Below are 54700 nucleotides of genomic sequence, written 5' to 3' on the forward strand. Positions count from 1 at the left end.
CTGCGCGAGGTGGCCGCCGTCGGGGGGACGCTCCAGCTCGGCTTCATGCGGCGGTTCGACGCCGGGTACGCCACCGCGCGGGAGCTTGCTCCGGGTGGGCGATACTGGGTTCGAACCAGTGACCCCTTCGGTGTGAACGAAGTGCTCTCCCACTGAGCTAATCGCCCGGACGCACCGCAAACATTACCGCATGTCAGCGGTGCTCCATGACCACCCTCGGCGGGCTACTGGTCCTTGAGGTCCCACGGCAGTGTGAGGCCGTACTTCCACAGGTAGAAGCCGATCAACGCGGCCGCGATGGCGAGGCCCACGCTGGTCAGGATGATGTTGCGGCGGCGGACCTTGGGGTCCAGCGCCTTCTGCGCGGCCTCGCTCACCTTGCGCTTGGTCCACCGCAGGACGAGGTGGGCCCAGGCGAACTCGGTCGCCCAGATCGCGAGGCCGGCGAAGATCGCCACCCAGCCCGGTCCCGGCAGGACGAGCATGGCGATGCCGGCGCCGATGACGGCCAGGCCGACGATGAAGACGCCGACCTGCCAGCTGAGGTGCAGGCTGCGGTTGGCCTTGATGAAGGCGGGCGCCTTCGAGACGTGCGGCGTCTCTTCGGCGTCCGGTCCGGTGGTCGCGGACGCGTCGGTTCCGTGGTCACTCCCCGTATTCATGGAGCCGAATCTACCGGAGCCCGAAGCACACGTGAATGCCGGTTTGGATCCGCCGTCCGAGGGACCCAGAGGTCCGCAAAACGGTCAGAGGGGTTTACAACGGCACCGTAGGTGGCATGTCGATTTCGCCGACGTGCGAATCCCCGAGCGCACACTGAGCGAAAGGCCCTGGCGCTTATGAACACCACGGTCAGCTGCGAGCTGCACCTGCGCCTCGTTGTGTCGAGCGAGTCCTCACTGCCTGTTCCGGCGGGCCTGCGGTATGACACGGCCGACCCCTACGCCGTGCACGCCACCTTCCACACCGGCGCCGAGGAGACGGTCGAGTGGGTATTCGCCCGCGACCTCCTCGCGGAGGGTCTCCACCGGCCCACCGGTACCGGCGACGTCCGCGTCTGGCCGTCCCGCAGCCACGGTCAGGGCGTCGTCTGCATCGCCCTGAGCTCACCGGAGGGAGAAGCGCTGCTCGAAGCACCCGCCCGAGCACTCGAATCGTTCCTCAAGCGGACGGACGCGGCGGTCCCACCCGGGACCGAGCACCGGCACTTCGACCTGGACAAGGAGCTCTCCCACATCCTGGCCGAAAGCTGAGCCGGCCCCCACGAGTGCCTGACCGCTCGACACCGTCCGACTCGGGGCGACGGTGCGACGCGGACAACCACATACGGCTGTGCCGGCGCTGTCCTCACGGGAGCCACCCGCGAGGGCGGCGCCGGTGCGCTCGGCTCCCCCCGCGGCGGCAGGCGCTAGAGTCGGGCAACCGGTGGCGGCGACACGCCGCCGCAGGTCCGGCCTCCAGGGAGCGACTAGTGCAGATCCCCCACGACACCCGTCGCGCGCTCGACGTCGTCGTCGCGCTGGTGAACACGGCCGCCGAGCCGGACCAGCCCGACGGACTGTCCGACATCGGCGCGCTGCGCGGGTTCGTCCAGGAACACGCCATCAGCGACGTCGGCGAACTGGGCGCCCGCGACCTCGCCGGGGTGCGCGCGGTCCGCGGGAAGTTCGCCCAGGTCTTCGCGGCGCCCACGTCGCGCGCCGCCGCCTCGCTGATCAACGAGCTGGTCGCCACGGCCGGCACCACCCCCCAGCTGACCGACCACGACGGCTACGACTGGCACGTCCACTACTTCGCGCCGGGCGCCTCGGTGGGCGACCACCTCGCCGCGGACGGCGGGATGGCCCTGGCCTTCATCGTGGTCTCCGGCGAACAGGAACGGCTCCGCCGCTGCGAGGCCCCCGACTGCCGGCGGGCCTTCGTGGACCTGTCGCGCAACCGTTCGCGGCGCTACTGCGACAGCCGCACCTGCGGGAACCGGCTGCACGTGGCGGCGTACCGGGCGCGCCGCAAGGAGGCCGACGCCCACGAGGCGGACGTGCCCGCGGAGGGCTCAGAGCAGGTACAGGTCGTGCACGGCGGCGAGCAGCAGCAGGATCCCGATCACCCCTAGGAAGATCATCAGGGGCGGCTGGGAGAGCGCGAAGAGACAGCCCCGCCCTTCGTGGGCCAGAGGGGTCTCGGCGACGGGTACGGAAGCGGGAGCGGGGGCCGGCGGCTCACCCTGCGATGTGTCGAGCATGTCGGGGCGATGATCGCGCAGCCCGTGCCCGATCTCGCCCCAACACGCCATTTACGGGGCGGCAGTTCGCCCTCTCTCGTCGGTTCGGGTGGTTTCGCGCGGCTTCCCTTCCCGGGCGGCGCCCGGGTCGGCTATGGCAGCGGCTCCCGGCCTCAGATGCCGTGCTTCTTGAGGATGGCCTCGATGTCGGAGAAGTCGTCCGCCGGGGCCGTCGGGGCGGCGGCCGGCCGACCCCCGAGGGAGGGGGCGGAGGCGGCGGGAGCCACGGCCTCGCGACCCCGCCCGCGCCGGGCCGCCCCGGCCGCCGGGGCCTCCTTCGGCGCCCTGCCCAGAGCGCGGCGCTCGATGGTCCGGGCACCCGTGAACAGGAGCCAGGCCACGCCCAGCAGGCCGAAGCCGATCCACACGGTCGGCTTGAAGACGATCCCGGAGACCCACTCCACCAGGCCCGTCAGCACCAGGGCGACGGGGACGAGCGAGTAGGCGGCGATCCGCGTCGCGGCGAGGAACCGCCTGCGGTACGCGGTCACGGCGGCGATGCCCAGGCCCGCCGCGGACACCGCGGAACATATGGTCTCGGCGAGCATGCGGTCCTCCGGGGCTGGGCGGCGGGTGGTCGATCTGTCCCCATCCATCCTGCACCGGTCGCACCCGCCGCGGCCATGCCCGGGAGCGTCCCGGAGCGGATCTCCGGGACATCTCGGGGTCGGGCCTCCTCCCCAGGTCCCGGTCGGTGCGCCGACCCGGGCCCTGGGAGACTGTCCGCATGACCGATTCCCTGATCCTCGACGTCTGGTGCGAACTCCAGTGCCCGGACTGCCACAGCGCCCTGGACGACGTACGCGCCCTGCGGGCCCGCTACGGCGACCGGCTGGACATCCGGCTGCGCCACTTCCCGCTGGAGAAGCACAAGCACGCCTTCGCCGCCGCGCAGGCCGCCGAGGAGGCGCTGGAGCAGGGGCAGGGCTGGCCCTACGCGGAGGCCGTCCTGGCCAGGACGGCCGAACTCGGCGAGCGGGGCGAGGCCGTCCTGCTGGACGTCGCCCGTGAACTCGGCCTGGACGTCGAGGAGTTCGACACCGCCCTGATCGACGGCCGGCACATCCTGATCGTGGACGCCGACCAGGCCGAGGGCAAGGCCATCGGGGTGACCGGCACCCCGACCTACGTGATCGACGGCGAGCGCCTGGACGGCGGCAAGAGCCAGGAGGGCCTGCGCGCCCGCGTCGAGGAGATCGCCGACCGCCTCCTCGCGGGTTAGCGCCCCTCGCACGCCGCCCGCCGGGTCCCGGGCGGGGCGGCCGTCAGATGAGTTCCTTGGCGTAGTTGAAGCCGGTCGGGCGGTAGCCCAGCGCTTCGTACAGGCGCAGGGCCGGGGTGTTGCCGGCGAAGACGTGCAGGCCGAGGCGGCGCCGACCCGCGGCCAGGGCGACCCCTTCCGCGAGGAGCATCAGGGCGCGGCCGTGCCCCCGTCCCCGGTGCTCCTCGGCGACCGCCACGTCGTAGACGTACGCGTCCTCCCCCCGCGGCCCGGTCCAGACGTGGCCGACGGGCACCCCGGACACCTCCAGGACGGTGAAGGCCGTCCCGGGGGTGTCCAGGCCGTGCGCGAGCTGTTCGAGGTGGTCCGCGGCGGCCTTGACGCGGGCGGCCCCGGGGTCCATCCCGCGGGCGATCCAGCTGTCCGCGTACTCCTCCCGGGAGCGCGCCTCCCACGCCGCGTACTCGGCCGGGGTCATCGGGCGCCCCCGCGAACCGGCGGCGGGCGCCGGCGGCTCCCCCGCGAGGTCCTTGGCGAGGTTGCGGCTCTGTTCGACGTACCCCAGGGCGGTCGCCAGCCGCAGCCCGCCCGGCGAGTCGGCCGGTACGGAGATCCGTACCCGGCGACAGCCCCAGCCGCGCAGCACCTCCTCGGCGGCCAGCGCGGCGACCGTGGCCCGGCCGCGGCGCCGGTCCCCCTCGTCCACGGCCAGCTCGCGGATCTCCCCGACGGTGGGGCCGAAGGGCGTGTCGGAGGCGATCAGCAGCCCTCCGACGCGGCGGCTGTTGACGCGCACCTCGTAGGGGCGTGAACGCGCGCCGCCCTCGCTCTGCTGAAGCGGCCCGCTGGGCCGCAGGGTGGTGGTCATCCGTCGATTTCTACCCGCCCGGGGGCCTCCTGACCACGGTGCGGGCGCTCACGGGTCGAGGTCGGAGCCCGCGCGCTCGTCGAAGACCCGCATCGCCTTGGCGGTGACGGGACCGGGGGCGGCGTCCAGGTCCCGCCCGTCGACCCGGTGCACGGCCTGGACGTCGCGCAGCGTGGAGGTCAGGAAGACCTCCTCGGCCCGCAGGAGGGCGTCGAAGGGCAGGTCGGTCTCCTTGGCCCCGGTCCATTCGACGGCGAGGGCCCGGGTGATGCCGGCGAGGCAGCCGGAGGCGACGGGCGGGGTGTGGAGTTCTCCGTCGAGGACGACGAAGACGTTGGAGCCCGTGCCCTCGCAGAGCCTGCCGAGGGTGTTGGCGAACAGCGCCTCCGAGGCCCCGGCCCGGTTCGCGCGGTCCAGGGCGACCACGTTCTCGGCGTAGGAGGTGGTCTTCAGGCCCGTCAGCGGCGAGCGCTCGTTGCGCACCCAGGGGACGGTGATCACGGCGGTGGAGTCGGGTCGCCGGGTGGTCTCGCCGACGGCGACGACGAGCGTGGGGCCGGTGTCGCCGCGGTCGGAGCCGAGGGGGGAGGTGCCGCCCGTGTAGGTGATCCGCAGCCGACCGAGCGGCATCGGGTTGGCCTCCAGGACGGCCGCGCAGGCGCGGCGCACCTCGTCGAGGTCCGGGTCGGGCAGGCCGAGGCCCCGCGCGGAGCGGGTGAGGCGGTCCAGGTGGCGGGTGAGGGCGAAGGCGGCCCCGTCCCGGGCCTTGAGCGTCTCGAAGACCCCGTCGCCCACGGTGAGCCCGTGGTCCAGGACCGAGACCTTCGCGTCCGCGGCGTCGCGCAGTGTTCCGTCGAGCCAGATCCTCACCGTACGGTTCCTCCACTCAGGTCGCGGGCCCCGTTCGGGCCCGGCTCACGTATACCGGATGCCAGGGCCAGCAGCCGGGAGGCCTTCAGCTCGGTTTCCGCCCATTCCCGCTCGGGGTCGGAGCCCCAGGTGATGCCGGCGCCGGTGCCGAAGCACAGCCGGGGGCCGCCGGGGGCCTCCCGGTCGATCCAGAAGGTGCGGATCCCCACGGCGAGCGCGGCGGTGCCCCGGTCGGCGTCGACCCAGCCCACGCCCCCGCAGTAGGGGCCGCGCGGGCCGACCTCCAGCTCCTCGATGATCCGCAGGGCGGAGGACTTGGGGGCGCCGGTGACGGAGCCCGGCGGGAAGGTGGCCTCCAGCAGCTCGGGCCAGCCGGCGCCGTCGGCCAGCTCCCCGCTGACGGTGGAGACGAGGTGGACCAGCCCGGGGTGCTCTTCGAGGGCGCACAGTTCGGGGACCGTGACGGAGCCGGTGGCGCAGACGCGGCCGAGGTCGTTGCGGACGAGGTCCACGATCATCACGTTCTCGGCGTGGTCCTTGGGCAGCAGGTCGGCCGCGGTGCGGCCGGTGCCCTTGATGGGCCCGGACTCGACGTGCCGGCCGTCGCGGCTGAGGAACAGCTCGGGGGAGGCGGTGGCGATCTCGACGCCGTGGGCGGGAAGCCGAATCGTTCCTGCGTAGGGGGCCGGGTTGCCGCGCGCGAGCAGCGCGGTCAGGGCGTCGACGTCGGCCCCGTCCGGATCGGGCAGGGGTGCGGACACCACGCGGCAGAGGTTGGCCTGGTAGACCTCGCCGGCCGCGATGTACGCCCGGATGCGGCGTACGCCGTCCTCGTAGGCGGCGCGGTCGAGGGAGGTGGACCACCGGTCGGCGGCCGGGCCGCGCCAGGCTCCGGGGACGGGTGCCGGGACGGGGTCCGGGCGTATGTCCCCGAAGCGCGCGCAGACCAGTCGGCCTTCGAAGTCCGCGCTCACCGCCCAGAACCCGGTGGAGTCGAGGGCGGAGGGGTCACTGGTGACATCTCGGAGGTCGGTCGCGAGAAGGCCGCCGAAGCGGGCCAGGGGAGGCAGGTCGTGCACGGCTGCGAGTCTATGACCGGTGGCGCGTCGGCGCCGGTGAGGTGACGGTCGGGTGACCTCCGGTGATCGGGTGGCAGCACGCTGCGGAAACGCGTTTTTGAGCTGGCCCGGGAATCCGCTAGAGTTCAACACGTCGCCAGGGAGCGAAGGGGAAAAACCCCGGAGCGAACACGGTGACACTGCGGACGTAGCTCAGTTGGTAGAGCACCACCTTGCCAAGGTGGATGTCGCGAGTTCGAGTCTCGTCGTCCGCTCGAAGTGGGGGATTTCTTCCCGGGAACCCCCCGCAGCTCCATGGTGGAGTGGCCGAGAGGCGAGGCAACGGCCTGCAAAGCCGTCTACACGGGTTCAAATCCCGTCTCCACCTCCAAGGACGATTAGCTCAGCGGGAGAGCGCTTCCCTGACACGGAAGAGGTCACTGGTTCAATCCCAGTATCGTCCACTGGTCCGCAAGGATCCCCGCGCGATTAGCTCAGCGGGAGAGCGCTTCCCTGACACGGAAGAGGTCACTGGTTCAATCCCAGTATCGCGCACGCACTACAGTTGCACCCCGTACCACCTGCGGTTTCGCACCGTGGTCCCGCGCGATTAGCTCAGCGGGAGAGCGCTTCCCTGACACGGAAGAGGTCACTGGTTCAATCCCAGTATCGCGCACAGTCCGAAAGCCCCGGCCGTCTCGACGGCCGGGGCTTTCGCGTTGCCGGGGCCCGTCGAGACCCTCGGGCCTCTCGGGTCGAACCGAGGTGTGGTGCGCGGGCGTACGAAAAGGGTGTTGCCCGTCCGACTCCCCAGCCGTACGGGCAACACCCTTCACCTGCCGTCCGTCCGCCACTCCCCCGTCCCCACGGGGTGTGGCAGGCCGATGTGTCCCGGTCCGGGCCGCTCTCCCGGACCCGGGGCGCCGCTCAGCGCCCCAGCATCACGCCCACGGACGACGCCTGTGCCGCCACCTGATCGAATCCTCCGAAGAGGAAGAGCAGGAGGGCGGCCAGGGGGAGCACCATGGCCGCGGCCACCAGCGGGTGACGCGTGCCGGACTCATGGCCGTGGAACGCGAATGCCTTGCGTCCGTGCCGTGCGATGTCCGCCATGGTCCTCTCCCTGTCGTCTGGCAGCGGCGGGCTCGTGACCTCGGGGGACGAGTGCGCCACCCGCCGCTTGTCTTCAACACTAGGCCGCCGGGGGGCCGCCGGCCTCATGCCCTCGTACCCATTGCCGGGCCTACGGGAGGATGAGGAGGCCACCCCCGGAGTACTCCCCTGGGTGGAGATCCCTCCCCCGGGATGGGGGTCTTCCCGGAGGGGATGACCGGAGGGTAGTGACTTCCCTCACTTCCGTCACTCCCCGCACACGCGTGTCCCGGTACCGGCGTTGACGCGGAGGACGGAGCGCCCCTGCGGGCGACCGCCGGCCGCAGGCGCGCTCCGGGGCGCGCGCGGGGCCCCGACGGGCCCAATCACCTTGATCACAAAGGCCTTTGGGCGCGAGGGGCGCCGGGGGTGCGGACCGGGTCACAGGCCGCGAAACCCCCAAGTGGCCTGCCCCGCACTGACAATCGATTCCCCGGACGAGGGCGCGGCCTCTGAGCGCGCGTGCCGGATCGTCCGTAAGCTGTGCCAGGTCAGCAGGACGACCGGGCAGCGGGGTGGACATGGCGATGATGCGGCTCCGGCGCGAGGACCCGCGTGTCGTCGGCTCGTTCAGGCTGCACCGGCGGCTCGGCGCGGGCGGCATGGGCGTCGTCTACCTGGGCTCCGACCGGCGCGGGCAGCGCGTGGCGCTCAAGGTGATCCGGCCCGACCTGGCCGAGGACCAGGAGTTCCGCTCCCGTTTCGCCCGCGAGGTGTCGGCCGCGCGACGGATCCGCGGCGGCTGCACCGCGCGGCTCGTGGCCGCCGATCTGGACGCCGAGCGTCCGTGGTTCGCCACGCAGTACGTCCCCGGACCCTCGCTGCACGACAAGGTCGCCGAGGAGGGCCCGCTGACGGCCGCGCAGATCGCCGCCATCGGGGCGGCGCTGTCCGAGGGCCTGGTCGCCGTGCACGAGGCCGGGGTGGTCCACCGCGACCTCAAGCCCTCGAACATCCTGCTCTCCCCCAAGGGCCCCCGGATCATCGACTTCGGGATCGCCTGGGCCACCGGGGCGAGCACCCTCACCCATGTGGGTACGGCCGTGGGCTCCCCCGGCTTCCTGGCGCCCGAGCAGGTGCGCGGGGCCGCCGTCACCCCGGCCACGGACGTCTTCGCGCTCGGCGCGACCCTCGCCTACGCGGCGACCGCCGATTCGCCCTTCGGGCACGGCAGTTCCGAGGTGATGCTGTACCGCGTCGTCCACGAGGAGCCGCACCTCGTCGGGGTTCCCGACGCCCTCGCGCCGCTGGTGCGGGCCTGTCTGGAGAAGGACCCCGAGGAGCGGCCCACCACCCTCCAGCTGTCGATGCGGCTCAAGGAGATCGCCGCGCGCGAGGCGCAGGGGCTGGGCGACGGGCGGCCGCCGGCGCAGCGGGCGCGGACGGAGCGGCCCGCCGAGCGGGCGGAGGCGTACGCCGACCAGCGCACGGAGCGGCGCAGGCCCCCGGGGGCCGCGCCGACCCCGCGGGCCCAGGCGGCGCACAGCGGCCCCCACGCGCGGCCGTCAGGGGCCCGCAACCCCGGGTCCACGGCGGGCCGTACGGGCGGCCGTCAGGCCCCGCGCACGACCGGGGCGGGGCGTCGGCCCTCCCGGCCGGACCCGAGGCTGATGCGCCAGCGGCTGATCGTGTTCGTGGTGGTCACGCTGCTGGTGGCCCTGGGCATCGCGCTGGCGCAGCGACTCTGAGCCCCGTACCGGGGTACGGGGCTCCGCGGCGGTCTCAGCCGGCGCCGCCGGCCACCGCGTAGAAGGCGACGGCGGCGGCCGCGCCGACGTTCAGGGAGTCCACGCCGTGGGCCATCGGGATGCGGACCCACTCGTCGGCGGCGACGAGCGCCTGGGTGGACAGGCCGTCCCCCTCGGCGCCGAGCATCAGGGCGACGCGCTCCAGGCTCCGCGGTGCGGCCACCTCGATCGGGGAGGCCTTCTCGTGCGGGGTCAGGGCGAGGAGCCTGAAGCCCGCCTCCCGGACCGTGTCGAGGCTCTTGGGCCAGGCGTCGAGGCGGGCGTAGGGGACCGAGAACACGGCGCCCATGGAGACCTTCACCGACCGGCGGTAGAGGGGGTCGGCGCAGTCCGGCGACAGCAGGACCGCGTCCATGCCGAGGGCGGCGGCGCTGCGGAAGATGGCGCCGATGTTGGTGTGGTCGTTGACCGCCTCCATGACGGCCACCCGGCGGGCCGAGGCCAGCAGTTCCCGCGCGTCGGGCAGCGGCTTGCGCTGCATGGAGGCGAGGGCGCCGCGGTGGACGTGGTAGCCGGTGACGCGTTCGGCGAGCTCCGGGGTGACGGCGTAGACCGGGGCCGGGAGCTCGTCGATCACGTCGCGCATGACGTCGACCCACTTGGCGGAGAGCAGCATCGAGCGCATCTCGTACCCGGCGTCCTTGGCCCGTCTGATGACCTTCTCGCCCTCGGCGATGAAGAGGCCCTCGGCGGGTTCGCGGCGGCGCCGCAGTTCGACGTCGGTCAGGCCCGTGTAGTCGCGCAGGCGCGGGTCGTCGGGGTCGTCGACGGTGATGAGATCAGCCACAGGGTGATACTGCCTTGTCCGGGGTGTGGTGCCAACGGCCTGTCAGGCGCCGGCGGTGGGAAGGGCGCTCGGGGGGTTCACGCGGACGACCTCGCCGATCACGATGACGGCGGGCGGGCGGACCTCCCGGTCGCGGACGGTCTCGCCGACCGTGGCCAGGGTGGCGTCCACGCGGCGCTGGGCGGCGGTGGTGCCCTCCTGGATCACGGCGACGGGGGTGTCGGCGGAGCGGCCGTGGCCGACCAGGGCCTCGGCGATCAGGCCGATCTTGTCGACGCCCATGAGGATGACCAGGGTGCCGGTGAGCTTGGCGAGGGAGGCCCAGTCCACGAGGGAGCGCGGGTCGTCGGGGCCGACGTGGCCGCTGACGACGGTGAACTCGTGCGCCACCCCGCGGTGGGTGACGGGGATGCCGGCGGCGCCGGGCACCGAGATGGAGCTGGAGATGCCGGGGACGACCGTGCAGGGGATGCCGTGCTCGGCGAGGGCCTGGAGCTCCTCCATGCCGCGGCCGAAGACGTACGGGTCGCCGCCCTTGAGGCGGACGACGGCCTTGCCGGCCTTGGCGTGCTCGATCAGCGCGTTGTTGATGGCCTCCTGGGCCATGAAACGGCCGTACGGGATCTTCGCGGCGTCGATGACCTCGACGTGCGGCGGGAGTTCGTCGAGGAGGTCGCGGGGGCCCAGCCGGTCGGCGATGACCACGTCGGCCTCGGCCAGCAGGCGCCGGCCGCGGACGGTGATCAGGTCCGGGTCGCCGGGGCCGCCGCCGACGAGGGCGACGCCGGGGGTGCGGGGGCGGGCGGCCGTCAGGGAGCCGTCGCGCAGCCCCTCGACGACGGCGTCGCGGACGGCCGCGGAACGCCGGGGGTCGTTGCCGCTCAGGACGGCGACGGTGACGCCCTCGACGCGGCCGGTGGCCGGGGTCCAGGCGGTGGCCGCCTCGGCGTCGTCGGCGCGCACGCACCACACCCGGCGGGCCTCGGCCTCGGCGGAGGCGGCGTCGTTCGCGGCGCGGTCGCGGGTGGCGATCAGGGCGTACCAGGCGCCGTCCAGGTCGCCGTCCCGGTAGTGCCGGCGCTCCCAGCGGATCTCGCCGGTCTCGGCCATGGCGTCCACGGAGGGGGTCGCGGAGGGGGAGACCAGCAGGACGTCGGCGCCGGCCGCGACGAGGGCGGGGAGGCGGCGCTGGGCGACCTGGCCGCCGCCGATGACGACGACGCGGCGACCGGTGAGGCGGAGTCCTACGGGGTAGGCGGGGTGTGCCGGGTGTGCCATGGCGGTTGCGGCTCCTGATGCGGCGGTGTCTACGGGCCGCTGCTGCGCTGGAGCGGCTGTGTCGGGGGGTGACGTGCGGTTTCCCTGTTCGGGTCCACGATACGACCCGGGGCCCGCGGCCGACCCCGGACCCCCGCGGGGGCGGGACCGTCCGGGCGGCGCCCCGGCCGTCCGGGCCGTGGCCGATCGTCCCCGCATGCCGGTCCGGCCCCGCGCCGCCCATCGGGGCGGGACGGGGCCGGAGGGCGGGGCCCGGCCGGCCGGCCCGGGGTCGTACGGGGCCGGCCGGGGTGCCGCTACTTCTCGGTGACGCCCGCGGCGTCGAAGGTGGCCACCTCGTGCATCGCGCGGGCCGCGCTCTGCACCAGGGGGAGGGCCAGGAGGGCGCCCGTGCCCTCGCCGAGGCGGAGGTCCAGGTCGACCAGCGGGCGCAGGCCGAGCTTGTTGAGGGCGGCGACGTGGCCCGGTTCCGCGCTGCGGTGGCCGGCGATGCAGGCCGACAGGGCCTCGGGGGCGATGGCCCGGGCCACCAGGGCGGCGGCTCCGGCGCTCACCCCGTCGAGGATGACCGGGGTGCGCAGGGAGGCCCCGCCGAGGAGCAGGCCGACGATCGCCGCGTGCTCCAGGCCGCCGATGGCCGCGAGGACGCCGATCGGGTCGGCCGGGTCGGGCCGGTGCAGCTCCAGGGCGCGGCGTACGACGTCCACCTTGCGGGCGTGCGTCTCGTCGTTGATGCCGGTGCCGCGGCCGGTGACCTCCGCCGGGTCGACCCCGGTGAACACCGAGATCAGGGCGGCGGAGACGGTGGTGTTGGCGATGCCCATCTCGCCCGTGAGGAGCGCCTTGTTGCCGGCGGCGACCAGGTCGCGGGCCGTCTCGATGCCGACCTCGATGGCCGCGATCGCTTCCTCGCGGGTCATGGCGGGGCCGACGGAGAGGTCGGCGGTGCCCGGACGGACCTTGCGCGGGAGCAGGCCCGGGGTGGCCGGGAGGTCGCCCGCGACGCCGACGTCGATGACGCAGACCTCGGCGCCGACCTGGTTGGCGAAGGCGTTGCAGACCGCGCCGCCGCCCAGGAAGTTGGCCACCATCTGCGTGGTGACCTCCTGCGGCCACGGCGTGACGCCCTGGGCGTGCACCCCGTGGTCACCGGCGAAGATCGCGACGGCGGCGGGCTCGGGGATCGGCGGCGGGCAGACCCGGGAGAGTCCGGCGAGCTGCGCGGAGATGATCTCCAGCATGCCCAGGGCCCCTGCGGGCTTGGTCATGCGCTTCTGCCGCTCCCAGGCCTCGCCGAGGGCCTTCGCGTCCAGCGGGCGGATGCCGGCGACGGTCTCGGAGAGCAGGTCGTGCGGCTCCTCGCCGGGCAGCGCGCGGCGCCCGTACGTCTCCTCGTGGACCACCCAGGCCAGCGGGCGGCGCTGGGACCAGCCGGCCTGCGCCAGCTCCGGCTCCTCGGGGAACTCGTCGACGTAGCCGACGCACAGGTAGGCGACGACCTCCAGGTGCTCGGGCAGGCCCAGCTCGCGGACCATCTCGCGCTCGTCGAAGAAGCTGACCCAGCCGACGCCGAGGCCTTCGGCGCGGGCGGCGAGCCAGAGGTTCTCGACGGCCAGGGCGGAGGAGTACGGGGCCATCTGCGGCTGGGTGTGCCGGCCGAGGGTGTGGCGTCCGCCGCGCGTGGGGTCGGCGGTGACGACGATGTTCACCGGGGTGTCGAGGATGGCCTCGATCTTCAGTTCCTTGAACTGCTTCGCCCGGCCCTTGGGCAGCGACTTCGCGTAGGCCTCGCGCTGGCGCTGGGCGAGCTCGTGCATCGTGCGGCGGGTCTCGGCCGAGCGGATGACGACGAAGTCCCAGGGCTGGGAGTGGCCGACGCTGGGGGCGTGGTGCGCGGCCTCCAGGACGCGCAGCAGCACCTCGTGCGGGATCGGGTCGGTGCGGAAGCCGTTGCGGATGTCGCGGCGCTCGCGCATGACGCGCAGGACGGCCTCGCGCTCGGCGTCGGCGTAGCCGGGGGCGGGCTCGCCCGGGGAGACGAACTCCACGGGCTCGTCGGCCGGGGCGGACTCGGCGTCCTCGGCGTCCTCGGCGGCCTCCGGGGCGGGGTCGACGACCTCGGCGGCCGGCTCGGCGGGCTCGACGGGCTCGACGGGCGCTTCGTCGAGGGCCTCGACGACCGGCTCGTCGGCGGCCTCCGGGGCCGGCTCCGCCGCGGGGACCGGGGCTTCCGGCGCCTCGGCGGCGACGACGGTCTCGGCGGCGTCCGTCGCCGGCTCGGCCGCGGGGGCTTCGGCGGCCTCGGGCAGCGGCTCGGGGGCGCTCTCCCCGGCGGGCTCCGCGACCGGTTCCCCGGCGGCCTGCACCACCGTTTCTGCGGGGACGGCCTCGGGGGCGGCCTCCACGACCGGCTCCGGGGCGGGGGTCGCCGGGGCGGCCTCGGCGGCAGGGGCGGCGTCCACGGCCGGGGCGACCGGCAGGCCCTCGGGCGCGGGCACGGGCTCCGGCTGCGGCTCTTCGGCGGCCGGGGCCACCTCGACGGGCTCCGGCGCGGCCTCCGGCTCCGGCTCGGGCGCGGGCGCCACGACGGGCTCGGCGACGGCCTCGGCGGGGGCAGCGGGGGCGACGGCCTCGGCCGGGGCGCCGGCTTCGGCCGGGGCGGCCGGGTCGGCGGGGGCGGCCGGGTCGGCGGGGGCGGCCGGGTCGGCCTGCACCGGCTCCGCCGGCCAGGGGGCCCCGAGCTGCGGGGTCTCACCGGGCTGCGGGGCCTGGACGGCCACGGGGGCCCCGGCCGGCGGGAAGTCGAGGTACTCGGGCTCGGGCGTGACCGGCGCCTGCTGCGGGGCTGCCGCGGGGACCGGCTCCGCGGGCGTGCCGGGCAGGCCCTGCGCGGCCTCCGGGACGAGGGGCACCGGCTGCGGCGCGACCTCCGGGGCGGGCTCCGGCGACGGCGCCGGCGCGGCGACCGCCTCGGGCGCGGCCTCGGCCGCGGGGACCTGGCCGGGCTCGACGCCCGGGACGGGGACGGCCGCGGCGGCCTGTACGGGCACGGCCACGGGCTCGGCGGCCGGGGCGGGCGCGGGCGGCGCCGGGGCCATGACGGGGGCCGCCACGGGCGCCGGGGCGGCGGCGGGCGCGGCGGCCGGGCCGCGGTCCGCGAGGGAACGTACGACTCCCCCGGTGGCGTCGGGCACGGGCGGACCCATGTGCAGCGGCCTGCGCGCCGGAGCCGGCTGCGCCACGGGCGCGGCCTGCTGCGGGACGACGAGCCCGCCGAGGTCGAGCGCGCCGGAGTCGCGGCCGCCGGTCTCGTGGGCCCCGGCGCTGTAGGCGGCCGGGTCGAAGGCCTCGGGGGCCAGGGGCTGCTCGGCGTAGGGGGCCTCGGGGAAACCGGGCGCCGCGTAGCCGGGGTCGGGGAAGGCGAGGTGACCGGTGTCGGTGTAGCCGACCTGGTGCTGGGGGTACTCGGTGTAGCCGGGCTCGGCCGGGAAGTCCGTCGGGTAGGTCGGGACCGGGGGGACCACCTGCGGGTCGCTCCAGGAGCCCTGCCCGCTCGGCATCAGCAGCAGTTCCTCGTCCTCGGCCTCGGCCGGGTCGTCGACGAGGTCCTGGAAGGCGTAGCCGGCCGGAACCTGCGGCGGCACGGGCGGCAGCGGCGGGAGGGGCGGGATCGGCGCGGGAATGCCGTGCTGGTCCACCATGCCCGTGTTGTCCGGGTGACCCTCGCCCGGGACCTGGCCGGTGTCAGTCATGCGTACCCCTCGCCCATCGGTGTTGCCTCTTCGGTCGCCCGGTCGCCCACTGGGCCGCCGGGCGGAGTGTGCCGTGCGGGGTCGTCGTGCGGCGTCACGCCTCGCGTGCCCCCGCACAACAACTCCTGAGCATTGTCGCGCTCGTCGGTCGCGGTGTCGGCCATAAACCGGCACGGCCCCCTGTGGACTGCGCCACGTCGCGCGTCGGCCGGGGCGGTACGACGATCGGCCAGCCTACCCCGGGCTCCGCGTCAGCGGTTCACGGGGCGTTCGGCTGCCAGGAGGAACACCACGGAACGGTCCTGTTCCGCCCAGCTGCGGGTGTCGAGGCCGACCGACTGGAGGAGCGCGCATTCGACCGCGTACCCGTGTTCGGTGAGGGTGCGTCCGATGGCCTCGGCCTCGTCGCGGGTGGAGGCGTGGCTGACGATCCGTTCGGGACGCCGGTCGGCCACGGCCGCGACGACGGGGGCGCCGCCGCCGCCGACGCGGACGACGTCGGGCTCGGGCAGGTTCTCCAGGACGTGCGGCGCCCGGCCTGCGACGACCTGGATCTGCACACCGCGCGCGCGGGCGGCGGCCGTTACGCGTTCGCAGGCGCGCGGGTCGGCATCGACGGCGATGACGGCGGCGCCGAAGGCGGCGGCGTCCACCGCGAGGGCTCCGGAGCCGGCGCCGATGTCCCAGACGAGGTCGCCGGGGCGCGGGCCGAGGCGGGCGAGTTGGGCGGCGCGCAGCGTGGCGGACTCCCCTTCCCCGGTGGGCGGTGCGGCGGGGTCGGTGTGCGGCCGGGCCCAGCCGCGGTCGACCGCGGGGCCCTGGCCCTGGCCGAGCCGCCAGGCGGGGTCGGCGCCGGCGGCGGACTGCCCTGCGCCGCCGATGACGATGACCACGTTGGGATCGCGCCAGCTGTGGTCGGCGGCCTTGTCGGAGGTGAGGACGGTGACGCGTTCGCGGTCGGTGCCGAGTTCCTCGCAGATGACGAACGTGCGGTGGACCCGGTCGAGCAGCAGGGCGAGTTCGGCGGGGCCGGCGCCGGGCGAGGTGAGGACGGCGACCTTGGGGTGGGCGCGGCAGACGTTGACGGCGCGGCGCAGGGTCCGGGGGTGGGCGACGACGACCTGGGCGTCGTCCCAGGGCATCCCGGCGCGCGCGAAGGCCGCGGCCACGGCCGAGACGGCGGGGACGACCTCGACCTCCAGGCCGTGTTCGGGGGCGCGCAGGGTCCGTACGACGCCGAAGAAACCGGGGTCGCCGTCGGCGAGGACCACGGCGGTGCCGCGGTGGCCGGCGATGCGGCGTGCGGCGAGGCCGAGGCTGCCGAGGCGGACGCGTTCGGCTCCGGGCGGGACCTCGGGGAGGGCGAGGTGGTGGGCGGCTCCGGCCACGAGGGTGGCGGCGGAGAGCGCGGACCGGGCGGCCGCGGTCAGCGGAGAGCCGTCCCAGCCGATCACCGTGACCCGGTCGGCCATCGTCGTCAGTCTCCTGGGGTGGGGGCAGGCACGGTTTCGTCGGGAGGGTCGGGCACGGTGAGACTACCTGGTCATCGGCTCAGTACCGGTCGGCGCCGACGGCGCGGGAGGCGCCCGCGTCGGCCCGCCGGCCGTAGGGGCGCGGGCCGTCGTGGTCCGGGTGGGGCGGGCGGGCCTCGTGGCCGGCGGGGCCGGTGCGGCCGGTGTGGTCCCCCGGGGCCGAGGGGTGCCGGGGGTCGTGGGGGTCCGCGTGGTCTCGGTACTCGTCGCGGGGGCCGTACTCGTCGCGGGGGCCGTACTCGTACTCGTACTCGCCGAAGGCGTCGGCGTCCTCGTCGAGGTCCTCGGGGAGCAGGCTCCAGACGATGACGTCGGTGCGGTTCTGCGTCCAGTCGCCGTCGGCCGCCTGGACGCGCACTATCCACGCGTTGCGCAGGACGCCTTCACTGATGCAACCGATCTTCTGCGCCACCTGCTGGGAGGCGGTGTTGTCGGCGGCGGTGCGCAGTTCGAGGCGCTCGAAGCGCTGTTCGCCGAAGAGCCACCGCGCGACGGCGCGCACCGACTCACTGGCGTAGCCCTCGCCGCGGGCCCAGGGCGCGGTGACGTACCGGGCCTCGGTGGCGCGGGTGCGCCAGTCGGTGTGGTGGAGGTGGACGAGTCCGACGAGGCGGTGCGTGAGGAACTCGGTCACCGCGAAAACGATCCCGCGGCCCTCGGTGCGCTCCGTGTGGGAGAGCCGGGTGGCCCAGGCGTGGGCGTCGGCGAGGGTGTAGGGGTGCGGGACGGTGGTCCAGGCGGTGACCTGCTCGTCGTTCATCATCTCGGCGAGCGCGGTGACGTCCTCTTCCTCGAACGGGCGCAGCACCAGCCGGTCCGTGCTGATGGTGACGTCCGGGAAGGTGGTAGTCATGCGCAGCTCCATGCCTGAGACCGTGGTGCGACCGTGGTGCGGGACCGTCTGTGCGGGTCGTAGGCCACAGCATGCAGCATCGGCCGGGCGATGTGCAGGGCCGGGCCGACCGAAGGCGGGCGGACCGCGGCCCCGCACGCCCGAATGGGTGCGCGGGGCCTGCGATCCGGCGTCCTACCAGGCCGTTTCGGCCTGTTGGCGAACCGTCAGTTCCGTCGGGTCCGTCGGACGGTCCGTCAGGGAGGTCCGCCGGTGGTGGTCCGTCATGCGTGCTCGCGGGTGGTTCAGGAGGCGGCCGGGGCACCGAAGGCGGGGATGACCGAGCCCTGGTACTTCTCCTCGATGAACTTCTTGACCTCGTCGGAGTTCAGGAGCTTGGCGAGCTTCTGGACGCGGGGGTCGTTCTGCTTGCCCTCCTTGACCGCGAGGAAGTTGGCGTACGGGTTGCCCTCGGCCTTCTCCAGGACGAGCGCGTCCTTCGCGGGCGAGAGGTTGGCCTCCAGGGCGTAGTTGCCGTTGATGATCGCGGCGTCCACGTCGTTCAGGGCGCGGGGGACCGTGGCGGCCTCCAGCTCCTTGAACTCCAGGCCCTTCTTGTCGGTGATGTCGGAGAGCTTCGCGCCGGTGCCGACGCCGTCCTTGAGGGTGATGAGGTTGTTCGCGGCGAGCAGCTGGAGCGCGCGGCCCTCGTTGGTGGTGTCGTTGGGGACCGCGATGGTCTGGCCGGGCTTGATGTCGCCGATGGCCTTGACCTTCTTGGAGTAGAGGCCGAGCGGCTCCAGGTGCACGTTCACGACGGGCACGATGTGGGTGCCGTTCTTCTTGTTGAAGTCGTCGAGGTACGGCTTGTGCTGGAAGTAGTTGCCGTCGACCTGGCCCTGCTCGGTGGCGGTGTTGGGCAGGACGTAGTCCGTGAACTCCTTCACCTCCAGCTTGAGGCCGTCCTTCGCCGCGAGCTTGTCCTTGACGAAGTTCAGGATGTCGGCGTGCGGGCTCGGGGAGGCCGCGATGACCAGCGGCTTGCTCTCGTCGACCTTGCCGCCGTCGGTCTTGGCGGAGGAGGACGGGTCCGAGGAGCTGCCGCAGGCGGTGAGGCCGAGGGCGAGCGCGGCGGAGGCGGCGGCGAAAGCGGTGAGCTTGATGTTCTTGCGCACGAAGAGTGCCTTTCTTGCGGTCCGGGTCCTCGTGGGACCCGTTGGTGGTGGCCCAAGCACGACAAGTGCGGGCTCTCGGGGGGGGGTGAACCGCGGTGGCGGTTCGGGGGGTGGTTCAGGGGGGGTTCAGGGGGGGTTCAGGGGGCCCCGGCCGGTTCGGCTCAGGCTGTCCGGCCGCGGCGGGCGAGGACGCGTACCACGCCGTCGCCGATCAGCTGGATCACCGTGACGAGGGCGATCAGCACGATGACGGTGGCGACCATGAAGCCGGTCTCGAAGCGCTGGAAGCCGTAGGTGATGGCCTTGGAGCCGAGGCCCTCTCCGCCGACCGCGCCGGCCATGGCGGAGTAGCCGACCAGGGTGATGACGGTCGTGGTGACGGCGGCGACCAGCGAGGGCAGGGCCTGCGGGAGGAGCACCTTGCCGACGAGGGTGGGAATGCCGCCGCCCATGGACTCGACCGCTTCGATGAGACCGTGGTCCACCTCGCGGACGGCCGTCTCGACGAGGCGGGCGAAGAAGGGGATGGCGCCGATGGCCAGCGGGACGATCATGGCGGTGGGGCCGATGAAGGTGCCGACGACGGCCGTGGTGACCGGGATGAGGGCGATCAGCAGGATGATGAACGGCAACGAGCGGCCGACGTTCACGATCACGCCGAGAACCTTGTTCAGCGGCCGGTTCCGCAGGAGTCCGCCCTTGTCGGTGAGGACGAGCAGGATGCCGATGGGCAGTCCGCCGAGGACCGTCACCAGGGTGGACCACAGCACCATGTAGAGGGTGTCGTAGGTGCCCTGGGTGAGCAGGGGCTGCATCTCGGACCAGGTCACTTGGCACCATCCTTGACCAGTGCGGCCAGTTCGTTGTCGATCGCGTCGTCGGCGTCGGCCTCGTCGACCACGTCCACCTGGAGGCCCTGCTCGCGCAGGAAGCCGACGGGCACGACGTTGTCCTCGTAGCGGCCGGGGAGCTCGATGCGCATGCGGCCGATCTGGCGGCCGGCGACGGTGTCCATCGCGGCGCCCAGGATCGAGATGTCGACGTTGTAGGTGCGCGACAGCTGCGAGATGACGGGGCGCGTCGCGGCCTCGCCGTGGAAGGTGACGTCGACGACGGTGCGGTCGGGGCCGGTGGCGGTCCCGCTGACCGGGAAGAGTTCGCCGGCCAGCTCGGAGCCGGGGGTGGCGAGCAGTTCGGCGACGGTCCCGGACTCGACGATCCGGCCCCGCTTCATCAGCGCGGCGGAGTCGCAGACGGACTTGACGACGTCCATCTCGTGCGTGATGAGCAGGACGGTCAGGCCGAGCTGTCGGTTGAGGTCGCGCAGCAGCTGGAGGATCGAGCGGGTGGTCTCGGGGTCGAGGGCGCTGGTGGCCTCGTCGGAGAGCAGCACCTTGGGGTCGCCGGCCAGGGCGCGGGCGATGCCGACGCGCTGCTTCTGGCCGCCGGAGAGCTGGGTGGGGTAGGCCTTGGCCTTGTCGGCGAGGCCGACGAGGTCGAGGAGTTCCAGGGCCTTGCGGGAGCGCTCGCGGCCGGAGACGCCGAGGATCTCCAGGGGCAGCTCGATGTTGGCCTGGACGGTACGCGACGACAGCAGGTTGAAGTGCTGGAAGACCATGCCGATGCGGCTGCGGGCCTCGCGGAGTTCCTTGCCGGCGCGGCGGCCCCGACCGGCGAGCGCGGTGAGGTCGACGCCGTCGACGGTCACGGTGCCGGTGGTGGGGCGCTCCAGCAGGTTCACGCAGCGGATGAGGGAGGACTTGCCGGCGCCGCTCTGGCCGATGACGCCGTAGACCTCGCCCTCCCGGACGTGCAGGTCGACGCCGTCCAGGGCGGTGACCTCACGGCCACGGGACTGGTAGACCTTCGTGAGGCCCGATGTGGTGATCACAGGGAATTCCGTCGCTGTCGAGTGCACGGCGCAGCGGGTGCCGGGCACGGGGCATACATCTGGGACGCGATACGGGTCGAACCGTCACAAAAAGATGGCATCGACACATGCGCGGGGCAGGAGCGGTCCGGGTTGCGCGGACGGGCTCGGGCCGGTCTCGCTTCGGGGCGCGAGATAGCGGGGAGAGGGCCCTCAGAAGGCGCACATTCGACACATACAACGAGCACCGGGCGTCATCGTCGCCTCGGTCGCAAGGGTGCGGCTGCTCGTCGTGGTCATGGGCCCAGTAAAGCAGACAGTACGACTCACCGATCAACGTCGTCCGAATAGCGGACGGATTACGGCCGCATTCCGGACAGGGCGGGTCACTCCCGACCGTGCGTCCGGAGGGTCACTCCGGCGCCTTCGACCAGCGCGGACACGGCCGAGAGGTCCTTCAGGACCACGTCCGCGTCCAGCTCCTCGGCGGGGTGTGTTGTGGCCAAGGCCACGGTCCGCATGCCGGCCGCGCGCCCCGCGGCGAGGCCCGCGGGAGCGTCCTCGAACACCACGCAGCGGGCCGGGTCCACCCCCAGGCGGCGGGCGGCGAGGAGGAACGGCTCGGGGTCCGGCTTGCCGCGCCTGACGTCGTCGGCGGCGACCAGCTCGGGGAAGTCGATGCCGGCCTCGCGCAGCCGGGCCTCGGCCAGCCGGCGGCCCGCGGAGGTGACCACCGCCCAGCGGCCCGCCGGGAGGGCGCCGAGCAGCTCCTTGGCGCCGGGCAGCAGGACCACTCCCCCGGGCACGTCCGCCAGCTCCAGGGCTTCGATGCGGTCCCGCGCGCCCGCCCGTACGGGTTCGGGCAACAGGTCGGCGATGATCTCGGCGGCGGGGCGGCCGTGCAGCTCCACCCGCGCGAAGGCCTCCTCGGTGATCCCGTACTCCCGGGCCCAGCGGGTCCAGCAGCGGTGCACCGATTCCATGGACGAGACGAGGGTGCCGTCGTTGTCGAACAGCAGGGCTTCGGCGTGCAGCTTCATGCCCTCCAGGAAAGCCCGCGCCGAGGGGTGAGCGCATCGGGTCTTTCGGCCCGTAATACCCTCGCTGCATGCTCGACGCCCTGACGGTCGCCATCGGCGCGGCCGCCCTCGCCCTCGCCGCCTGGTGCGGTCACGCCGCCTGGCGGGACCAGCCGACCAAGGACTGGCACTTCATCGGCATGGCCGTGGTGACCGTCCTGGTCCTGGCCCAGCTGGTGGTCGGCCTGGTCCAGCTGGCCCGCGGCGAGAAGCCCGCGCAGGGCACGGTGATCTTCGTGGCGTACCTGCTGGGCGCGTTCGCGGCGGTCCCGGCCGCCGGCCTCCTCTCGCTGAGCGAGCGGACCAAGTGGGGATCGGTGACGGTGGCCGCCGGCGCGGTCGTCCTCGCGGTCCTCGAAGTACGCCTCTACGACATCTGGGGAAACACCGGTGCCTGACACGACGACCGCCGAGCCCGAGGGACGCAGGCGCCTGGTCTCCGGACCGGGGCTGCTGCTGGTGTGGGTCTACGGCGTGATGGTGGTCGGCGCCGTCTCGCGCTCGGCCTACCAGATCTCCACCGAGTTCGACCGGGCCCCGCTGGCGTACACGCTGTCCGCCGCGGCGGCCCTGGCCTACGCCTTCATCACCTACTCGCTGGTGCGCGGCGGGGAGAAGGCCCGCAGGATCGCGCTGCTGTGCTGCGGTGTCGAGCTGGCCGGCGTACTGGCCGTCGGCACCTGGACGCTGGTGCGCCCCGAGGCCTTCCCCGACGCGACCGTGTGGTCCGACTTCGGGATGGGCTACCTGTTCATCCCGGTGATCCTGCCGATCACCGGGATGCTCTGGCTGCGCGCCCGGCGCTGACCGTCGGGCGCCGGCGTTCCGGCGCCGAACGTCAGATGCCGGACGTCAGATGCCGGACGTCAGATGCCGGACGTCAGGCGCCGAACGTCAGGTCCCGACCGTCAGGCGCTGACCGCGAAGTCGGTCGCGTCCTTGGCCTCCTTCTCCAGGATGACCAGGCGCACGCCGTCCGAGGCGGTGCGGTTGCCGACGGCCAGGTAGCCGGCCTTGCGGTACATCCGCAGGTTGGCCTCGCTCTTGACGCCGGTGTGCAGGCGGAAGCGGGTGGTCCCGGCGTGGCCGGCCAGCGAACCCTCCACCGCGCGCAGCAGTCGGGCCCCGAGGCCGTGCCCCTGCAGGCGCGGGTGCACGCACAGCTTGGCGATGCTCGCCGTGCCGTCCTCGCCGGTGCTCCCGCGCACCGCCCCGACCACCTCGTCGCCGAGCCGGGCGACCAGGACGGTGTCCTCGGCCAGCTCCGCCTTCAGGGAGTCCAGGGACTGGGTGAGCGGCTGGATGAGGTAGTTGCCGTAGATCTCGGCCTCCCGCTGGAACGCCAGATACTGGAGCTTGAAGATCTGCTCGGCGTCCTCGGCGGTCGCCGCCGAAATGGTCACGCTCGTACCCATGTGCGCATGCCTCCCGCTCACCCGGAACCCCTGTGGTCTACCGCTCCCTTCCCCGCAGGCCAGGAGCCGCAACCTCTGCAGCCAGCATTCTGCGCAGACATCCCAGGCAACGGGAACGGACGGGCCCCAAACTTCCTTGTGAGATACCCAACTCTCCTGCGATTTCACGGTAGGTGAGGTCCCTGGGCGAAAGAAGTGCCCCTATCAGTTCCGGGCAACGCCCCGGCAATCGGGCGACCGCCGATCGGAGGGCACGGTTGTCCTCCCCGTGCAGCAGCGCCCCCTCGGGCCGGCCCTCCGGCGCGTCCGCCGCGTCCCCCGGGGTGGCTCCGTAGGGGATCTCGCGTCGCGCCCGCCGCCGGGCGAGCCGGGCCTCCGCGCGCACCGCGCGCCGTATCCACCGGGCGCGGCCCGTGGGGTCGGCCTCGCGCGGGTCGCGCTCCAGCAGCCTGACCCAGACGGCTTGTTCCAGGTCGGCGGGGTCCACCCCGGCGGCCGGCGCCTCGGCCGCCGCCTCGGCGGACAGCAGCGGGCCCAGCTCGTCGACGAGTTCGGCCTTCACCTTCAGCAGGTCCATGCCGGGCGGGACGCGGGCCCCGGGCCGGGCGGTTTCCCCGCCGCGCCCGGCCCACCCGTACGGGGACGCGTGCCTAGCCGTTGACGCGGCGACCGGGGCGGAAGTCCTCGGCGGCGAGCAGGCCCGTGTCCGGGTTGTCGGTGAAGATGCCGTCGATGCCCAGCTCGAAGTACCGGCGCAGGGCGCCGAGGGAGTCCCCGTACGCGGCCGGATCGGCGCCCTTGCGGTACTCGGCGGGCAGGAAGCTGTTCTCGTTGCGCGCCGTGTAGGGGTGCAGGACCAGGCCCCGGGCGTGGGCGTCGCGCACCAGGGTGGTGGGGGTGCCGAGGGCGCCGGAGGCGTCGCGGGGGACGACGAGGTCGAGGGTGGGGCCGATGCCCTGGGCGAAGCCGGCGATCCACTTCAGGCCCTCGGGCCTGACCAGGTCGGCGACCGTGCGCGGGTCCTTGGCCACCTCGAAGTCCCAGGGCCGGGTGTGCGCGGCCGAGAGCAGCACCACGCGCGGCGCGGACACCAGGCGGGACAGCCGCTGGATGCTGGAGGGCTCGAAGGACTGGAGGAAGACGGCGGCGTCGCGGCCGTCACGGCGGAACCGGCGCAGGAGCTTGGCCAGGGGCTCCTCCAGGCCGAGTCCGAGGCCCCGGAAGTAGGTGGGGTGCTTGGTCTCGACGTGCAGCCAGACGCGCCGGTCGCGCCGGCGGCCCTCGCGTTCGGCCCAGCGCAGCACCTCCTCGAAGGTGGGGACGGCCCAGCGGCCGTCGTAGAGCGTGTTGCGCTGGCGGACGGCGGGGATGCGCTCCTTGGCGCGCAGGGTCTTCAGCTCGGCGAGGGTGAAGTCCTCGGTGAACCAGCCGGTGACCGCGACCCCGTCGATGGTCTTGGTGGTGCGGCGGGAGGCGAAGGCGGGGTGGTCGGCGACGTCGGTGGTGCCGCCGATCTCGTTCTCGTGCCGGCAGACCAGGTGCCCGTCCTTGGTGGGGACGAGGTCCTGCTCGATCACGTCGGCGCCGAGGTCGAGGGCGAGCTGGTACGAGCCGAGGGTGTGCTCGGGGCGGTAGCCGCTCGCGCCCCGGTGGCCGATGACCGTCGGGGAGGGCAGGTCCCGGTAGCCGCCCTCGCGCCCGACCGCGCGGGCGTCGGGCGCGTCGGCCGCCCCGTCCGCGTCCACGCCGCGCGCGGAGGCGCTCGTGGCCGTCATCGCGGTCATGCCGGCCCCGGCGGCCAGGACGGCCGCCCCCAGCACCGTGCGCCGTGCTGCCCCACCCTGTGTCATGAGTGCCACTCCTTGTTCGCGAGGGCCCCGGTCCCGGGATCTCCGGCCACCGTCCGGCCCGGATCGGGGTGCGATCGTAGGCAGCGGGAGGTGACCCGGGGGCGGGCTGCGACGGAACATGGCGGAAACACGCGTCAACACTGCGTATCCAGTGCGTGAACCCGATGTGCGATCAGTGGTGACCCGCGAGTATCGTCCTCACCTGCACTACCACCGTGTGGTGCGAAAGCCGCTTTTCGATGCCGGAGGGCTCACGTTGTTCCGTACCGCGCTCATCAAAGCCACTGTCGGACCGGTCATGCGCATGATGTTCCGTACCCGGGTGGAGGGCATCGAGAACATCCCGGGCACCGGTCCGGTGATCCTCGCGGGCAACCACCTCACCTTCATCGACTCGATGATCCTGCCCCTGGTCTGCGACCGCACGGTCCACTTCATCGGCAAGGACGAGTACGTGACGGGCAAGGGCCTCAAGGGCCGCCTGATGGCGTGGTTCTTCACCGGCGCCGGCATGATCCCCGTGGACCGCGACGGGGCCAACGGCGGGGTCGCCGCGCTGATGACGGGCCGACGGATCCTGGAGGAGGGCAAGATCTTCGGGATCTACCCCGAGGGCACCCGCTCCCCCGACGGCCGCCTCTACCGGGGTCGCACCGGCATCGCCCGCCTCACCCTGATGACCGGCGCCCCCGTGGTGCCGTTCGCGATGATCGGCACCGACAAGCTCCAGCCCGGCGGCGCCGGCATGCCGCGCCCGGGCCGGGTCACCGTCCGCTTCGGCGAGCCGATGGAGTTCTCCCGCTACGAGGGCATGGACCGCGACCGCTACGTGCTGCGGGCCGTCACCGACTCGGTGATGGCGGAGGTCATGCGGCTCTCGGGCCAGGAGTACGTGGACATGTACGCGACCAAGGCCAAGGCGGCCTGAGCGGGCGTCACCGCCTCACTGTCGGCTCAGTGACCGGCTGATCCCCGCCGCCGTCGTGGTGGCGAGGATCCAGCCGGTCACGATCAGCAGGTACGACAGCCACTGGTACCAGCCGCTCGGCGCGAAGGCGGTCTCCTGCCCGAAGCCGACGATGGGCACCAGCAGGTCGATGGTGTAGAAGACCGGGTTGAAGTCGGGGGCCTCCCCGGCCTTCATCGCGCGCGGCGGCCGCAGCCCGTAGGCGATCGTGCCGGTGACCAGCAGCGCCAGCAGCCAGCCCGCGGCCCGCATCGGGCGGAACCCGTAGCCGACCGTGGTGTCCTGGAGCAGGCCCCAGACCCGGCTGTGCCGGGGTCGGGTGCGACGGTGGCGGCGCAGTTTGGCGAGCTGGACGGTCCGGGCGGAGGTCTCGTCCCCGACGGTGCGGTACGCGGCGGCCAACTGCTCGTAGGCGTACGGCAGGTAGCCGTCCTCCTCGCGCTCCAGCAGCGGCACCCGTTCCTCGGCCGGCAGGTGGGGTTGCAGCAGCCGGTAGGTGAGCCCGTCCATGCGGACCGCGGACGGCCAGACGCTCGGCTCGATCCACAGCATGTCGAACTGGGCGCGGCGCAGGTTGACGATCCCGTCGATGGTGGGGCACTTGCGCAGCCAGAACTCGCCGATGACGGAGGAGCTGGCGCGCAGGGCCACGTCGCCGGGGTTCGACAGGCGCGCCCGGCGCAGGACGAGCTGGCCGGGGATCCGGGCGCCGGTGAGGTTGACCATGCCCTCGGCGTGTAGCCGGTGACCGCGCAGGTCGCTGCCGACGGTCAGGGTCTCGGCGTGCAGGGCGATGCCGCCGGGGTTGATCAGGCGGGCGCCGTCGAGGTTGACCTGACCGGTGACGGTGGAGCCGTTGAGGCGGAACTCGCCGTGCACGGCGAGGCCGTCGGCGATGATGTCCGTGCCTATCTCGGCGTGGTTGAGCTGGAGCGGCGGCTCGTCGACCTCGTCGGCCTGGTCGCCGGGCGTGACGGTGGCCCCCTGGAGGAAGAGCCCGCCGTCGATCCGCGCTCCCGCGAGCCGGACGGGCCCCTCGATACGGCAGCCGGAGAGCCGGAGCACCACCTCGACGCGGACGGTCGCGGCGGTCAGGCCCGGCAGGGTGGAGTCGCCGAGCACGACGGCGCGCAGTTGGGCGCCGTACATCATGGGTTTGCGTTCGAACCAGCAGCCCCGCAGCCGGATCGGGTGGTCGACGACCGCGTACTTGAGGTCGAGCTTGCCGACGATGCGCGCCCCGTAGACCTTGAGCCCGGCGACCCGGCCCGCTTCGGCGGAGCCGCCGATGAGCAGGGAGCGCAGCACCTCCGCGCGCAGGGTGCGCTCGGGCCCCCAGGAGGCTCCGTCGTGGGAGGTCTCCCCGGGGCCCGCGCGGAAGTCGACGCCCTCCCCGCGCGGGAAGGCGTCGACGACGCGGCGTTCGGCCGGGGTGAGGTCGGTGATCTCCATCGCCGGGATGGTGTCCCGGCGTCGAACGCACTGTCAACTCCGGCCGGGGTGAATCCGGCTGTCGGGACGTCAGTGCTCGACGCCCTCCTGGAGCTCCTGCCCCTTGAGCAGGAACCAGGCCGCGACCGCGGTGGCGATCAGGACGGCGGCGCCGACCCCGGAGGCGAGCCGCAGGCCGTCCACGAAGGCGTCCTGGGCGGCGGTGACCATGGTGTGGGCGGTCTGCGGGTCCAGGGCCCGGGCGGCCTCCACCGCGCCGCCGAGGGACTCGTGGGCGGCGTCGGCCACCGGGGCGGGGACCGAGGCGGGGGCGGTGAAGCTCTGGTAGACGCCGGTGACGACCGAGCCGAGCAGGGCGATGCCGAGGGCGGCGCCGAGTTCGTACGCGGTCTCGGAGACGGCGGAGGCCGAGCCGGCCTGTTCCTTGGGGACGCTGGAGAGGATCACGTCGGCGGTGACGGTGAAGGAGAAGCCGGCGCCGAGTCCGACGACGAGGAGGGCGGCGCCGAGCAGCGGGTAGCCCGTCTCGCGGTGGATCACGGTGAGCACGCCGAGCGCCAGGCCGATGGCGGCGAGGCCGCCGGAGACGATGACGCGCACCGAGTACCTGCGGGCGTACCGGCCCGCGACCAGGCCGGTGGCCACCGCGCCGATGGCGGCGGGCAGTTCGGCGAGGCCGGCCTCCAGCGGGTCGCGGCCCTGGACGAGCTGGAAGAACTGGGAGAGGAAGAAGACCAGGCCGGAGAGGCCGAAGACGGTCAGGAGGTCGGCGAGGACCGCGCCGGAGAAGCCGCGGTGGCGGAAGAGGCGCATGTCGAGCAGCGGGGAGGTGAGGGCGAACTGGCGGCGCACGAAGGCGTACAGGCAGGCGGCGCCGAGGACGGCGGACAGCCAGACGGCCGGGGTGGGGCCGTGGGTGGCCACCTCCTTGATGGCGTACACGACGCTGATGACGCCGACGAGGGACAGGCCGACGCTGACGAGGTCCCAGGGTCCGGCGACCGGGTTCTTGGACTCGGGGAGCAGCCGGATGCCGACGAGGACCAGGGCGATCATCACGGGCAGGTTGATGAGGAAGACCGACCCCCACCAGAAGTGCTGGAGCAGGGCTCCGCCGACGACGGGCCCGACGGCCGCGCCGGCCGAGGCGGTGGCGCCCCAGATGCCGATGGCGAGGCTGCGTTCGCGCGGGTCGGAGAAGATGTTGCGGATCAGCGCGAGGGTGGAGGGCATCAGGGTGGCGCCGGCCACGCCGAGCAGGGCCCGGGCGACGATCATCATCTCGGGGCTGGTCGCGTAGGCGTTGAGGACCGAGACGGCGCCGAAGGCGGTGGCGCCGACGAGGAGGAGCTTCTTGCGGCCTATTCGGTCGCCGAGGGAGCCCATGGAGACGAGCAGGCCGGCGATGACGAACGAGTAGATGTCGCCGATCCACAGCAGTTGGGTGCCGGACGGCTTGAGGTCCTCACTGAGGGCGGGGGTGGCGAGGCCGAGTACGGTGGCGTCGACCGCGACCAGCAGGACGGCCAGGACCAGCACGGAGAGCGCCAGCCAGCGTCCTCGACCGGTCCCCTCCGCCCCGGTGCGCCGGTTCAGCTGTTCGGTACGGCTCATCACTCCACACTCCGTCGTGCTCCACCGAGCAGCAACTCGGTGATCATGTACTGGAAGTCCTTGGCGGCGACCCGCCCGTCCATCACGGCCCAGGCGCAGCTGCCGATGAGGCCGTAGAGGGCCTCGGTGAGCCATGCGGGGCTCAGGTCGATGCGGATGTCGCCCTCGTTCTGGCCCCGCTTGAAGAGCGCGAGGACGCGGGCGTCGAGGCGGGCCCAGCCCTCGTTGACCTGGTCGCCCTCGAAGAGCTGGTTCTCGGTGACGAGGAAGGCCAGCAGTTCGGCGTTGGGCTCCGCCTCGGCGATGAGCCGCCTCAGCGCCTCCACCGCCGTGTCCTCGTCGAGGCGGGCGGCGTCGAAGGCCTGCTCGAAGGCCCGGATCCCGAGGTCCTCCAGGGCCCGCACGAGGGCGTCGCGCCCGGCGAAGTGTCGGTGGAGGGTCGCCCTGCCGATGCCGGCGGCGCGTGCCACCTCGTCCATCGTGGCGGTCGATTTGCGGGAGAGCAGGGCCGCCGCGTCGCGGAGCACCTGGTCACGATCCATGGCCATGAGACGAGCGTACCCCAAATGAGACGTCGATGTCTCATTCGAAGAAAAACAGGCTGCCGGAGAGGCCGCCGAGAGAAAGGCTGATCACATGAAGCCACTGCTGCTGATCGACGTCGACGGACCGCTGAACCCCTACGCGGCCAAGGCCCAGCGCCGACCCGAGGGCTACGGCACCCACCGGATGCGCCCGACGGGCTTCACGGAGGGCCGACCGCTGCGGGTCTGGCTCAACCCCGACCACGGCGCCGAGCTGCTCGCCCTCGCGGACCTCTACGACCTCGTGTGGGCCACCACCTGGAAGGACGAGGCGAACGACTGGATAGGCCCGCGCCTGGGCCTGCCGCGGCTGCCCTTCATCGACTGGCCGGTGATGCACGGCCGCTCCCCGCGCGGCACGTTCTGGAAGACGCAGTACATCCTCCCGTACGCGGCCGGCCGACCCTTCGCCTGGATCGACGACGACATCACGACCATGGACCACGAGTACGTCGACCGGACGTACCCGGCGCGGACGCTGCTGATGCGGGTGGACGAACGGATCGGGCTGATCCGGCCGGACTTCGACGCGCTGGCGGACTGGGCGGCGTAGGGACGGTAGGGGCTGCCGGGGCGCCGGCGGGGCCACGGGCGCGGACCCGGCGGCCGGGCATTCGGGGCCCCTTACCCAGGGCGCGGACGATCATGCGCGACCGTCAACGGGCGCCGGAGCGCATTCCACCGTCGAGCGAATGTGCGCATTCGAGGGGGGTTTGATCATTTGGGGTGAGCATCGCCGTCACCCCTTCTGCCGGCGGGTCCGGGGGGAGGAGAGTCCTCCCCGGTGAGCCCTTGCCCGGGGTGGGCCACCTGCACCGATCCATCACACGCAGGGAGAGAACCATGAACGGATCCAGGAAGCTCACCTTCGCGGCGGCCGCGCTCGCCCTCACGGTCGGCGGCGCGGTCGCGGTGTCCTCCGCCTCCGCCGAACCGACGGTCACGTCCCGCACCGCCATGACCACCACCACGGCCTGGGCCAAGATCGCCGCCAACGGCCAGGTCCTCGGCGGCCAGGGCATCACCGGGATCAACAAGTTCGGCATCGGCCGCTACAACATCACCACGGCCGCGGGCCTCAACGGGTGCGCCCTCCTCGGCACCATCAACACCAACGGGGGCAACGACCCCGGCCCCGGCAGCTCGTCCATCCTGGTCGGCCAGGTGAACGGGAACACGCTGTTCATCCGGACCGCGACGCCGTCCGCCGGCGGCAGCGCCGCCGTGGACAGCGACCGACCGTTCTCGATCACCGTGGTCTGCCCGTGACGAAGGGGCGGCGGGAACCCCAGGGTTCCCGCCGCCCCTCCCGTCCCGTCGACTACTGCTTGTGGATCGCCCAGGCGTGCTGGATGACCAGGTCGGCCTTCAGCTCGGTGAGCTGGACGGCGACCGCCGAGGGGGCCGTGCCGCCCCGGCCGTCGCGGGACGCCAGGGCGCCTTCGACGTTGAGGACGGTGCGGACCTCGGGGGTCAGGTGCTCCGAGATCTTCACGAACTGCTCGTCGGTGAGCTGGTCCAGCTCGATGCCCTCGGCCTCGCAGACCTTGACGCACTCGCCGGCCACCTCGTGCGCCACCCGGAACGGCACGCCCTGCTTGACCAGCCACTCCGCGATGTCGGTGGCCAGCGAGAAGCCCGCCGGGGCCAGCTCCCGCATCCGCTCCGCGTTGATCGTGAGGGTGGCCATCATGCCGGTGAAGGCCGGCAGCAGGACTTCGAGGGTGTCGCAGGAGTCGAAGACCGGCTCCTTGTCCTCCTGGAGGTCCCGGTTGTAGGCCAGCGGCAGCGCCTTGAGGGTGGCCAGCAGGCCGGTCAGGTTGCCGATGAGCCGGCCCGACTTGCCGCGCGCCAGCTCCGCGATGTCGGGGTTCTTCTTCTGCGGCATGATCGAGGAGCCGGTGGAGAAGGCGTCGTGGAGGGTGACGAAGGAGAACTCCTTCGTGTTCCACAGGATGATCTCCTCCGCGATCCGGGACAGGTTGATCCCGATCATCGCGGTGACGAAGGCGAACTCGGCGACGAAGTCCCGCGAGGCCGTGCCGTCGATGGAGTTGCCGACCGAACCCCGCTCGAAGCCCAGGTCGGCGGCGACCGCCTCCGGGTCCAGGCCGAGGGAGGAACCGGCGAGCGCGCCCGAACCGTACGGGGAGACCGCCGTGCGGGTGTCCCACTGCCGCAGCCGCTCGGCGTCCCTGGACAGGGACTGCACGTGGGCCAGCACGTGGTGGGCGAACAGGACGGGCTGCGCGTGCTGGAGGTGGGTCCGGCCGGGCATGGCCACGTCCGGGTGCGCCTCCGCGAGGCCGACCAGGGCGTCCTGGAGGTCGGCGATCAGACCGCCGATGGTCCGCGCGTGGTCGCGCAGGTACATCCGGAAGAGGGTGGCCACCTGGTCGTTGCGCGAACGGCCGGCCCGCAGCTTGCCGCCGAGGTCGGCGCCCAGGCGCTCCAGCAGGCCCCGCTCCAGGGCGGTGTGGACGTCCTCGTCGGCGATGGTGCCGACGAAGGAGCCGTCGGCCACGTCGGCTTCGAGCCGGTCGAGGCCGTCGATCATGCGGTCGAGTTCCTCGGCCGTGAGCAGGCCCGCCTTGTGCAGCACGCGGGCGTGGGCGCGCGAGCCGGCGATGTCGTACGGCGCCAGGCGCCAGTCGAAGTGGACCGACGCGGACAGCTTCGCGAGGGCCTCCGAAGGCCCGTCGGCGAACCGGCCGCCCCAGAGCCGGACGTCACCGTTGTTGCTGCTCACAGCTACTGCTCCTCATGAGGGTGGGTGTGCGACGGCCTCCCCGCCGCGGAGGTAACGGGGAGGCCGTCTCGGTACTGCCGTACTGCGCGTGGCGCGCTCCTGCGTAACGACCGGGGGTCAGGCGAGGTCGCGGCGCGCGGCGATCTTCGCGGAGAGGGCGAAGATGTCGATGAAGCCCTGGGCCTTGGACTGGTCGAAGGTGTCGCCCGAGTCGTAGGTGGCCAGGTTGAAGTCGTAGAGGGACTCGTCCGACTTCCGGCCGGTGACGACGGCGCGACCGCCGTGCAGGGTCATCCGGATGTCACCGGTGACGTGCTGGTTGGCCTCGTTGATGAAGCCGTCCAGGGCCCGCTTGAGCGGGGAGAACCACAGGCCGTCGTAGACCATCTCGCCCCAGCGCTGCTCGACCTGCCGCTTGTAGCGGGCCAGCTCGCGCTCGACGGTGACGTTCTCCAGCTCCTGGTGGGCGGTGATCAGCGCGATCGCGCCCGGGGCCTCGTACACCTCGCGGGACTTGATGCCGACGAGACGGTCCTCGACCATGTCGATCCGGCCGATGCCCTGGGCGCCGGCGCGCTCGTTGAGCTGCTGGATGGCCTGGAGGACGGTGACGGGCTTGCCGTCGATGGCGACCGGGACGCCCTCCTTGAAGGAGATGACGACCTCGTCGGCCTCGCGGGGGGTCGCCGGGTTCGAGGTGTACTCGTAGATGTCCTCGATCGGGGCGTTCCAGATGTCCTCCAGGAAGCCCGTCTCGACGGCGCGACCGAAGACGTTCTGGTCGATGGAGTACGGGGACTTCTTGGTGGTGGCGATGGGGAGCTCGGCCCGCTCCGCGAAGGCGATGGCCTTGTCGCGGGTCATCGCGTAGTCACGGACCGGGGCGATGCACTTGAGGTCCGGGCCGAGGGCCTGGATGCCCGCCTCGAAGCGGACCTGGTCGTTGCCCTTGCCGGTGCAGCCGTGGGCGACGATGCCGGCGCCGTGCTTCTTCGCGGCGGCGACGAGGTGCTTGACGATCGTCGGCCGGGAGAGGGCGGAGACCAGCGGGTAGCGGTCCATGTAGAGGGCGTTCGCCTTGATCGCCGGGAGGCAGTACTCGTTGGCGAACTCGTCCTTGGCGTCCGCGACCTCGGCTTCCACGGCACCGCAGGCGAGCGCGCGCTTGCGGATGACGTCCAGGTCCTCGCCGCCCTGGCCGACGTCCACGGCGACGGCGATGACCTCGGCGCCCGTCTCCTCGGCGATCCAGCCGATGGCGACGGAGGTGTCCAGGCCGCCCGAGTAGGCGAGTACGACGCGCTCGGTCACGGGTTTCTCCTTACGGTGCATTCAACGACAGGCATAACTATGCACTACTCCGTATGTTTCGTCAATCGAGCCTCCGGGCCGTGTCGACCCCACCCCTGACCTGCGCGGATAACCGGAGGCGCCGGCGCTCTCCCGCCGCCTACGCTCGACCGACGGACACGGGGAGGGGCAAAGGATGGCCGCGACGAGGCGGGACCAGGTACGGATGGGGCGGGCGGCGGCACTGGCCGCGGAGCGGGGCGAGGCGGTGCGGGAGCACCTGGCCGCCCTCGACGGGCCCCACGCGTGGATCGAGTTCGACCAGGCCGTGCGCGCCGCCTGGCGGTACGCCCCCGTCCCCGTCGGCGCCCCCCTGGAGGTGCTCCTGTGCCACCCCGACGGGCGGGTCCGCGAGGCCTCCCTCGGCCTCGCGCACGCCACGCCGGAACCGGTGGCGATCCGGTGCGCCGACTGGGCCCCGCCGGTACGGGAACGGGCCCGACGGGTGCTGGAGGAGTTCCTGGAGCGGGACCCGGTCGCCACCCTCGTGGCCCTGACCCCGCTCGTGCTGCGGCTCGGGCTGCGCGAACACGGCCGCTGGGCGGTCCTCCGCTTCGAGGAGGCGCTGCGGATGGCGGGTCCGGCGGCGTCGGCCGCGGTGCGGGCCTCGGCGGACCACTCGACCCGCCGGTTCGCCGTGCGCGCGGAGATCGCCGCGGGCCGGTTCGGCGTACGGGACCTCGCGCGCGAGGCCGCCGCCGAACGGGATCCGCTCACCGCCGCCCTGTGGGCCGACGCGGCGCTGGCCGCCCGGGCCGCCGCCCCGGGGGCGCCCGACGAGGGCGCCGTCGACCTGCTGCTCGGCGGGCGCGTGGCGTTGGTCCGGGCCTCGGGGGTGACGGCGCTGCGCGGCGCCGAGCGGGCCGCGGAGGCGTCGGCGTACCTCGGCGACCGCTCCGCGATGGTCCGGGCCTGCGCCCGGTGGGCGTCGCGGCAGGCCGGCGCGGACCCGCTGGTCTTCCTGCGCGGGCGGGTCGCGGATCGGGGGCGGGTCACCCCGGGCGAGGTCGGCGGGTTCGTCGAGTGCGCCCGGCGGGACGACGCCGCGCCCGTCCTGCGGGAGCTGCTCGACCACCCCGTGGCGGGGGTGCGGGCGGCGGCGGTCGCCGGGCTCGCCGGTCTGGAGGCGGTCGAGCCCGCGCTGCTGTTCCCGCTGCTCGACGACCCGTCGGCGGCCGTGGTCCGCCGGGTCGCACGCGCCCTGAACCCCGACGCCCCGCGCCTGGACGCCACCGCGCTCGTGGTGCGGACGGGCCCGGACCGGCCGGCGGCCACCCGCCGGGCGGCGTTCCGGCTGCTGCTCGCGCGGGGCGGCCTCGACGGGATCCGGACGGCCGTAGACCTCCTGGACGACGGGGACCCGGACCTGCGCGGTCTCGCCGAGGCGACCGTGCGGTCGTGGGAGCCGACGCACTTCACGGCCGCGGCGCCCCGCGAGGTGCTGGGCGGCCTCCTGTTGCGCTCCGCGCACGTGCTCGACCCGTACCGACTGGCCCTGCGGCTGGGCCGGTTGGGGCTCGGGGAGTGGAACCGCACTCCCCCGACCCGACCGTCGAACGGATAATCCGACCATGGGAAAACTCCACGACCGTATCGACGGCCGGCTGCGCGCCTTCATCGAGGAGCAGCCGATCTTCTTCACCGCGACCGCCCCGCTCTCCGGGGACGGTCACGTCAACCTCTCCCCCAAGGGCCGCGCGGGCACGCTCGTCGTCGTCGACGAGCACACCCTGGCGTACCTGGACTTCGGGGGCAGCGGCGCCGAGACCATCGCGTACGTCCGTGAGAACGGCCGTATCACGCTCATGTGGTGCGCCTTCTCCGGCCCGCCCCACATCGTGCGCGTGCACGGCGAGGGCGAGGCGGTCTTCCGCGACGACCCGCGCTGGGCGGACCTGATCGGCCTGTTCGGGGAGGCCGACGGGCCGGGCGCCCGCGCCGTGATCGTGGTCCGCACCCGCCGGATCGCCGACGTGTGCGGGTACGCCGTCCCCTTCATGGAGTACCAGGGCGAACGCACCCTCCACGCGGAGCACTTCGGCCGCAAGAGCGACGAGGAGTTCGCCGAGTACTGCGAGCGCAAGGAACACATCGGCAGCAGCCTCGACGGCCTGCCTGCGCTGCCGCTGCCCCTCCCGCCCCGTACCGTCTGACATGTGCTGCGTACCGCCCTGCTGACCGGCTCGCTGGTCCTCGCCGCCCTGCTCCCCTCCGGCCCCGCCGCCTTCGACCCCTTCCCCCTCGGCCCGCCGCCGTTGCCGCACCGCCTCGCCGACACCGGCGGCGGCAGCCAGCTGATCACCGCCGTCGCGCCCTCGCCCGGGGCCACGACGGGCCGGCTCACCTGGTGGGACCGCCGCGCCGGCCGCTGGTACGAGGCCGGCGGCGCGCCCGCCCGCTTCGGCGCGAAGGGGCTGGCCGAGGGGACGGGCCGGGTGCAGGGGACGAGCACCACCCCGACGGGCCTGTACGCGCTGCCGTACGCCTTCGGCATCGCTCCGGCGCCGGCCGGCACGCGGTACGCCTACCGGCGGGTGACCCGGGACTCCTGGTGGTGCCAGGACAACGCCTCCGCGAGCTACAACCGCTGGGTGGAACCGCTGCCCTCCGACTGCGCGCCCGGCGAGGCCGAGCACCTGGTGACCTACCGCCGGCAGTACGCGCACGCGCTGGTCGTCGCCTTCAACTACGACCGGCCCGTACGCGGCCGGGGCGCGGGCATCTTCCTGCACGTCGACGGCAAGGGGGCGACGGCCGGTTGCGTCTCCGTCCCCGAACGGGCGATGCGCGCCCTGCTGCGCTGGGCCGACCCGCGCCGCCGCCCCCACCTGGCGATCGGCACCGAGGACGGGCCGTTGGCCGTGACCCGCTACTGAGACCGGCGCGCCACGCGCGAAGGGCCCGCTCCGATCGGAGCGGGCCCTTCGTCGTGTCCCGGGCGTCCGGGCGGCGTGCCGCCGCGTCAGCCCTCCTTCTGCGCCAGCCTCAGCAGGTGGTCGGCCAGGGCCTGACCGCCGGCCGGGTCACGGCTGATCAGCATCAGCGTGTCGTCGCCGGCGATCGTGCCGAGGATCTCGCGGAGTTCGGCCTGGTCGATCGCGGAGGCGAGGAACTGGGCCGCCCCCGGAGGGGTGCGCAGGACCACGAGGTTCGCGGAGGCCTCGGCGGAGATCAGCAGCTCCCCGGAGAGGCGCCGCATGCGCTCCTCCTTCGCCGACTCCCCGAGCGGGGCCTGCGGGGTGCGGAACCCGCCCTCGCTGGGCACCGCGTAGATCAGCTCGCCGCCGGTGTTGCGGATCTTCACCGCCCCCAGCTCGTCGAGGTCGCGCGAGAGCGTCGCCTGGGTGACGCTCAACCCGTCGTCGGCGAGGAGCTTGGCCAGCTGGCTCTGGGAGCGGACCGGCTGCCGGTTGAGGATGTCCACGATCCGGCGGTGGCGGGCGGTGCGGGTCTGCGGAACGGACGGCCCGTTCTGCTCGTGTTCCTGCGCCTGACTCATCGTCGTCTCATTCTCCGGATCGTCCCGCTGCGTCGAGGATGCCGGGCAGCGCCCCGACGAACGCGTCGACCTCGGCCTCGGTGATGACGAACGGGGGCATCAGCCGCAGGACGTCGGGGGCGGGCGCGTTGACCAGGAATCCGGCTTCCTGAGCCGCCGACTGCGCCTTCGGCGCGAGCGGCTCCGTCAGCACGATACCCAGCAGCAGTCCGGAACCGCGGACGTGGGAGACCAGCGGATGACCGGAGCCCTCGATTCCGGAGCGCAGCCGTTCGCCGCGCGCCTTGACCCGCTCCAGCAGGCCGTCGGCCTCGATGGTGTCGATCACGGCGAGGCCGGCGGCGCAGGCGACCGGGTTCCCGCCGAAGGTGGTGCCGTGCTGGCCGGGCCGCAGCAGGTCGGCGGTCGGGCCGAAGGCGACCACGGCGCCGATCGGCAGGCCGCCGCCGAGGCCCTTGGCGAGGGTGACGAGATCGGGCTCGACGCCCTCGTGGGCCTGGTGCTCGAACCACTGGCCGCAGCGGCCGATGCCGGTCTGCACCTCGTCGAGGGCCAGCAGGGTCCCGGTGGCCCGGGTGATCTCGCGGGCGGCCTCCAGGTAGCCGGCGGGCGGGACGACGACGCCGTTCTCGCCCTGGATCGGCTCGATGAGGACGAGGGCCGTCTCCTCGGTGACGGCGGCCCGCAGGGCCTCCACGTCGCCGTACGGGACGTGGGTGACGTCACCGGGCAGCGGCAGGAAGGGGGTCTGCTTGGCCGGCTGGCCGGTGAGCGCGAGGGCGCCCATGGTCCGGCCGTGGAAGCCCCCCTGCGTGGCGACCATGTGGGTCCGCCCCGTCAGCCTGCCGATCTTGAAGGCGGCCTCGACGGCCTCCGCGCCGGAGTTGCAGAAGAACACCCGGCCCTCGCGGCCGAAGAGTTCGAGCAGCCGCTCGCCGAGGGCGAGGACGGGCTCGGAGGCGTAGAGGTTGGAGACGTGGCCGAGGGTGGCGACCTGCGCGGAGACGGCCTCGACGATCGCCGGGTGGGCGTGGCCGAGGGCGTTGACCGCGATGCCGCCGACGTAGTCGGTGTACTGCCTGCCGTCCGCGTCCCAGACCTGGGCGCCCGCGCCGCGGACGAGGGCCAGGGCCGGGGTGCCGTAGTTGTCGGTGAGCGCGCCGCGCCAGCGGGCGGCGTAGTCCTGGTTTCCGGTCATGCTCCGTCGCCTCCCTGTGCGTTCGGGTCCTGTGCGGTCGGGTCCTGTGCGGTCGGGCCCTGCGTGGTCGGGCCCTGGTCGTCGGGCACGACCATGGTGCCGATGCCCTCGTCGGTGAAGATCTCCAGCAGGATCGAGTGCTGCACCCGGCCGTCGATGACGCGGGCGGTGCCGACGCCGCCGCGCACGGCGTGCAGGCAGCCCTCCATCTTGGGGACCATGCCGCTGGACAGCTCGGGCAGCAGCTTCTCCAGCTCGCTCACGGTGAGCCGGCTGATGACCTCGTCGCTGTCGGGCCAGTCCGCGTAGAGGCCCTCGACGTCGGTGAGGACCATCAGCGTCTCGGCGCCGAGCGCGGCGGCGAGCGCCGCGGCGGCGGTGTCGGCGTTCACGTTGTAGACGTGGCCGTCGTCCGCGCTGCGGGCGATCGAGGAGATGACCGGGATGCGGCCGTCCGCGAGGAGGGCCTCGATCGCGCCGGTGTCGATGGCGGTGATCTCGCCGACCCGGCCGATGTCGACGCGCTCGCCCTCGATCTCCGGGGTGTGCTTGGTCGCGGTGATGGTGTGGGCGTCCTCGCCGGTCAGGCCGACCGCGAGGGGGCCGTGCTGGTTGAGCAGGCCGACCAGCTCGCGCTGGACCTGCCCCGCCAGGACCATCCGTACGACGTCCATGGCCTCCGGGGTGGTGACCCGCAGACCGGCCTTGAACTCGCTGACCAGGCCCTGCTTGTCGAGCTGGGCGTTGATCTGCGGGCCGCCGCCGTGGACCACGACGGGCCGCAGGCCGGCCTGCCGCAGGAAGACCACGTCCTGGGCGAAGGCCGCCTTCAGGTCCTCGTCGATCATGGCGTTGCCGCCGAACTTGATGACGACGATCTTACCGTTGTGCCGGGTGAGCCAGGGCAGCGCCTCGATGAGGATCTCGGCCTTGGGCAGCGCGGTGTGCTTCCTCGCGGCGGTCACGAGCTGTACGCGCTGTTCTCGTGGACGTACTCGGCGGTCAGGTCGTTCGCCCAGATCACGGCGGACGCGGAGCCGGTCGACAGGTCGGCGGTGATGCGCACCTCGCGGTCCTTCATCGAGACGAGGTCGCGGTCCTCGCCGACCGAGCCGTTGCGGCAGACCCACACGTCGTTGATGGCGACGTTCAGCCGGTCCGGGTCGAAGGCGGCCCGGGTGGTGCCGATCGCCGAGAGCACGCGGCCCCAGTTGGGGTCCTCGCCGTGGATGGCGCACTTGAGCAGGTTGTTGCGGGCGATGGAGCGACCGACCTCGACGGCGTCCTCCTCGCTCGCCGCGCCGATCACCTCGATGCGGATGTCCTTGCTCGCCCCCTCGGCGTCGCCGATGAGCTGACGGGCGAGGTCGTCGCAGACGGTCCGGACGGCCTCCGCGAACTCCTCGTACACCGGTACGTGGCCGGAGGCGCCGGAGGCGAGCAGCAGCACGGTGTCGTTGGTGGACATGCAGCCGTCGGAGTCGACCCGGTCGAAGGTGGTGCGGGTGGCGTCGCGCAGGGCCTTGTCGAGGTCGGCCGCGTCCAGGTCCGCGTCCGTGGTGAGCACGACCAGCATGGTGGCCAGGCCCGGGGCGAGCATGCCCGCGCCCTTGGCCATGCCGCCGACCGTCCAGCCGCCGCGCGAGACGGTGGCGGTCTTGTGGACGGTGTCGGTGGTCTTGATGGCGATGGCCGCGGCCTCGCCGCCGTCGGCGCTCAGGGCCGCGGCGGCCGTCTCGACGCCGGGCAGCAACTTGTCCATGGGGAGCAGGACGCCGATCAGCCCGGTGGAGGCCACCGCGATCTCGCCGGCGTTGTGCTCGGCGCCGTCGCCCCGACCGCTCAGGACCTCGGCGACCTTCTCGGCCGTGGCGTGGGTGTCCTGGAAGCCCTTGGGACCGGTGCAGGCGTTGGCGCCGCCGGAGTTGAGGACGACCGCGCTGACGGTTCCGCCGCGCAGGACCTGCTCGGACCAGTGGACGGGAGCGGCCTTGACGCGGTTGGAGGTGAAGACGCCCGCGGCGGCCAGTCGCGGGCCGTGGTTGACCACGAGGGCCAGGTCCGGGTTGCCGTTCGCCTTGATCCCGGCGGCGATGCCCGCCGCCGTGAATCCCTGTGCTGCCGTGACGCTCACGACGACTCCTTGTTCGCTTCTCCGCCCGCGCGGCGCGCCGGTGCGGTCCTCATCGTCGTCCGCGGCCCGGTGGCCGCGCGTGCGACGCTCACGGGGCCACTCCGATCGAGGAGAGACCCAGCGCCTCGGGCAGCCCGAGGGCGATGTTCATGCTCTGCACCGCGCCGCCCGCGGTGCCCTTGGTGAGGTTGTCGATCGCGCTGATGGCGATGATCCGCCCGACGGACTCGTCGTGGGCGACCTGGAGGTGCACGGCGTTCGAGCCGTACACGGCCTTGGTGGTGGGCCACGTGCCCGCCGGCAGCAGCCGGACGAACGGCTCGTCGGCGTACGCCTTCTCGTACGCGGCGCGCAGCGATTCGGCGGTGGTGCCGGGGCGGGCCTTGGCCGAGCAGGTGGCGAGGATGCCGCGCGGCATGGGCACGAGGTTCGCGGTGAAGGAGACGGCGACCCGCTCCCCGGCGAGCGGGGAGAGGTTCTGCACCATCTCCGGGGTGTGGCGGTGGACGCCGCCGACGCCGTACGGGGTGACGGTGCCCATGACCTCGGAGCCGAGCAGGTGCGGCTTGAGGGACTTGCCCGCGCCGGAGGTGCCGGTGGCCGCGACGATGACGGCCTCGGGTTCGGCGAGGCCGGCCTGGTAGGCGGGGTAGAGCGCCAGGGAGACGGCGGTCGGGAAGCAGCCGGGTACGGCGACGCGCCTGGAGCCCTCCAGCGCGGCGCGCCCGCCGGGCAGCTCGGGCAGGCCGTAGGGCCAGGTTCCGGCGTGCGGGGCGCCGTAGAATGCGTCCCAGTCGGCGGAGTCCTTCAGCCGGTGGTCGGCGCCCATGTCGATGACGAGGACCTCGTCGCCGAGCTCGGCCGCGACGGCCGCGGACTGCCCGTGGGGCAGTGCGAGGAAGACGACGTCGTGTCCGGCGAGGACCTCGGGGGTGGTCGCCTCCAGCGTGCGGTCCGCGAGGGGGACCAGGTGCGGCTGGAGTTCGCCGAAGGGCTGGCCCGCGTTGGAGTGGCCGGTGAGCGCGCCGATCTCCACCTCGGGGTGCGAGAGCAGCAGGCGCAGGACCTCACCGCCCGCGTATCCGCTCGCTCCGGCCACCGCTACACGTACCACCATCGGACCTCCTCCTCGATGGCATGACTATACGTATCTCTGCACTTTTATGCAAAGCCCTGCTCCTCGGGAACCCCTCGGGCACACCCGCCGGCGGCTCCGCTCGACGGCGTCAGCCGGCGGCGTTCCTGCGGGCGCGGAAGGTCGCGGCCTTGGTGCGATTCTGACAGGCCGTGGAGCAGAACTGGCGCGCGGCGTTGCGGGAGTTGTCGACGTAGACGCGATCGCACCGGTGGGCCTGGCAGACGCCGAGCCGGCTCGCGAGGCCCCCGCCCACCGCCAGGGCCAGCGCGGTGGCGCAGCCGGCGCCGACCCCCGCCGCGAAGGAGTCGTCGGGTCCGTGGAAGTGCAGGTTCCAGTCCTCACCCCCGGCGCGGTCGAGCCTCGGCCGGGCCGCCGTGTCGCGCAGCAGGTCGTTGACCACCTCGGCGGCGGCGTCCACCCGCCCCTCCTGCACGGCCCGGAAGACCTCGCGCATGCTCCGCGCCGTCACCGCCAGGCGGTCGGCCTGTTCGGTGTCGATGGCGCGCGCCAGGGCGGCCGTGCCGGTGTGCGGCACGGCCGCGTCGACGGCGGCCACCCGCTCGGGCCCGCGCGGCGCGAGGTAGTCGCGCCCCCGGGCCTCACCGTCGGTGAGCGCGTTCACGAGCGCGACGGCATGGTCCAACAACACCGCCACGTGACTGTCGAACATCACTTGACCAGTCACCCCTTCGAAGAATAGTTTCCGTACCTGACATTAGCCGATTCGACAGTTACGGGAGAGGTGGCGGGCATGCCGCGGACCGTATGGCTGCTGGTGGTGGCGCGGGCGATCAACCGGCTCGGCGCCTTCTCCCTGTCCTTCCTGACCGTCCTGATCACCACGGAGCACGGGGCGAGCGCCACGACCGCCGGGGCGCTCTCCGCGGCCTTCGGGCTCGCGACGATCCCCTCCCGGCTCCTCGGCGGTCGCCTCGCCGCCCGGCTCGGGCGCCGCCGCACGATCGCGCTCGGTCTCGCGGGGTGCGGCCTCGCGCAGCTGGGCATCGCCTCCGCCGACTCCCTGGCCGCCGTGGCGGCGTACGCGGTCCTGCTCGGCCTGGCCTTCGAGCTGTACGAGCCGCCGAGCCAGGCGATCATCGCCGACACCGTCGCCCCCGAGGAGCGGGTGCGGGCGTACGGCCTCCTCAACGCCGCGCTCGCCGTCGGCGGAACGGGAGCCGGACTGATCGCGGCGGGCGTGGGCCGGTGGGACCTGCGGTGGCTGTTCGTCGTCGACGCGCTGACCTGCCTGCTCTGCGCGCTGGTGGTCCGCCTCGCGCTGCCCGCCGACCACGCCCGCCGCCCGGTCGACCGACGCGGCGCTGACGCCGGACCCGTCCGCCCGTGGCGGGACCGCGCCCTGTGGGCCATGTTCCTCTCGGGCACCGTCTTCGCCCTCGTCGCGATGCAGATCGTGATGGCGCTTCCGCTCACCCTCGACCGCCGCGGCCTGGCGCCCGCGGACGCCGGGCTGCTGTTCACCGCCTCGGCCCTGACCATCGTCGCGGCCCAACCGGCCCTGCGCCTGCGCCGCGTCGCCGCGCTGGGCACCCCCGCCGCCCTCGCCCTCGGGCACGCGCTGATCGCGATCGGCCTGGCCGGCTACGCCGCCGCGCGCACCCTGCCGGTGTTCGTGATCGCCACCGCCGTCTGGAGCCTGGGCGACGTGCTCGTCATGGGCCGCGTCCTCGGCGTGGTGGCCGATCTGGCGCCGCCCGGGGGCACCGACCGCTACCTCGCCGCGTACGGCGTCACCTGGGGCGTCGCCACCGTGGCCGCCCCCGTCACCGCGACGCAGCTCCTGGAACGCGCGGGCGTCGCTCCCCTGTGGGGCGTCACGGCCCTGCTGTGCCTGGCCCTGGCCGCCGCGCACCTCCTCCTCGTCGGACCCGTGGTCGGCGCGCGCACCGGGGCGCCGCGCCCGGCCCCGACCGCGGCGTGAGCCGATCCCCGCTCAGCGCCACCACCAGAAGCCGGGCAGGGCCACGATCGCCGCCGTCAGCAGGACCCCCGCCCCGAAGACCATCGGGGCCGCCGCCGGACGTCGGCGCGGATCGGCGCAGGCCGCGGCCCACAGCAGGGGCACCGACGGGGCGAAGGTCCACAGGCCGATCAGGCTCCCGACGAGGATCCACGGCACGAGCGCGGCGCCCGCGACCGCGGCGGCCCCCACGAACGTCGCCCGGCGGCGGTGGAGGAACAGCGGCAGCGCCACGACGGCCGCGGTGCACGCGATCAGCACCCCGTACCCGCGGCCGTCCACGAACCGGGCGAAGCCGATCGCGGGCGGCAGCGGAGCCAGGACGGCGGCGACCACCAGGGCGAGCTGCCAGGGGTGGGCCCGGCCGCGGGGCCACACGCGCGCGCCGCGTCCCGCGCTCGACCGTCGGCGCGCGCCGATCGACACGACGGATTCCATGGCCGCCCCCTCCACCACTCCCGATTGAACGCGTTCAACCTACCTCAGGCGGTGGCGGACCCATACGTTCGGCTCCACGTAGACCGCGTAGCCGCGCTCCGGTTCGCAGTGCACCGGCACGAGCGCCCCCGGCACGCGGACCGGTCCCGCCGCGTCGAAGGGCAGTCCGGTCCATTCCCGCCACTGCGCGAGCGAGCCGCTGACCGTCATCGACACCGGGGCCACCGAGTCGATGACGCCCCCGGCGCGCACGTGGACCCGTAGCCACGGGTCGTGGGGAAGGCCGTCCCCGCGGGTGCGGTACGCGTACTCCTCCATCGGCGCGTCCGGCTCGGCGGGCTTGCCGTTGGGCCGGACCGGGGCGACCAGCTCCGCGAACCCGGCGGCGCGGACGCTCTCGCGCATGGCCGCGAGCATCCGCCCCGAGAGCCCCCGGCCCTGCCGGTCGGTGGCGACGCTGATCTCGATGGCGCTGACCGTGTCGGGCAGCACCCCGCGCCGCCGGTCGGAGAACGCCCACATCAAGACCGCGTCCCAGCCGTTCGCCGGCAGCGTCCCGCCCCGCTCCTCGGTGTGCAGGGCGAAGGGCAGGGCGAAGCCCCGGGCCACGACCGCGTCCCCGTCGGTCGCGATCCAGACGTACTCCGGGAACTCGGCGACGATGCGGGGGTAGAGCAGCCAGGCGAGCGCGTCCTCGCCGGAGAACGCCGGCCAGGAGTCCCGCATGTCCCAGATCCGGGAGGCCAGTTCGGGGCGGTCGGCGAGGGTGGTGATCACCGGGTCGGCGGCGGCGCTCGGGGTGGTGGGGACGGTCGGCATGATCATGGCCGCAGGCTAGCCGGCGCCCCTCGACGGCCTCAACCGGGTTTACGGGCCCCCGCGTCGACGGCCGGCCGGGCCCGACGCGCGGGCCCCGACACCCGGGTCCGCGTCCGGCGTCCGGCGTCCGGCGTCCTGCTCAGGCGTCCGGCTCAGGCCTCCGCCGTGGCGCGCAGCCGCTGGACGGCCTCCACCAGGTCGGCCGGGCCGGCCACCCCGGCGAAGCTCAGCCGCACGTGGGGGGCGGGCGGCTCCGCGCAGAAGTAGGGGCGGCCGGGCGTGACCGCGACGCCGGCGCGCAGGGCGGCCGCGGCGAAGGTCGCGTCGTCCCCGCCACCGCGCGGCCTGACCCACAACTGGTAGCCGCCCAAGGGCAGGTGGGGCAGCTCCACCCCGGGCAGTTCCCGGCGCAGGGCCCCCGCCAGCACGTCGCGGCGGTGACGCAGTTCGGCGGCCACGGCCCGCAGGTGGCGCGGCCAGGCGGGACTTCCCACCAGTTCGAGGGCGGCCTCCTGGAGGGGTCGGGGCACGAAGAAGAAGTCGACGACCTGGATGGCGCGCAGCCGGTCCAGCACCGGACCCCGGGCGGCCAGGGCTCCGACCCGCAGGCTGGGCGAGGTGGCCTTGGTGAGCGAGCGGACGTGCACGACGACGCCGTCGGTGTCCTCGGCGGCGAGGGTGGCGGGCAGCGGTCCCGCGTCCTCGTGGGCCAGGGAGCGCGCGTAGTCGTCCTCGACGACGAAGGCCCCGGCGGCGCGGGCGATCCTCAGCACCTCGGTCCGGCGCGCGGCGGAGAGCACCGCGCCGGTCGGGTTCTGGAACAGCGGCTGGCACACGAAGACCCGCGCCCCCGTGGCCTCGAAGGCGGCGGCCAGCAGTTCCGGCCGGACCCCCTCGGAGTCCACCGGCACCGGGACCGGGCGACAGCCGGAGGCGCGGGCGATGGAGAGCAGTCCGGGGTACGTGGGGGACTCGACCAGGATCGGGGCCCCCGGCGGGGCCAGCGCCCGTACGGCGGTGGTGAGGGCGCTCTGGCCGCCCGCGGCGATGAGGACGTCGGCGGCCCCCAGGGAACCCGAGGGTCCGCCGATCTCCCGGGCGAACCAGTCCCGCAGCTCCGTCAGCCCCTCCATGGGCGGCCGCCCCCAGGCCCCGGGACGGCGGCCGGCCCGGGCCAGGGCGGCGGCCATCGCCCGCTCGGGCTGGAGGGAGGGGTGCAGGTAGCCGCCGTTGAGCTCGATCACCCCGGGGGGCGGCGCGGCCAGCGAGGCGAGGACGCCGGTGGCGTCCACGGAGCGCGGGACGACCTCTCCGACGCCCTCGGCGCTGAGGGCGACCTCCTGCCAGGACGTGTCCCCGCGGTCGGGATCCGCCGTGCGCGGCCGGGTCCGGTAGACGCCGGCGCCGGGCCGGGTGACGACCAGACCCTCGGCGGCGAGCTGCGCGAGGGCCCGCGAGACGGTCACCGGGCTCACCCGGTAGCGCTCCACCAGGGCCCGACTGGAGGGGAGCTTTCCATCCACCGGATAGCGGTCCAGTTCGGACCGCAGGGATTCTGCCAGCTCCGCCACACTGCTACGCTCGTACATGACAGCACAGAATAGCGCTACTCCCTCCGGCACGATAGCGGTGCGAGGACGGTCCGCGACCGCCCTCCCGCTCGACGGGACCACGGCCGACGCCGTACGGGCCGCCGCCATGGGCTCCGACGCCGCCGGGGCCGGCGCCCGCGGCGGCACCCTCCTCGCCGCGCTCGGCGTCGTCGCCTTCTCGCTGACCTTCCCCGCCACCGCCTGGGGCCTGGAGAGCTTCGGCCCCTGGTCGCTGGTCTCCCTGCGCAGCGTGCTCGCCGCCGTCATCGCGGCCGGGTTCCTGCTCGCCGCGCGGGTGGCTCCGCCGCGCCGCGAGCACCGCCTGGGGCTGGCCGTCGTCGCCGGCGGGGTGGTGGTCGGCTTCCCCCTGCTGACCACGCTCGCCCTGCGCACCTCGACGACCTCGCACGCGGCCGTCGTCGTCGGCCTGTTGCCGCTCACCACCGCCGCGCTCTCCGCCCTGCGCACCGGCGTGCGCCCGTCGGGCCGCTTCTGGGCGGCGGCCGTCGCCGGGGCGGTGGTCGTGCTGGCCTTCGCGCTCCACCAGAGCGGCGGCGCCCCGTCGACGGGCGACCTCTACCTCCTCGGCGCGCTCCTGGTGTGCGCGGCCGGCTACACCGAGGGCGCCCGGCTGGCCCGGGAGATGCCGGGCTGGCAGGTGATCGGCTGGGCCCTGGTGGGGTGCCTGCCGCTGACGGTGGCCGGCTCCGCGCTCGGGCTCGCGTACGAGCCGGTGCACCTGACCGCCCACGGGGTGATCGGCCTGGTGTGGGCGGCGGCCGGGTCCACCTTCCTCGGGCTCTACGTCTGGTACCGCGGGATGGCCGCCATCGGGGCCCCGCGCGCCAGCCAGCTCCAGCTGGCCCAGCCCCTGCTGACCCTGGTCTGGTCGGTGGCGCTGCTCGGCGAGCACCTGACCCCGGCGGCCCCGGCCGCCGCCTGCGCGGTCCTCGTGTGCATCGCCGTGACCCAGCGGGTCAAATAAGGGCGAACGGCCCTAAACTGCTATCACCGGATCGGACCGGATCGGACCGTCACCGAGGAGGCCAGTCATGCGCGCGACCGAGGGCGACCAGCTGGTGCAGCACGGCCGGATCGTCGGCCAACACGACAAGGTGGGCGAGATCACCCAGGTGCTGGGCGAGAACGGAACACCCCCGTACCGGGTCCGCTTCGAGGACGGCCACGAAGCCCTGATGGCGCCCGGACCCGACTGCGTGGTCCGGCACCCCTCCGAGCCCCGGCACTGAACGCCCGGACCCCGGCACCGGACGCCGGTCCCCGACCCTTCCCCGGGCCGGGGACCGCGCGCCGCACCCGCCGACGCCGCAGCCCTCGACGCCGCGCCCCTCGACTCGATGCCGCGCCCCCGGCCTGACGGGGCCTGCGGCGTGACGGGCCTTCAGCGCGGCGGGGCCGTCGCCCGGTAGTGGTCGGCGACCACCCGGTCCATCGCGCCGTTGCGGTCCGTCGCCAGGTGCGACGCCGAGAAGTAGGAGTGCCCGCGGACCTCCGGATACCGCTTGGCGAAGGTCAGGTGCCGGGACAGCTCCGCCGGGTCGCGCCAGGCGGCCGTCGGGCTCTGCGCGTCGCAGCGGTACAGGGCCTCCCCCACGTAGAGGTCGACGCCCGTGCCGCGCACCGTCTTCGCCCACCACGGCACGATCGCCGCGTAGTCGGCGGTCGGGTGACCGATGTGCCAGTACGCCTGGGGGGCGATGTAGTCGACCCAGCCCTCCTTGACCCACTTGCGGGTGTCCGCGTAGAGGTCGTCGTACGTGGACACGCCCGCCCGGGTCGGGGATCCGTTCGGGTCCACGTCGTCGCCCCGCCACACCGCGAAGGGACTGACGCCGAACCGGGCCGTCGGCCGGATGCGACGGACCTCGGCGGACATCTCCCGCACGAGCGCGTCGATGTTGGCGCGCCGCCAGTGCGCCCGGGAGGCGTGGCCGCCGCCGTGACGCGCGTACGCCGCGTCGTCGTCGAAGCGCTCGCCGCTGACCGGGTACGGGTAGAAGTAGTCGTCCAGGTGGGCCCCGTCGATCGGGTAGCGGGAGACCGCGTCGAGCATCGCGCGCTGCACGAAGGCCCGGACCTCCGGCAGTCCGGGGTTGTAGTAGAGCTTGCCGCCGTAGGGCACGATCCAGTCGCGGTTCCTGCGCGCCGGGTGCGAGGCGACCAGCCGTCCGGGATCGGTGTGGTTGGCCACGCGGTACGGGTTGAACCAGGCGTGCAGCTCCAGACCCCGGCGGTGCGCCTCCTCGACCGCCACGCCCAGCGGATCCCAGCCCGGGTCGCGGCCCTGCGTCCCGCTGAGCCACTGCGACCAGGGCTCGTGCGGGGAGGGCCACAGCGCGTCGGCCGCCGGGCGCACCTGGAGGATCACCGCGTTGAGCCGGCGCTCCACAGCGGCGTCGAGGAAGGCCGTCAGCTCGTCGCGCTGCTGCCGCGCGGAACGTCCGACCTGGGAGGGCCAGTCCACGTTCTGTACGGTGGCGATCCACATCGCCCTGAATTCCGGCGTCGTCGCCCCGGCCGGACCCGCCCGTTCCGGGGCCGCGGCCGGACCCTCCGTCGCGGAGGCCTCCCCGCCGAGCCCCGCGACCGCCGTCGCCGCCAACGCTCCCGCCGCTCCGGCCAGCAGCCCACGCCGTCCGATGTACGTCATGTGACGAATCAACTCCGCTCCGTGACAATGCCTCGCGTGGGCCCAGCATGCCCGCCCCGGCCCGCCCGACACGCGAAGGACGGGGGTAACGTCGGGGGGCGTGGCGGGCGCCGGAACGCAGTTACCACTGCACAGCACGGGGGACCCGCGATGGATGAGCTGCGAAAGGCACGACGTGACGGACCTCTCTACCCTCCCGACCGACATCGCACGGGTCGGCGTGGTGGGCTGCGGCCAGATGGGCGCGGGCATCGCCGAGGTGTGCGCCCGCAGCGGTCTGGAGGTGAAGGTCGCCGAGACCACCGGCGAGGCGCTGGAGATCGGGCGCACCCGCCTGCACAACTCGCTGACCAAGGCCGCCGAACGCGGCAAGATCACCGAAGAGGAGCGGGACGCCACCCTGGCCCGCCTCACCTTCACCACCGACCTCGGCGAGTTCGCCGACCGTGACCTCGTCATCGAGGCGGTCGTCGAGAACGAACAGGTCAAGACGGAGATCTTCCAGGTCCTCGACCAGGTGATCACCCGCCCGGACGCGATCCTCGCCTCCAACACCTCCTCGATCCCGCTGGTCAAGCTGGCCGTCGCGACCTCGCGGCCGGACCAGGTCATCGGCATCCACTTCTTCAACCCGGCCCCGGTGCAGAAGCTCGTCGAGCTGATCCCGGCGCTGACCACCGGCGAGGAGACCGTCAAGCGGGCCGAGGCCCTGGTGCGGGACGTGCTGGGCAAGCACGCCGTCCGCGCCCAGGACCGGTCCGGGTTCGTCGTCAACGCGCTCCTGGTCCCGTACCTGCTGTCCGCGATCCGGATGTTCGAGTCCGGCATCGCGAGCCGCGAGGACATCGACAACGGCATGGAGCTGGGCTGCGCCCACCCGATGGGACCGCTCAAGCTGTCGGACCTGATCGGACTGGACACCATCGTCTCGATCGCCGACTCCATGTACGCCGAGTACAAGGAGCCGCTGTACGCCGCTCCCCCGCTGCTCCAGCGCATGGTCGACGCCGGCCGCCTGGGCCGCAAGACGGGCTCGGGCTTCTACCCGTACGGCTGACACCCCCGGAGCCCGGGCCCGGGCCCGCTCCGGGCCACGGGCCTAGCCGAGCCGCAGGTGACGCAGCAGGAGCAGCCCGGCCGCCATGTTGGCGGCCGGGACCTCCCCGCGCGCGATCAGGTCGGGCACCGACTTGAGCGGCACCCACGCCCGGCGCGAGGACTCGAACGCGTCCTCGGGCGGGCCGACGTACGTCGCCTCCTCGGACCAGTAGAGGTGGTGGCGGGCGTCGGTCAACCCGTTCGAGGGTTCCACCGTCATCAGCCGGCGCAGCGGGCCCGGCCGCCAGCCCGACTCCTCCTCCATCTCCCGGGCCGCCGCCGCCTCGACGGACTCGCCGTCCTCGACCACGCCGGCGGGCAACTCCCAGCCCCAGCTGTCGGTGATGAACCGGTGGCGCCACAGCAGCAGCACCTCGTCGGCGTCGTTGACGGCCGTGGCGACGGCGACCGGCCGCAGCCGGATCACGAAGTGGTCCAGGTGCCGCCCGTCGGGAAGCTCCACGTCCGCCAGGTTCACGTCGAACCAGCGGTTCTTGTACACGGTCTGCTCACTCAGGTTCATCCACTGCACGGTCGTGCCACCTTCCGCATCCGTTGGTGGCAACATGGCAGCAGTCCGAGCCCTCAGAGGGGAACGCGCAGCGCCTCGTCGATGAGCCGCGCGGTCTCCTCCGCGCCCGCCCGACCGCTGGTCAGCACCTGTTCGCGGACCGTCCGGAGCCGGTCGCGCAGGCGCAGCGACTCCATCCCCTTGGCCCGTTCCGCCATCTCCGCCGCCGACACCGCCGCCCGGTCCGCCTCGCCCTGGCGCAGCTGGATCTCGCAGAGCATCGCCAGCCGGTGCACCCGGCCCCGGTCGTGCGCCGGGGCCGAGGCCGCCTCGGTGGCCTGCGCGTGCGCGGCGTCCAACTCGCCGAGGCTGAGCAGCGCCTCGGCCACCTGGACGTTGACCAGCCCGGGTTGTACGTAGCCCGTCTCATCGGGCTCGGCGCCGGGCCGGATCCGCGCGGCGGCGGCCTCGGCGCTGCGGATGCAGGCCAACGCGGCCGCGGTGTCGCCGAGTCGGGCGTACGCCTTGGCCTGCATCGCGTACAGGTCCGCGGCCAGCGCCGGGGTGGTGTGCCGGCCGGCGGTCCGCAGCGCGGCCTCGGCGAAGGCGACGGCCTGGCGGAACTCCCGCAGGTGCAGGGACTGGTTGACCAACAGGGCGATCACGTAGGCGCCGAGGCCCCGGTCCCCGCTGGCCTTGGCCAGGCGCAGGGCCTGGTGGAAGTAGCGCTGGGCGAGGCCGTGGGCGTCGGAGTCGTAGGCGCAGATCCCCGCGACGGCCACCAGGGAGCCGGTGGCCCGGTGCAGCAGCCGGCCGAGGTCGTCGGGGTAGCTGCCGCGCAGCAGCGGGGCGGTCTCGCTGCCGAGGAAGCGCACGATGCGGGCACGGGTGGCCACGCCGCCGGTGCGGCGGTACATCAGCTCGTAGTGGGCCCGGGCGGCGCGCAGGATCTCGATGTGCTCGGGGCCGACGCGCAGCGGGCCGGCGCGGGACACGTCGGCGTCCTCGGGCGGGTTCTCCCACTCCCACACGGGGATCACGGCCGGGGTGCCCGTGACCGCCTCGGCGGTGATCCGGTCGGAGCGGCCGAGTTCGTCGGAGCGCCACAGGGCGGTCGCCCGGTCGACGAAGCCGCCGATCCGGTTGGCGTGCGCGCCCGTCTGGCCGGGGATCCCGAGCCCGATGTCGTCGAGGGCGACGGTCCGGCGCAGGCGTCCGCCCAGCACCTCGCAGATCAGGTCGGGGACCTGGCCGCGCGGGCGTTGGCCCTTCAACCAGCGTGACACCGCGGTGTGTTCGTAGCGCAGTGCCAGTCCGCGGGTGCGGCCCGCCTGGTTCACGTGCGCGGCGAGTCCGGCGTGGGACATGCCCGCCTCGGCGAGGAGGGCGTCGAGCAGGGCGTTGGGCTGCATGGGCCCCTCCAAGGGCTCGTCGGAATCAGGCTAGTGGGTGCGCGCTTCACACGGGGTGTGAATGCAGTACGCGCATAAATGCGATCCGCACCCTGCCCGGGAAGGGCCTTGCGGCGGTTCACTGAAGAGCCTCGCCAATGAGGCCGCTCGGGTCGTCGGCTCCCCCTCGTACAGTGCGACGACCCGGCACACCGCGCCGCCCGCCTTGCTGTCTGCCCGACACTCCATGGCAGGCGGGCGGCGCGCGCAGCGGCTCCCTCGGGCCCCGGTTGGTCGCCGGGACCCGACCGGAGCCGGGCCACGTCCGCACCGGGTCCGTCCACCGGCCCGGTGCGGACCGGCACCCGCCGGACCGGGCGGGTACGGCCGGACCGGTTCAGGGCCGGCGCGGCCGTACCGGGCCCCCGCACCGGATCCCCACCGGAGCGGACGGTCAGGGGCGGTCGTTGCGCAGCACGAGCAGGGCGACGTCGTCGGTGATCCTGCCCCCCGTGTGGCGCAGCAGCGCGGCGTGCACGCCCGCCACCAGCCGGGCGGGCGTGGACGCCGGCGTCCGGGCCAGGACCCGGCCCAGCGGGAAGAACCGCCCGTGGCGGTCGCGGGCGTCCTCCGCCCCGTCGGTGTGCAGCACCAGCACCTCGCCCGCGGCGAGTTCCCCGCAGGGCCGCGGTCGCAGGTCGTGCGGCAGGGGCAGCACCCCCAGCGGCGGCAACACCTCCCCGCCCACCAGCCGGCTCACCCCCACCGGCTCGCCGGCGCCCGGGGCCGCGGACCCGCCGGGCCCCGGAGCCCCGTACGGTTCGCCGACCGGGGCGCGCCACCCGCTCCAGGGCCCCGCCAGGCGCGCGGCCCCGGCCCCGGCCCCGCAGGGCTCGCGGTGCGGCAGCGGGGCCGGTGGCGGGGAGGCCGGCGCCGGCGCGTGGGGCGGGCGCGGGCCGATCCGGTACGGCCAGGGGTGGCCGCAGTTGAGGGCGGACACGGAGCCGTCCGCGCCGATCTGGAGCAGCAGCGTCACGAACTCCTCGCCCGCCGGGGGCTCCGGCTCGCCGGGCCGGAGCGCCGGCTGCTCGGCACGGGCCCGCTCGCGCAGGTACCGCTGGAGGGAGCGCTCCATGCGGCGCAGCACCCCGGCCGGCGAGGGTTCGTCGTACGCCGCCTCGCGGAAGGATCCGAGGACGGCCGCGGCGGCCCCCAGCGCGGGCAACCCGTGGCCCCGCACGTCGCCGATGAGCACCCGCACCCCGTACGCCGTCGACACGGCCTCGTACAGGTCCCCGCCGACCGAGGCGCCCCGGCTCGCCGACAGCTGGGCGGCGGAGACGGTGAGGCCCTCGATCCGGGCGGGCAACGGCCGCAGCAGCACCCGTTGGGTGGCTCCGGCGATCTCCCGCGAGCGCCGCAGTTCGACGGCCAGGCCCCGACGGACGTGCAGGGCGCACCCCGTGGCGAACAGCAGGAACGCCGCGCAGGTGGCCAGGCCGGATCCCAGCGATCCGGAGGAGGACAGCTCCCAGGACACCGCGGCGCCGCCCCAGGCGAGGACGCACACCCGGCGCAGCCGGTGCCTCCGCCCGCGCGTGATCATCCGTAGGACACTCCCCTTCCGGCCGTACGGCCGGAACGATTGTGTCGACCTCACGACGTACCGGACACGGGTCGCCGGCGTTCTCACCCGAACGAGTGAGGGGGCACGCCCGGTGGTCCGAGCGTGCCCCCTCGTCAGGGCTCTACGGCGGGATCCTCACGGCCCGCCGCCGGGCGCTCACGCGCCCCGCAGCACCGCCCCGGTCCGCTCGCCGGCCAGGGCCACCGCCGCGTCGCGGGCGGCCGTGGACTCCTCGGCCGTCAGCGTGCGGTCGGGCGCCCGGAAGCGCAGCGCGTAGGCCAGGGACTTCTTGCCCTCGCCGACCTGCTCGCCGGTGAACACGTCGAACAGCCGCAGGGACTCCAGCAGTTCGCCCGCGCCGGCGCGCAGCGCGGCCTCGACGGAGGCCGCCGGGACGGAGGCGTCGACGATCAGCGCGACGTCCTGGGTCGCCACCGGGAAGGAGGAGATCCGGGGCGCCCGAAGGGCCTCGCCGCCGGCCGCCGCGAGGAGGTCGAGGTCGAGCTCCATGGCGCTGGTCCGCGCGGGCAGGCCGAGGGCCTTGACCACGCGGGGGTGCAGCTCGCCGGCGTGGCCGACGACCGTTTCCGCCCCGTCCAGGGTGACGACGAGCTCGGCGCACCGGCCCGGGTGCCAGGGACCGTACTGCCCCTGGCGCACGACCAGTTCGGCGCCGGCCTCGGCGGCCAGGTCGCGGGCGGCCTGGATCGCGTCGGCCCAGTCGGCCGGGCGGCCCTTGCCCCACCAACCGGCCTGCTCGCGGGCGCCGGCCAGCACGACCGCGGCGTACCGCGGCTGCGCGGGCAGGGCCGCGTCCAGGCCGGCGATCTCCTCGTCCGTGGGACGCCGGTCGACGGGCAGGCGTACGGCGACGCCCGGCTGCCCGGCGGCCCGGAAGACCGAACCGGTCTCGAAGAGCGCGAGGTCGTGGCTGCCCCGGCTGTCGTTGCGGCGCAGCGCGCCGAGCAGACCCGGCAGCAGCGTGGTGCGCAGCGCCGGCTCCTCGTCGGAGAGCGGGTTGACGAGGCGCACGACCCGGCGGGCGGCGTCGTCGGCGGGCAGCTGGAGCTGGTCGAAGACGCCCTCCCCGATGAAGGGGTAGCTGAGCGCCTCGACGT

The 54700-nt window shown here is 73.9% G+C and carries 53 protein-coding genes, 6 tRNA genes and 1 pseudogene (1 of these 60 cut by a window edge); 21 read left to right on the forward strand and 39 right to left on the reverse strand.

The genetic code is table 11. The features are described from left to right. Positions 1-95: 95 nt before the first annotated feature. Together AB0D01_RS30725 and AB0D01_RS30730 are read right to left on the reverse strand one after the other, a co-directional pair. A tRNA-Val gene (locus tag AB0D01_RS30725) sits at positions 96-167 on the reverse strand. A 57-nt stretch (positions 168-224) separates the two neighbouring features. After that, positions 225-662: a TIGR02611 family protein gene (locus AB0D01_RS30730; RefSeq protein WP_363060970.1), complete on the reverse strand. Its 438-nt coding sequence runs from the start codon at positions 660-662 to the stop codon at positions 225-227. Positions 663-839: 177 nt separating this feature from the next. On the opposite strand from AB0D01_RS30730, the gene AB0D01_RS30735 reads away from it, so the two are divergent. Continuing rightward, the gene (locus AB0D01_RS30735; RefSeq protein ID WP_030011909.1) at positions 840-1253 is read left to right on the forward strand and encodes an SsgA family sporulation/cell division regulator; all 414 of its coding nucleotides are present in this window, start codon (positions 840-842) and stop codon (positions 1251-1253) included. Between the two features lie 218 nt (positions 1254-1471). Continuing rightward, a complete protein-coding gene (locus tag AB0D01_RS30740; protein WP_363060972.1) occupies positions 1472-2113 on the forward strand; it encodes a CGNR zinc finger domain-containing protein in 642 nt (213 codons plus the stop codon). On the opposite strand, the gene AB0D01_RS30745 is transcribed toward AB0D01_RS30740, so the two are convergent. Continuing rightward, the gene (locus AB0D01_RS30745; RefSeq protein ID WP_363060973.1) at positions 2054-2242 is read right to left on the reverse strand and encodes a hypothetical protein; all 189 of its coding nucleotides are present in this window, start codon (positions 2240-2242) and stop codon (positions 2054-2056) included. The two genes, AB0D01_RS30740 and AB0D01_RS30745, sit on opposite strands and share 60 nt — an antisense overlap. 152 nt (positions 2243-2394) lie before the next feature. Then, the gene (locus tag AB0D01_RS30750) at positions 2395-2829 is read right to left on the reverse strand and encodes a hypothetical protein (protein ID WP_363060974.1); all 435 of its coding nucleotides are present in this window, start codon (positions 2827-2829) and stop codon (positions 2395-2397) included. A gap of 179 nt (positions 2830-3008) precedes the next feature. Here AB0D01_RS30750 and AB0D01_RS30755 point away from each other — a divergent pair, with 179 nt between their 5' ends. Next, positions 3009-3503 (forward strand): DsbA family protein, encoded by a 495-nt coding sequence (locus tag AB0D01_RS30755; RefSeq protein WP_363060976.1) that lies wholly within the window; start codon positions 3009-3011, stop codon positions 3501-3503. Positions 3504-3546: 43 nt separating this feature from the next. Here the strand turns inward: AB0D01_RS30755 and AB0D01_RS30760 are convergent, their stop codons facing one another. The 3 genes from AB0D01_RS30760 to AB0D01_RS30770 are packed head-to-tail and all read right to left on the reverse strand — an operon-like array spanning position 3547 to position 6320. Next, positions 3547-4371 (reverse strand): GNAT family N-acetyltransferase, encoded by an 825-nt coding sequence (locus tag AB0D01_RS30760; protein WP_363060978.1) that lies wholly within the window; start codon positions 4369-4371, stop codon positions 3547-3549. A 48-nt stretch (positions 4372-4419) separates the two neighbouring features. Next, on the reverse strand, positions 4420-5241 hold the full coding sequence (locus tag AB0D01_RS30765; RefSeq protein ID WP_363060980.1) for an aminodeoxychorismate lyase: 822 nt from the start codon (positions 5239-5241) through the stop codon (positions 4420-4422). Further along, positions 5238-6320, reverse strand: coding sequence for a chorismate-binding protein (locus AB0D01_RS30770; protein WP_363060982.1), 1083 nt, complete (start codon positions 6318-6320; stop codon positions 5238-5240). Before AB0D01_RS30770 ends, AB0D01_RS30765 begins: the two co-directional genes overlap by 4 nt. Positions 6321-6501: 181 nt before the next feature. Between AB0D01_RS30770 and AB0D01_RS30775 the strand changes: the two genes are divergently transcribed. The 5 genes from AB0D01_RS30775 to AB0D01_RS30795 all read left to right on the forward strand — a co-directional run bounded on the left by AB0D01_RS30775 (position 6502) and on the right by AB0D01_RS30795 (position 6975). Then, positions 6502-6574, forward strand: a tRNA-Gly gene (locus AB0D01_RS30775). Between the two features lie 42 nt (positions 6575-6616). Then, positions 6617-6690: transfer RNA gene (locus AB0D01_RS30780), tRNA-Cys, on the forward strand. A gap of 1 nt (position 6691) precedes the next feature. After that, positions 6692-6763, forward strand: a tRNA-Val gene (locus AB0D01_RS30785). Positions 6764-6782: 19 nt separating this feature from the next. Beyond that, positions 6783-6854 (forward strand) — tRNA-Val (locus tag AB0D01_RS30790). Between the two features lie 49 nt (positions 6855-6903). Further along, positions 6904-6975: transfer RNA gene (locus AB0D01_RS30795), tRNA-Val, on the forward strand. Positions 6976-7226: 251 nt separating this feature from the next. On the opposite strand, the gene AB0D01_RS30800 is transcribed toward AB0D01_RS30795, so the two are convergent. Continuing rightward, positions 7227-7412, reverse strand: a complete 186-nt coding sequence (locus AB0D01_RS30800; protein ID WP_363060984.1) for a hypothetical protein — start codon at positions 7410-7412, stop codon at positions 7227-7229. A 560-nt stretch (positions 7413-7972) separates the two neighbouring features. Here AB0D01_RS30800 and AB0D01_RS30805 point away from each other — a divergent pair. Next, positions 7973-9139 (forward strand): serine/threonine-protein kinase, encoded by a 1167-nt coding sequence (locus AB0D01_RS30805; protein WP_363060986.1) that lies wholly within the window; start codon positions 7973-7975, stop codon positions 9137-9139. Between the two features lie 34 nt (positions 9140-9173). Here the strand turns inward: AB0D01_RS30805 and AB0D01_RS30810 are convergent, their stop codons facing one another. From AB0D01_RS30810 to AB0D01_RS30850, 9 genes and pseudogenes are all read right to left on the reverse strand, one after another. Next, a complete protein-coding gene (locus tag AB0D01_RS30810; RefSeq protein WP_363060988.1) occupies positions 9174-9986 on the reverse strand; it encodes an RNA methyltransferase in 813 nt (270 codons plus the stop codon). Positions 9987-10028: 42 nt separating this feature from the next. Further along, complete coding sequence (gene cobA, locus AB0D01_RS30815; protein ID WP_363060990.1) at positions 10029-11264, reverse strand: uroporphyrinogen-III C-methyltransferase; 1236 nt, start codon at positions 11262-11264, stop codon at positions 10029-10031. A 296-nt stretch (positions 11265-11560) separates the two neighbouring features. Further along, entirely contained in the window at positions 11561-15016 is a 3456-nt protein-coding gene (gene cobT / locus AB0D01_RS30820) for a nicotinate-nucleotide--dimethylbenzimidazole phosphoribosyltransferase (RefSeq protein ID WP_363060992.1), read from the reverse strand. A 251-nt stretch (positions 15017-15267) separates the two neighbouring features. Further along, positions 15268-16488 carry a precorrin-6y C5,15-methyltransferase (decarboxylating) subunit CbiE gene (gene cbiE, locus AB0D01_RS30825; RefSeq protein WP_363060994.1) on the reverse strand — a complete coding sequence of 407 codons (1221 nt, stop codon included), beginning with the start codon at positions 16486-16488 and terminating at the stop codon, positions 15268-15270. Between the two features lie 328 nt (positions 16489-16816). Further along, positions 16817-17401: pseudogene (locus AB0D01_RS30830) on the reverse strand (GNAT family N-acetyltransferase); the annotation flags it as partial. 284 nt (positions 17402-17685) lie between these two features. Next, the gene (locus AB0D01_RS30835) at positions 17686-18555 is read right to left on the reverse strand and encodes a MetQ/NlpA family ABC transporter substrate-binding protein (RefSeq protein ID WP_363060995.1); all 870 of its coding nucleotides are present in this window, start codon (positions 18553-18555) and stop codon (positions 17686-17688) included. A gap of 161 nt (positions 18556-18716) precedes the next feature. Continuing rightward, on the reverse strand, positions 18717-19385 hold the full coding sequence (locus AB0D01_RS30840; protein WP_363060997.1) for a methionine ABC transporter permease: 669 nt from the start codon (positions 19383-19385) through the stop codon (positions 18717-18719). Further along, the gene (locus AB0D01_RS30845; protein ID WP_363060999.1) at positions 19382-20446 is read right to left on the reverse strand and encodes an ATP-binding cassette domain-containing protein; all 1065 of its coding nucleotides are present in this window, start codon (positions 20444-20446) and stop codon (positions 19382-19384) included. Before AB0D01_RS30845 ends, AB0D01_RS30840 begins: the two co-directional genes overlap by 4 nt. Before the next feature lie 365 nt (positions 20447-20811). Next, positions 20812-21465: an HAD-IA family hydrolase gene (locus AB0D01_RS30850; RefSeq protein ID WP_363061001.1), complete on the reverse strand. Its 654-nt coding sequence runs from the start codon at positions 21463-21465 to the stop codon at positions 20812-20814. A 68-nt stretch (positions 21466-21533) separates the two neighbouring features. Here AB0D01_RS30850 and AB0D01_RS30855 point away from each other — a divergent pair, with 68 nt between their 5' ends. Together AB0D01_RS30855 and AB0D01_RS30860 are read left to right on the forward strand one after the other, a co-directional pair. Continuing rightward, positions 21534-21902 (forward strand): hypothetical protein, encoded by a 369-nt coding sequence (locus tag AB0D01_RS30855; RefSeq protein ID WP_363061003.1) that lies wholly within the window; start codon positions 21534-21536, stop codon positions 21900-21902. Further along, positions 21895-22311: a hypothetical protein gene (locus tag AB0D01_RS30860; protein ID WP_363061005.1), complete on the forward strand. Its 417-nt coding sequence runs from the start codon at positions 21895-21897 to the stop codon at positions 22309-22311. The genes AB0D01_RS30855 and AB0D01_RS30860 overlap by 8 nt, the downstream gene beginning before the upstream one ends. 101 nt (positions 22312-22412) lie before the next feature. On the opposite strand, the gene AB0D01_RS30865 is transcribed toward AB0D01_RS30860, so the two are convergent. The 3 genes from AB0D01_RS30865 to AB0D01_RS30875 all read right to left on the reverse strand — a co-directional run bounded on the left by AB0D01_RS30865 (position 22413) and on the right by AB0D01_RS30875 (position 24769). Then, positions 22413-22919, reverse strand: a complete 507-nt coding sequence (locus AB0D01_RS30865; protein ID WP_363061007.1) for a GNAT family N-acetyltransferase — start codon at positions 22917-22919, stop codon at positions 22413-22415. A 37-nt stretch (positions 22920-22956) separates the two neighbouring features. Then, a complete protein-coding gene (locus AB0D01_RS30870) occupies positions 22957-23496 on the reverse strand; it encodes a sigma-70 family RNA polymerase sigma factor (protein WP_363061009.1) in 540 nt (179 codons plus the stop codon). Between the two features lie 73 nt (positions 23497-23569). Then, on the reverse strand, positions 23570-24769 hold the full coding sequence (locus AB0D01_RS30875) for a glycerophosphodiester phosphodiesterase (protein ID WP_363061011.1): 1200 nt from the start codon (positions 24767-24769) through the stop codon (positions 23570-23572). A gap of 298 nt (positions 24770-25067) precedes the next feature. Here AB0D01_RS30875 and AB0D01_RS30880 point away from each other — a divergent pair, with 298 nt between their 5' ends. After that, positions 25068-25697, forward strand: a complete 630-nt coding sequence (locus AB0D01_RS30880; RefSeq protein ID WP_363061012.1) for a lysophospholipid acyltransferase family protein — start codon at positions 25068-25070, stop codon at positions 25695-25697. Positions 25698-25712: 15 nt separating this feature from the next. On the opposite strand, the gene AB0D01_RS30885 is transcribed toward AB0D01_RS30880, so the two are convergent. The 3 genes from AB0D01_RS30885 to AB0D01_RS30895 all read right to left on the reverse strand — a co-directional run bounded on the left by AB0D01_RS30885 (position 25713) and on the right by AB0D01_RS30895 (position 29350). Further along, positions 25713-27188 carry a membrane-associated oxidoreductase gene (locus tag AB0D01_RS30885; RefSeq protein ID WP_363061014.1) on the reverse strand — a complete coding sequence of 492 codons (1476 nt, stop codon included), beginning with the start codon at positions 27186-27188 and terminating at the stop codon, positions 25713-25715. A 69-nt stretch (positions 27189-27257) separates the two neighbouring features. Further along, positions 27258-28802 (reverse strand): MFS transporter, encoded by a 1545-nt coding sequence (locus tag AB0D01_RS30890; RefSeq protein WP_363061016.1) that lies wholly within the window; start codon positions 28800-28802, stop codon positions 27258-27260. Continuing rightward, positions 28802-29350, reverse strand: a complete 549-nt coding sequence (locus tag AB0D01_RS30895; RefSeq protein WP_363061018.1) for a helix-turn-helix domain-containing protein — start codon at positions 29348-29350, stop codon at positions 28802-28804. The genes AB0D01_RS30890 and AB0D01_RS30895 overlap by 1 nt, the downstream gene beginning before the upstream one ends. An 88-nt stretch (positions 29351-29438) precedes the next feature. Between AB0D01_RS30895 and AB0D01_RS30900 the strand changes: the two genes are divergently transcribed. After that, entirely contained in the window at positions 29439-29939 is a 501-nt protein-coding gene (locus AB0D01_RS30900; protein WP_363061020.1) for an HAD domain-containing protein, read from the forward strand. A 290-nt stretch (positions 29940-30229) separates the two neighbouring features. Further along, positions 30230-30655 (forward strand): hypothetical protein, encoded by a 426-nt coding sequence (locus tag AB0D01_RS30905; RefSeq protein WP_363061021.1) that lies wholly within the window; start codon positions 30230-30232, stop codon positions 30653-30655. Positions 30656-30707: 52 nt separating this feature from the next. Here the strand turns inward: AB0D01_RS30905 and argH are convergent, their stop codons facing one another. Together argH and AB0D01_RS30915 are read right to left on the reverse strand one after the other, a co-directional pair. Further along, positions 30708-32135 carry an argininosuccinate lyase gene (gene argH / locus AB0D01_RS30910; protein ID WP_363061023.1) on the reverse strand — a complete coding sequence of 476 codons (1428 nt, stop codon included), beginning with the start codon at positions 32133-32135 and terminating at the stop codon, positions 30708-30710. Between the two features lie 117 nt (positions 32136-32252). Continuing rightward, positions 32253-33446: an argininosuccinate synthase gene (locus AB0D01_RS30915; RefSeq protein WP_363061025.1), complete on the reverse strand. Its 1194-nt coding sequence runs from the start codon at positions 33444-33446 to the stop codon at positions 32253-32255. Positions 33447-33621: 175 nt separating this feature from the next. Between AB0D01_RS30915 and AB0D01_RS30920 the strand changes: the two genes are divergently transcribed. From AB0D01_RS30920 to AB0D01_RS30930, 3 genes are read left to right on the forward strand one after another with little or no spacing between them, the layout of a single operon-like run. Beyond that, entirely contained in the window at positions 33622-35049 is a 1428-nt protein-coding gene (locus AB0D01_RS30920) for a hypothetical protein (RefSeq protein ID WP_363061026.1), read from the forward strand. 7 nt (positions 35050-35056) lie between these two features. Continuing rightward, entirely contained in the window at positions 35057-35638 is a 582-nt protein-coding gene (locus tag AB0D01_RS30925) for a pyridoxamine 5'-phosphate oxidase family protein (protein WP_363061028.1), read from the forward strand. Between the two features lie 48 nt (positions 35639-35686). Then, a complete protein-coding gene (locus tag AB0D01_RS30930; protein WP_363061143.1) occupies positions 35687-36361 on the forward strand; it encodes a L,D-transpeptidase family protein in 675 nt (224 codons plus the stop codon). Positions 36362-36447: 86 nt separating this feature from the next. Here AB0D01_RS30930 and AB0D01_RS30935 read toward each other — a convergent pair whose 3' ends face one another. From AB0D01_RS30935 to AB0D01_RS30960, 6 genes are all read right to left on the reverse strand, one after another. Next, positions 36448-36984: an arginine repressor gene (locus AB0D01_RS30935; protein WP_030294431.1), complete on the reverse strand. Its 537-nt coding sequence runs from the start codon at positions 36982-36984 to the stop codon at positions 36448-36450. Positions 36985-36991: 7 nt separating this feature from the next. Then, a complete protein-coding gene (locus tag AB0D01_RS30940) occupies positions 36992-38182 on the reverse strand; it encodes an acetylornithine transaminase (RefSeq protein ID WP_363061030.1) in 1191 nt (396 codons plus the stop codon). After that, a complete protein-coding gene (argB, locus tag AB0D01_RS30945) occupies positions 38179-39147 on the reverse strand; it encodes an acetylglutamate kinase (protein ID WP_363061032.1) in 969 nt (322 codons plus the stop codon). Before argB ends, AB0D01_RS30940 begins: the two co-directional genes overlap by 4 nt. Beyond that, on the reverse strand, positions 39144-40316 hold the full coding sequence (gene argJ, locus AB0D01_RS30950; protein WP_363061034.1) for a bifunctional glutamate N-acetyltransferase/amino-acid acetyltransferase ArgJ: 1173 nt from the start codon (positions 40314-40316) through the stop codon (positions 39144-39146). Before argJ ends, argB begins: the two co-directional genes overlap by 4 nt. Before the next feature lie 88 nt (positions 40317-40404). Continuing rightward, the gene (argC, locus tag AB0D01_RS30955) at positions 40405-41433 is read right to left on the reverse strand and encodes an N-acetyl-gamma-glutamyl-phosphate reductase (protein ID WP_363061036.1); all 1029 of its coding nucleotides are present in this window, start codon (positions 41431-41433) and stop codon (positions 40405-40407) included. Positions 41434-41542: 109 nt separating this feature from the next. Next, positions 41543-42124, reverse strand: coding sequence for a CGNR zinc finger domain-containing protein (locus AB0D01_RS30960; protein ID WP_363061038.1), 582 nt, complete (start codon positions 42122-42124; stop codon positions 41543-41545). 81 nt (positions 42125-42205) lie between these two features. Between AB0D01_RS30960 and AB0D01_RS30965 the strand changes: the two genes are divergently transcribed. Further along, positions 42206-43396, forward strand: a complete 1191-nt coding sequence (locus AB0D01_RS30965) for an MFS transporter (protein WP_363061040.1) — start codon at positions 42206-42208, stop codon at positions 43394-43396. 12 nt (positions 43397-43408) lie between these two features. On the opposite strand, the gene AB0D01_RS30970 is transcribed toward AB0D01_RS30965, so the two are convergent. The 3 genes from AB0D01_RS30970 to AB0D01_RS30980 form a co-directional block, all read right to left on the reverse strand. Beyond that, positions 43409-43873 (reverse strand): hypothetical protein, encoded by a 465-nt coding sequence (locus AB0D01_RS30970; RefSeq protein ID WP_363061042.1) that lies wholly within the window; start codon positions 43871-43873, stop codon positions 43409-43411. A gap of 39 nt (positions 43874-43912) precedes the next feature. After that, positions 43913-44692 carry an N-acetyltransferase gene (locus AB0D01_RS30975; protein WP_363061145.1) on the reverse strand — a complete coding sequence of 260 codons (780 nt, stop codon included), beginning with the start codon at positions 44690-44692 and terminating at the stop codon, positions 43913-43915. A gap of 152 nt (positions 44693-44844) precedes the next feature. Next, positions 44845-46281 (reverse strand): PLP-dependent aminotransferase family protein, encoded by a 1437-nt coding sequence (locus tag AB0D01_RS30980; protein WP_363061044.1) that lies wholly within the window; start codon positions 46279-46281, stop codon positions 44845-44847. Between AB0D01_RS30980 and AB0D01_RS30985 the strand changes: the two genes are divergently transcribed. Both AB0D01_RS30985 and AB0D01_RS30990 read left to right on the forward strand, forming a co-directional pair. Next, positions 46280-47269, forward strand: coding sequence for a DMT family transporter (locus AB0D01_RS30985; RefSeq protein ID WP_363061046.1), 990 nt, complete (start codon positions 46280-46282; stop codon positions 47267-47269). The two genes, AB0D01_RS30980 and AB0D01_RS30985, sit on opposite strands and share 2 nt — an antisense overlap. A 67-nt stretch (positions 47270-47336) precedes the next feature. Further along, on the forward strand, positions 47337-47534 hold the full coding sequence (locus AB0D01_RS30990; RefSeq protein ID WP_363061048.1) for a DUF1918 domain-containing protein: 198 nt from the start codon (positions 47337-47339) through the stop codon (positions 47532-47534). A gap of 152 nt (positions 47535-47686) precedes the next feature. Here AB0D01_RS30990 and AB0D01_RS30995 read toward each other — a convergent pair whose 3' ends face one another. After that, positions 47687-48955 (reverse strand): family 10 glycosylhydrolase, encoded by a 1269-nt coding sequence (locus tag AB0D01_RS30995; protein WP_363061050.1) that lies wholly within the window; start codon positions 48953-48955, stop codon positions 47687-47689. 154 nt (positions 48956-49109) lie between these two features. On the opposite strand from AB0D01_RS30995, the gene AB0D01_RS31000 reads away from it, so the two are divergent. After that, the gene (locus AB0D01_RS31000) at positions 49110-50012 is read left to right on the forward strand and encodes a 3-hydroxybutyryl-CoA dehydrogenase (protein ID WP_363061052.1); all 903 of its coding nucleotides are present in this window, start codon (positions 49110-49112) and stop codon (positions 50010-50012) included. Positions 50013-50054: 42 nt separating this feature from the next. Here AB0D01_RS31000 and AB0D01_RS31005 read toward each other — a convergent pair whose 3' ends face one another. The 4 genes from AB0D01_RS31005 to pheT form a co-directional block, all read right to left on the reverse strand. After that, positions 50055-50585, reverse strand: a complete 531-nt coding sequence (locus AB0D01_RS31005) for an NUDIX domain-containing protein (RefSeq protein WP_363061054.1) — start codon at positions 50583-50585, stop codon at positions 50055-50057. 53 nt (positions 50586-50638) lie between these two features. Continuing rightward, the gene (locus AB0D01_RS31010; protein WP_363061056.1) at positions 50639-51976 is read right to left on the reverse strand and encodes a transcriptional regulator; all 1338 of its coding nucleotides are present in this window, start codon (positions 51974-51976) and stop codon (positions 50639-50641) included. A 433-nt stretch (positions 51977-52409) separates the two neighbouring features. Then, complete coding sequence (locus AB0D01_RS31015; protein ID WP_363061058.1) at positions 52410-53561, reverse strand: PP2C family protein-serine/threonine phosphatase; 1152 nt, start codon at positions 53559-53561, stop codon at positions 52410-52412. A gap of 177 nt (positions 53562-53738) precedes the next feature. Next, positions 53739-54700: the final stretch of a phenylalanine--tRNA ligase subunit beta gene (gene pheT / locus AB0D01_RS31020; protein WP_363061060.1), read on the reverse strand. The gene runs 1567 nt beyond the window's last position; the window shows 962 of its 2529 coding nt (coding positions 1568-2529); its start codon lies beyond the right edge, outside the window — the gene reads right to left on this strand; it ends in the stop codon at positions 53739-53741.

It is taken from the genome of Streptomyces sp. NPDC048606, assembly GCF_040650855.1.
GTDB lineage: Bacteria > Actinomycetota > Actinomycetes > Streptomycetales > Streptomycetaceae > Streptomyces.

Bases quoted from the DNA above. Each gene is read 5' to 3' on its own strand.
- AB0D01_RS30730 (WP_363060970.1), bottom strand. From the start codon at position 662: ATGAATACGGGGAGTGACCACGGAACCGACGCGTCCGCGACCACCGGA.
- AB0D01_RS30735 (WP_030011909.1), top strand. From the start codon at position 840: ATGAACACCACGGTCAGCTGCGAGCTGCACCTGCGCCTCGTTGTGTCG.
- AB0D01_RS30745 (WP_363060973.1), bottom strand. From the start codon at position 2,242: ATGCTCGACACATCGCAGGGTGAGCCGCCGGCCCCCGCTCCCGCTTCC.
- AB0D01_RS30750 (WP_363060974.1), bottom strand. From the start codon at position 2,829: ATGCTCGCCGAGACCATATGTTCCGCGGTGTCCGCGGCGGGCCTGGGC.
- AB0D01_RS30755 (WP_363060976.1), top strand. From the start codon at position 3,009: ATGACCGATTCCCTGATCCTCGACGTCTGGTGCGAACTCCAGTGCCCG.
- AB0D01_RS30760 (WP_363060978.1), bottom strand. From the start codon at position 4,371: ATGACCACCACCCTGCGGCCCAGCGGGCCGCTTCAGCAGAGCGAGGGC.
- AB0D01_RS30800 (WP_363060984.1), bottom strand. From the start codon at position 7,412: ATGGCGGACATCGCACGGCACGGACGCAAGGCATTCGCGTTCCACGGC.
- AB0D01_RS30805 (WP_363060986.1), top strand. From the start codon at position 7,973: ATGGCGATGATGCGGCTCCGGCGCGAGGACCCGCGTGTCGTCGGCTCG.
- cobA (WP_363060990.1), bottom strand. From the start codon at position 11,264: ATGGCACACCCGGCACACCCCGCCTACCCCGTAGGACTCCGCCTCACC.
- cobT (WP_363060992.1), bottom strand. From the start codon at position 15,016: ATGACTGACACCGGCCAGGTCCCGGGCGAGGGTCACCCGGACAACACG.
- cbiE (WP_363060994.1), bottom strand. From the start codon at position 16,488: ATGGCCGACCGGGTCACGGTGATCGGCTGGGACGGCTCTCCGCTGACC.
- AB0D01_RS30850 (WP_363061001.1), bottom strand. From the start codon at position 21,465: ATGAAGCTGCACGCCGAAGCCCTGCTGTTCGACAACGACGGCACCCTC.
- AB0D01_RS30855 (WP_363061003.1), top strand. From the start codon at position 21,534: ATGCTCGACGCCCTGACGGTCGCCATCGGCGCGGCCGCCCTCGCCCTC.
- AB0D01_RS30865 (WP_363061007.1), bottom strand. From the start codon at position 22,919: ATGGGTACGAGCGTGACCATTTCGGCGGCGACCGCCGAGGACGCCGAG.
- AB0D01_RS30870 (WP_363061009.1), bottom strand. From the start codon at position 23,496: ATGGACCTGCTGAAGGTGAAGGCCGAACTCGTCGACGAGCTGGGCCCG.
- AB0D01_RS30875 (WP_363061011.1), bottom strand. From the start codon at position 24,769: ATGACACAGGGTGGGGCAGCACGGCGCACGGTGCTGGGGGCGGCCGTC.
- AB0D01_RS30880 (WP_363061012.1), top strand. From the start codon at position 25,068: ATGCGCATGATGTTCCGTACCCGGGTGGAGGGCATCGAGAACATCCCG.
- AB0D01_RS30885 (WP_363061014.1), bottom strand. From the start codon at position 27,188: ATGGAGATCACCGACCTCACCCCGGCCGAACGCCGCGTCGTCGACGCC.
- AB0D01_RS30890 (WP_363061016.1), bottom strand. From the start codon at position 28,802: ATGAGCCGTACCGAACAGCTGAACCGGCGCACCGGGGCGGAGGGGACC.
- AB0D01_RS30895 (WP_363061018.1), bottom strand. From the start codon at position 29,350: ATGGCCATGGATCGTGACCAGGTGCTCCGCGACGCGGCGGCCCTGCTC.
- AB0D01_RS30900 (WP_363061020.1), top strand. From the start codon at position 29,439: ATGAAGCCACTGCTGCTGATCGACGTCGACGGACCGCTGAACCCCTAC.
- AB0D01_RS30905 (WP_363061021.1), top strand. From the start codon at position 30,230: ATGAACGGATCCAGGAAGCTCACCTTCGCGGCGGCCGCGCTCGCCCTC.
- AB0D01_RS30920 (WP_363061026.1), top strand. From the start codon at position 33,622: ATGGCCGCGACGAGGCGGGACCAGGTACGGATGGGGCGGGCGGCGGCA.
- AB0D01_RS30925 (WP_363061028.1), top strand. From the start codon at position 35,057: ATGGGAAAACTCCACGACCGTATCGACGGCCGGCTGCGCGCCTTCATC.
- AB0D01_RS30935 (WP_030294431.1), bottom strand. From the start codon at position 36,984: ATGAGTCAGGCGCAGGAACACGAGCAGAACGGGCCGTCCGTTCCGCAG.
- AB0D01_RS30940 (WP_363061030.1), bottom strand. From the start codon at position 38,182: ATGACCGGAAACCAGGACTACGCCGCCCGCTGGCGCGGCGCGCTCACC.
- argC (WP_363061036.1), bottom strand. From the start codon at position 41,433: ATGGTGGTACGTGTAGCGGTGGCCGGAGCGAGCGGATACGCGGGCGGT.
- AB0D01_RS30960 (WP_363061038.1), bottom strand. From the start codon at position 42,124: ATGTTCGACAGTCACGTGGCGGTGTTGTTGGACCATGCCGTCGCGCTC.
- AB0D01_RS30965 (WP_363061040.1), top strand. From the start codon at position 42,206: ATGCCGCGGACCGTATGGCTGCTGGTGGTGGCGCGGGCGATCAACCGG.
- AB0D01_RS30970 (WP_363061042.1), bottom strand. From the start codon at position 43,873: ATGGAATCCGTCGTGTCGATCGGCGCGCGCCGACGGTCGAGCGCGGGA.
- AB0D01_RS30975 (WP_363061145.1), bottom strand. From the start codon at position 44,692: ATGCCGACCGTCCCCACCACCCCGAGCGCCGCCGCCGACCCGGTGATC.
- AB0D01_RS30985 (WP_363061046.1), top strand. From the start codon at position 46,280: ATGACAGCACAGAATAGCGCTACTCCCTCCGGCACGATAGCGGTGCGA.
- AB0D01_RS30980 (WP_363061044.1), bottom strand. From the start codon at position 46,281: ATGTACGAGCGTAGCAGTGTGGCGGAGCTGGCAGAATCCCTGCGGTCC.
- AB0D01_RS30990 (WP_363061048.1), top strand. From the start codon at position 47,337: ATGCGCGCGACCGAGGGCGACCAGCTGGTGCAGCACGGCCGGATCGTC.
- AB0D01_RS30995 (WP_363061050.1), bottom strand. From the start codon at position 48,955: ATGACGTACATCGGACGGCGTGGGCTGCTGGCCGGAGCGGCGGGAGCG.
- AB0D01_RS31000 (WP_363061052.1), top strand. From the start codon at position 49,110: ATGAGCTGCGAAAGGCACGACGTGACGGACCTCTCTACCCTCCCGACC.
- AB0D01_RS31010 (WP_363061056.1), bottom strand. From the start codon at position 51,976: ATGCAGCCCAACGCCCTGCTCGACGCCCTCCTCGCCGAGGCGGGCATG.
- AB0D01_RS31015 (WP_363061058.1), bottom strand. From the start codon at position 53,561: ATGATCACGCGCGGGCGGAGGCACCGGCTGCGCCGGGTGTGCGTCCTC.